This window comes from Flavobacterium aquidurense (assembly GCF_002217195.1).
In the GTDB taxonomy this organism is placed as follows: domain Bacteria; phylum Bacteroidota; class Bacteroidia; order Flavobacteriales; family Flavobacteriaceae; genus Flavobacterium; species Flavobacterium frigidimaris.
The window spans coordinates 1-45,628 of the sequence record NZ_MUGR01000038.1 but is presented as its reverse complement, the minus strand read 5'-3'; the positions used below and the strand labels follow the sequence as shown (position 1 = coordinate 45,628).

31 protein-coding genes are annotated in these 45,628 nt (G+C 35.3%); 18 read left to right on the top strand and 13 right to left on the bottom strand.

The features are described from left to right. The first annotated feature begins 155 nt into the window (after positions 1 to 155). The 4 genes from B0A67_RS19530 (at position 156) to B0A67_RS19515 (ending at position 3,841) form a co-directional block, all read left to right on the top strand. Positions 156 to 1,433: an MFS transporter gene (locus tag B0A67_RS19530; protein WP_072961604.1), complete on the top strand. Its 1,278-nt coding sequence runs from the start codon at positions 156 to 158 to the stop codon at positions 1,431 to 1,433. A gap of 98 nt (positions 1,434 to 1,531) precedes the next feature. Then, the gene (locus tag B0A67_RS19525) at positions 1,532 to 1,786 is read left to right on the top strand and encodes an autorepressor SdpR family transcription factor (protein ID WP_026984867.1); all 255 of its coding nucleotides are present in this window, start codon (positions 1,532 to 1,534) and stop codon (positions 1,784 to 1,786) included. A gap of 2 nt (positions 1,787 to 1,788) precedes the next feature. Then, complete coding sequence (locus B0A67_RS19520) at positions 1,789 to 2,451, top strand: SdpI family protein (RefSeq protein WP_072961601.1); 663 nt, start codon at positions 1,789 to 1,791, stop codon at positions 2,449 to 2,451. A gap of 25 nt (positions 2,452 to 2,476) precedes the next feature. Next, positions 2,477 to 3,841, top strand: coding sequence for an alpha/beta hydrolase family protein (locus tag B0A67_RS19515; protein ID WP_072961598.1), 1,365 nt, complete (start codon positions 2,477 to 2,479; stop codon positions 3,839 to 3,841). A gap of 54 nt (positions 3,842 to 3,895) precedes the next feature. Here the strand turns inward: B0A67_RS19515 and B0A67_RS19510 are convergent, their stop codons facing one another. Continuing rightward, positions 3,896 to 11,125 (bottom strand): Ig-like domain-containing protein, encoded by a 7,230-nt coding sequence (locus tag B0A67_RS19510; RefSeq protein ID WP_072961595.1) that lies wholly within the window; start codon positions 11,123 to 11,125, stop codon positions 3,896 to 3,898. Positions 11,126 to 11,248: 123 nt separating this feature from the next. On the opposite strand from B0A67_RS19510, the gene B0A67_RS19505 reads away from it, so the two are divergent. Next, positions 11,249 to 13,465, top strand: coding sequence for a B12-binding domain-containing radical SAM protein (locus B0A67_RS19505; RefSeq protein ID WP_072961591.1), 2,217 nt, complete (start codon positions 11,249 to 11,251; stop codon positions 13,463 to 13,465). Position 13,466: 1 nt separating this feature from the next. On the opposite strand, the gene B0A67_RS19500 is transcribed toward B0A67_RS19505, so the two are convergent. From B0A67_RS19500 to B0A67_RS19490, 3 genes are all read right to left on the bottom strand, one after another. After that, positions 13,467 to 14,231 carry an MBL fold metallo-hydrolase gene (locus tag B0A67_RS19500; RefSeq protein WP_072961587.1) on the bottom strand — a complete coding sequence of 255 codons (765 nt, stop codon included), beginning with the start codon at positions 14,229 to 14,231 and terminating at the stop codon, positions 13,467 to 13,469. A gap of 244 nt (positions 14,232 to 14,475) precedes the next feature. After that, positions 14,476 to 15,162 carry a response regulator transcription factor gene (locus B0A67_RS19495; RefSeq protein ID WP_072961583.1) on the bottom strand — a complete coding sequence of 229 codons (687 nt, stop codon included), beginning with the start codon at positions 15,160 to 15,162 and terminating at the stop codon, positions 14,476 to 14,478. After that, a complete protein-coding gene (locus tag B0A67_RS19490) occupies positions 15,159 to 16,421 on the bottom strand; it encodes a sensor histidine kinase (protein WP_072961580.1) in 1,263 nt (420 codons plus the stop codon). Before B0A67_RS19490 ends, B0A67_RS19495 begins: the two co-directional genes overlap by 4 nt. 161 nt (positions 16,422 to 16,582) lie before the next feature. Here B0A67_RS19490 and B0A67_RS19485 point away from each other — a divergent pair, with 161 nt between their 5' ends. Both B0A67_RS19485 and B0A67_RS19480 read left to right on the top strand, forming a co-directional pair. Next, a complete protein-coding gene (locus tag B0A67_RS19485) occupies positions 16,583 to 16,999 on the top strand; it encodes a DUF1573 domain-containing protein (RefSeq protein WP_072961576.1) in 417 nt (138 codons plus the stop codon). A gap of 189 nt (positions 17,000 to 17,188) precedes the next feature. Beyond that, positions 17,189 to 18,769, top strand: a complete 1,581-nt coding sequence (locus B0A67_RS19480; RefSeq protein WP_072961572.1) for a L,D-transpeptidase family protein — start codon at positions 17,189 to 17,191, stop codon at positions 18,767 to 18,769. A gap of 159 nt (positions 18,770 to 18,928) precedes the next feature. Here B0A67_RS19480 and B0A67_RS19475 read toward each other — a convergent pair whose 3' ends face one another. Next, complete coding sequence (locus B0A67_RS19475) at positions 18,929 to 19,435, bottom strand: C40 family peptidase (protein ID WP_072961567.1); 507 nt, start codon at positions 19,433 to 19,435, stop codon at positions 18,929 to 18,931. A 218-nt stretch (positions 19,436 to 19,653) separates the two neighbouring features. Here B0A67_RS19475 and B0A67_RS19470 point away from each other — a divergent pair, with 218 nt between their 5' ends. From B0A67_RS19470 to B0A67_RS19455, 4 genes are all read left to right on the top strand, one after another. Next, complete coding sequence (locus B0A67_RS19470) at positions 19,654 to 20,742, top strand: SGNH/GDSL hydrolase family protein (protein WP_072961563.1); 1,089 nt, start codon at positions 19,654 to 19,656, stop codon at positions 20,740 to 20,742. Then, positions 20,732 to 22,114 carry a sialate O-acetylesterase gene (locus tag B0A67_RS19465; protein ID WP_072961559.1) on the top strand — a complete coding sequence of 461 codons (1,383 nt, stop codon included), beginning with the start codon at positions 20,732 to 20,734 and terminating at the stop codon, positions 22,112 to 22,114. Before B0A67_RS19470 ends, B0A67_RS19465 begins: the two co-directional genes overlap by 11 nt. 239 nt (positions 22,115 to 22,353) lie before the next feature. Further along, positions 22,354 to 24,648 (top strand): beta-glucosidase BglX, encoded by a 2,295-nt coding sequence (bglX, locus tag B0A67_RS19460; protein WP_089069570.1) that lies wholly within the window; start codon positions 22,354 to 22,356, stop codon positions 24,646 to 24,648. A 460-nt stretch (positions 24,649 to 25,108) separates the two neighbouring features. Continuing rightward, on the top strand, positions 25,109 to 25,711 hold the full coding sequence (locus tag B0A67_RS19455; protein ID WP_072961552.1) for an HdeD family acid-resistance protein: 603 nt from the start codon (positions 25,109 to 25,111) through the stop codon (positions 25,709 to 25,711). 345 nt (positions 25,712 to 26,056) lie between these two features. On the opposite strand, the gene B0A67_RS25235 is transcribed toward B0A67_RS19455, so the two are convergent. Together B0A67_RS25235 and B0A67_RS19445 are read right to left on the bottom strand one after the other, a co-directional pair. Next, on the bottom strand, positions 26,057 to 26,239 hold the full coding sequence (locus B0A67_RS25235; RefSeq protein WP_242670992.1) for a DUF5615 family PIN-like protein: 183 nt from the start codon (positions 26,237 to 26,239) through the stop codon (positions 26,057 to 26,059). 151 nt (positions 26,240 to 26,390) lie between these two features. After that, positions 26,391 to 26,621 carry a DUF433 domain-containing protein gene (locus tag B0A67_RS19445; protein WP_072961549.1) on the bottom strand — a complete coding sequence of 77 codons (231 nt, stop codon included), beginning with the start codon at positions 26,619 to 26,621 and terminating at the stop codon, positions 26,391 to 26,393. Between the two features lie 101 nt (positions 26,622 to 26,722). On the opposite strand from B0A67_RS19445, the gene mgrA reads away from it, so the two are divergent. Next, the gene (gene mgrA / locus B0A67_RS19440; RefSeq protein WP_072961546.1) at positions 26,723 to 27,679 is read left to right on the top strand and encodes an L-glyceraldehyde 3-phosphate reductase; all 957 of its coding nucleotides are present in this window, start codon (positions 26,723 to 26,725) and stop codon (positions 27,677 to 27,679) included. Positions 27,680 to 27,755: 76 nt separating this feature from the next. Here the strand turns inward: mgrA and B0A67_RS19435 are convergent, their stop codons facing one another. From B0A67_RS19435 to B0A67_RS19410, 6 genes are all read right to left on the bottom strand, one after another. Beyond that, positions 27,756 to 29,039, bottom strand: coding sequence for a glycoside hydrolase 5 family protein (locus B0A67_RS19435; RefSeq protein WP_072961543.1), 1,284 nt, complete (start codon positions 29,037 to 29,039; stop codon positions 27,756 to 27,758). A 151-nt stretch (positions 29,040 to 29,190) separates the two neighbouring features. After that, the gene (locus tag B0A67_RS19430; RefSeq protein ID WP_072961539.1) at positions 29,191 to 30,426 is read right to left on the bottom strand and encodes a glycosyl hydrolase; all 1,236 of its coding nucleotides are present in this window, start codon (positions 30,424 to 30,426) and stop codon (positions 29,191 to 29,193) included. 6 nt (positions 30,427 to 30,432) lie between these two features. Beyond that, positions 30,433 to 31,623: an AGE family epimerase/isomerase gene (locus B0A67_RS19425; protein WP_072961536.1), complete on the bottom strand. Its 1,191-nt coding sequence runs from the start codon at positions 31,621 to 31,623 to the stop codon at positions 30,433 to 30,435. Positions 31,624 to 31,629: 6 nt separating this feature from the next. Then, positions 31,630 to 32,820 (bottom strand): glycoside hydrolase family 130 protein, encoded by a 1,191-nt coding sequence (locus B0A67_RS19420; protein ID WP_072961533.1) that lies wholly within the window; start codon positions 32,818 to 32,820, stop codon positions 31,630 to 31,632. A 26-nt stretch (positions 32,821 to 32,846) separates the two neighbouring features. Next, the gene (locus B0A67_RS19415) at positions 32,847 to 34,238 is read right to left on the bottom strand and encodes an MFS transporter (protein WP_072961530.1); all 1,392 of its coding nucleotides are present in this window, start codon (positions 34,236 to 34,238) and stop codon (positions 32,847 to 32,849) included. Between the two features lie 332 nt (positions 34,239 to 34,570). Next, positions 34,571 to 35,701, bottom strand: a complete 1,131-nt coding sequence (locus B0A67_RS19410) for a glycoside hydrolase family 26 protein (RefSeq protein ID WP_072961526.1) — start codon at positions 35,699 to 35,701, stop codon at positions 34,571 to 34,573. 305 nt (positions 35,702 to 36,006) lie between these two features. Between B0A67_RS19410 and B0A67_RS19405 the strand changes: the two genes are divergently transcribed. The 6 genes from B0A67_RS19405 (at position 36,007) to B0A67_RS19380 (ending at position 45,377) form a co-directional block, all read left to right on the top strand. Next, complete coding sequence (locus B0A67_RS19405) at positions 36,007 to 36,885, top strand: AraC family transcriptional regulator (protein WP_072961523.1); 879 nt, start codon at positions 36,007 to 36,009, stop codon at positions 36,883 to 36,885. 312 nt (positions 36,886 to 37,197) lie between these two features. Continuing rightward, complete coding sequence (locus B0A67_RS19400) at positions 37,198 to 40,389, top strand: SusC/RagA family TonB-linked outer membrane protein (protein ID WP_072961520.1); 3,192 nt, start codon at positions 37,198 to 37,200, stop codon at positions 40,387 to 40,389. A 13-nt stretch (positions 40,390 to 40,402) separates the two neighbouring features. Continuing rightward, positions 40,403 to 42,001: a RagB/SusD family nutrient uptake outer membrane protein gene (locus tag B0A67_RS19395; protein WP_072961517.1), complete on the top strand. Its 1,599-nt coding sequence runs from the start codon at positions 40,403 to 40,405 to the stop codon at positions 41,999 to 42,001. A 19-nt stretch (positions 42,002 to 42,020) separates the two neighbouring features. Further along, on the top strand, positions 42,021 to 43,061 hold the full coding sequence (locus B0A67_RS19390) for an IPT/TIG domain-containing protein (RefSeq protein ID WP_072961515.1): 1,041 nt from the start codon (positions 42,021 to 42,023) through the stop codon (positions 43,059 to 43,061). Positions 43,062 to 43,163: 102 nt separating this feature from the next. Then, complete coding sequence (locus tag B0A67_RS19385; RefSeq protein ID WP_072961512.1) at positions 43,164 to 44,399, top strand: glycoside hydrolase family 27 protein; 1,236 nt, start codon at positions 43,164 to 43,166, stop codon at positions 44,397 to 44,399. 9 nt (positions 44,400 to 44,408) lie between these two features. Next, the gene (locus B0A67_RS19380) at positions 44,409 to 45,377 is read left to right on the top strand and encodes a glycoside hydrolase family 5 protein (protein WP_072961508.1); all 969 of its coding nucleotides are present in this window, start codon (positions 44,409 to 44,411) and stop codon (positions 45,375 to 45,377) included. Positions 45,378 to 45,628 lie beyond the last annotated feature (251 nt).

The window sequence follows — 45,628 nt, the reverse complement described above, 5'->3', positions numbered from 1 at the left end:
AGGTTTTTAATGATGGGTTATTAGGAGTTTAAAATAAATTTAAAATTTGAAAAAGTTGTTAAAAATGCGTGATAATTTAAAAGTATTTGTTCTAAAGATGAATTATTGCTATCGAAATTCTATTTTTGCAGTTAAAAAAGATATATCTATTTTACATGGAAAATAACCCAAAAAAGAAGAACTCATTAAAACATGTTCTTTTTGGTTCCTTAATTGGAACTACAATTGAATTTTTTGATTTTTATATTTATGCCAATGCTGCGGTGTTGGTTTTCCCGCAATTATTTTTTCCTGATTCTAATCCCACTATGGCGACTCTGGAATCTTTAGCTACTTTTTCGATTGCTTTTTTATCACGTCCTTTAGGTTCTGCTTTTTTTGGACATTACGGAGATAAAATTGGGCGCAAATTTACTTTGGTTGCCGCTTTACTAACGATGGGTATTTCGACTGTTGCTATCGGGTTTTTACCAAGTTATGCAAGTATTGGTGTTGCAGCTCCGTTATTATTGATGTTATGCCGATTTGGACAAGGTGTAGGTTTAGGAGGTGAATGGGGAGGAGCTGTTTTATTGGCTATAGAAAATGCACCTCCAGATAAACGCGCCTGGTACGGAATGTTTCCGCAATTAGGAGCTCCAATAGGATTATTACTTTCAGGAGGAACTTTTTTGTTTTTGACTGACTCAATGAGTAATGAAGCTTTTATGGATTATGGATGGAGAATTCCGTTTATTGCCAGTTCACTTTTGGTAGTAGTAGGGTTTTACATTCGAACAAAAATTACTGAAACTCCCTCCTTCGAAAATTCTAAAAAAGAACAGGAAGAAGTTAAAGTTCCTTTTTTTACTCTTGTAAAATCATATAAAAATCAATTGATTTTTGGAACGTTTGCTGCTATTACGACTTTTTTGGTCTTTTATTTAATGACCGTTTTTACATTAAGTTGGGCGACTTCAGATTTAGGAATTGTTAAAAGAGACGGATTGTTGATACAGTTATTTTCGGTATTGTTTTTTGCTATTTTTATACCCGTTTCGGCTGTCGTTGCAGATAAAATTGGCCGACGCAAAATGCTTATTATAGCTACAGCAGCAATCGCGATTTTCGGGTTTTTCTTTTCTTACTTTTTAAGTTCCGGAAATATTATTCTGGTTACTACTTTTGCCTGTATCGGGATGGCTTTAATGGGATTTACTTATGGGCCCTTGGGGACTTTTTTATCAGAGTTGTTTCCAACGAATGTTCGTTATTCCGGTGCATCGCTGACTTTTAATATGGCAGGAATTCTGGGTGCTGCTTTTGCGCCTATGATCGCAATTTGGTTAGCTTCGACTTATAGCGTGAGTTATGTAGGTTTTTATTTAACCATTGCAGCATGTATTTCTTTATTTTCGTTTTTGGTGATTAGCAAAGAAGAACATAAGTTTTAAGATTATTTTTACAGATATATAAAGCAGCATTAAAAAAAAAGCTGCTTTTTTTTTGTCAATTAAAAAAGTATTTAGATATTTGTCTAAATATATAAATGATGAATGATATTTTTAAGGCATTAAATGATGCGACCCGAAGAGAAATTCTGGAACTTTTGAAGGAGAAGGATTTATCTGCCGGAGAAATTGCCGATGCTTTTAATATTTCAAAACCAAGTATTTCGCATCATTTGGATATTTTAAAACGTGCTGATTTAATTACTTCTGAAAAAAACGGACAATTCATCATTTACTCCATCAATACCACCATAATGGAAGATGTTTTGCAATGGATACTAACCTTTAAAAAATAAAAATGAATTTAGAACTGAAAAAAGAACTTCCAATACTTGGAATTGTTTTGACACCTTTTGTGTATTTAGCTATTATTTGGGACAGCCTTCCTCAGAGAGTTCCAATACATTGGAATTATAAAGGAGAAATTGATAATTGGGGCGACAAGTTTTCGCTTATTTTTATTTTATTTCTTTTGCCGGTTTTAATGTATGTTTTGATGACTTTTATTCCACATATAGATCCTAAAAAGAGAATTTCTTTAATGGGAGGAAAATTCTATCAGCTCAAGTTTTTTTTGGTACTATTCATGTCTTTAGTAGCATTATTAATTCTTTATACTACAAAAGAGCGATCTGTAAATAATCCTAATTTGGTTTTTGCATTGATAGGAGTGCTATTAATGATTTTGGGGAATTATTTTAAAGTAATTCAGCCTAATTATTTTATAGGAATACGTACACCATGGACATTGGAAAATAGTGAAGTTTGGAAAGCTACTCATGCATTTGCAGGTAAGATTTGGCTTATTGGAGGCTTTATTCTATTACTAGGAGGAATAGTTCTCAACAATGCATTTCGTAATGTATTTGTTTTTATCATTATAATTTTAGCATTAATTCCGATAGTTTATTCTTTCATAAAGTTCAAACAAATACAAAAAAGAGATCATCAATCAAAGTAGTTTAATTACATAATCAGTTAAAAAAATGACAAAAATAATACTTATTTTAATTGCAATTTTAGGATCTTTTATCATGAGGGGGCAAGAAATTTCAGGAAAATGGAATGGTGTTTTAAAAGTGCAGGGCACTCAATTAAGAGTATCATTTAATGTGAATAAAACAGAAAATGGTTATAATGCAACAATGGATAGTCCAGACCAGAAAGTGACTGGAGTTCCTTTAGAAAAAGCAACTTTTGAAAATTCAATTTTAAAATTAGAAATACCAAGTGCTCAAATTTCTTATGTTGGAACTTTAAATAAAGACAATATTATTGTAGGTACTTTTACTCAGGGCGGGCATTCTTTCGAGATGAATTTATCAAAAGAAGTGATTGAAAAACAAGTATATGCAAGACCACAAGAACCGCAAAAACCTTTTCCGTATTATACCGAGGAAGTAAAATTTGAAAATAAAACAGATCATGTAACTTTAGCAGGAACTTTATCTTTACCTAAAAAAGAGGGTAATTTTCCGGCTGTAATTTTAATTACCGGAAGCGGCAAACAAAATAGAGATGAAGAAATACTGAGACATAAACCATTTTTAGTTTTGTCTGATTATTTGACAAAAAAAGGAATAGCTGTATTACGTTTTGATGATCGTGGAGCAGGCGAATCTACTGGTGATTTTACAAAAGCAACAACGATTGATTTTGCAAGAGATGTTCAGGCTGGAGTTGATTATTTAAAAAGCAGAAAAGAGATCAATAAAAATAAAATTGGATTAATTGGTCATAGTGAAGGAGGAGTAATAGCTCCAATGATTGCAGGAAATTCAAAAGACATTGACTTTATTGTTTTATTAGCCGGGCCGGGGCTTCGTGGAGATAAATTGTTGTTACTACAAAAAGAAATACTTGAAAGACAATTTGGAGTTCCTGAAAATGACATTCAAAAAGGTCAGGAAATTTTTAAAGGCGCCTACGAAATTGTTTTGGCTTCTTCAGTAAATGATGAAAAGTTAAAAAACAATTTAAGTAGCTATGCTCAGTCAAAATTTGACGATAAAACTGCAAAATCATTTACAGAACAAATTACAAATGGCTGGTGGTACAATTTTTTAAGAATCGATCCGGCAGTAGCTTTAGCAAAAGTAAAATGCCCTGTTTTAGCTCTTAATGGCAGCAAAGATTTACAAGTTCCTGCAACTGTCAATTTAGAAGCGATTAAAAAAGCTTTGATCAAGGCAGGGAATAAAAATGTAACAATCAAAGAACTTCCTGATTTAAATCATTTGTTTCAGGAATGTAAAACAGGTTCTCCTACGGAATATGATACGATTGAGCAGACATTTTCTCCTATAGCTTTAGAAGGAATATCCAATTGGCTTTTAATACAAACAAAATAGGATGCATAAGTTCTAAATAAAAAAACCGCAAAATTTACTTTGCGGTTATTTTTTTTATCGTTTCAGACTGAAATGTCCTCTGTATTCTTTTCCGTTTAATCTTGTTGCAGTAAACCAGTAATCTGATGCAGGTTCCTGACTGCCCAGATAATTTCCATCCCACGGGATATTGGGAGTTATTTCTTTGATAAATTTTCCGTAACGATCAAATATTTTGATTCCTGTATTGGGTTTCAAATAAGCGAAATCTATTGTCCAGGTATCATTATAACCATCATTATTTGGTGTGAAGAATTTAGGGAAAGGTAATTCATCTACAAAATTGATACAATCTCCAACTGTTGCACCCAGTATACTTATGTCAACTGGAATTCTGTCACTTTCGCAATTGTTTATGGTTTGTGAGGCATAATAAGTGATTCCGTTTTCAAGAGCTGTTGCTTCAGACAATGTGGTATTTGAAGATGTACTTTGATACCATTTCATATTTTGCCCTGTAATGTTGATGCTTTTTATTGAAGCATTTTGTTGTACACAGAATGTTTGTGGTGAATCAGCAATTGGATTTTGGGTATCCTGAATTTTTACGGTAATGGCAAGTCTTTTGCTTTCGCAATTGTTTATTGTTTGCGTCGCGTAATAAATACCATTTTGTAATAAAGTAGTTTCTGGTAAAATGTTGCCATTTGTTGCGGCATCATACCATTTAATTGCCGTTCCGCTCAAAGCTATATTTTCTAAAATTGCAATTTCATCGATACAAAATTGTTGGTTACTGCTGCCTGTTGGTAAAGCTGTATCATGAACCCGAATTAAAAATGGAGTTCTGTCACTTTCGCATCCAATAGTTTGAGAAGCGTAATAGGTTTTACTATCTTCTAATAAGGTTGTGCTTGGTAAAGCCGCCGCCGCAAAATTGGTATCGTACCATTTTATGTTCTGTCCTGTTGTTTGAATATCATTTAGTGTTGCATTCTCGCTTTTACAAAATTCCTGATTTGCATTTCCTGTTGGAGCAGAAGGCGTATTTACCATTGAAACCATAACTCCAAATCTAGGGCCTTCACAATTATTAATTGTTTGCGAAGCATAATAGGTTTTTCCGTTAATTAGACTTGTTGTTTCTGATAATAAATTACCATTGGTTAATGCATCGTACCATTTAATTTGATCACCGGTAATTACAATATTTGCAACAGTTGCATTTTGTGCTGAACAAAAAATCTGGTTTGCATTTCCAGCTGGAGCAGCAGTACTTTGGATACTGACTGTAACAGCAATTCTTAAGCTTTCGCAGCCATTGATAGTTTGTGATGCATAATAAGTTGTGGTATTTTGTAGCGCGGTTGTATTGGCTAAAGGTGTTCCAACGGTTTGAGCGTCATACCATTTTATGCTTTGCCCTGTGATAATAATTGAATTTAGTGTCGCATTTTGTTGAATACAGAATGTTTGGGGGCTGGCTAAAGCAGGTTTTGGAGTAAAATTTGTAAAAGGATTGATCGTAACTGTGCTTGCATTTGAAATACAACCGTTATTATTTTTGACCTTAATAAAATAGGTTTTAGGGTCAAGATTTAATTTCATAGCAGTTGTCGTCCAGCTAACACCATTATCGAAACTATATTCTGGTGCAGTGTCAGTAATTGTAATAGTACCTTTAAGATTATTGCAATCCGGCTGGGAAATTGTAAATGCAGGATTGCTCGGATAATCCGTTGGAGCATTAATGGTTGCAGGTAATGCAGCAGACTCGCAGCCAATACTATTTTTAACACGAACCATATAGATTCCGGCTATTAAATTTCCTGAATCAGGATTGGATGAATAATTTTTACCATCGTCAAAACTATATTGGTCAGCTGTACTTGTAATTAAAATCGAGCCAAATGGATTGCTGCAAGTAATAGGCTGGGTAACATTTAATGTTGGAGTTGAAGGAGCATTTGGCGGTACATTGATGGTTGCTTTGTACGCAATAGATTGGCAGCCATTTGTGTATTTTATTCGGATAAAATAACTTCCGGGAGATAAATTGGCAGTGTTGCTGGTATCCCATGTAAGACCATCGTCAAAACTATATAGATTCGCAACCGTAGAAACCATAATGCTGCCTAAGGCAGAACTACAGCCCAGTGGGTTTGTGACTACTACTTGCGGTGCTTCAGGAATTACAGGTGCAGCTTGTATAGTGACCGGTGCAGCCAGAGAAATACAACCCGAATTATATTTAATCATCAAATTATAAGTTCCTGCAGAAAGATTAGATTTTGTATTGGATGGCCCAAACGTAATTCCGTTATCAAAACTATAAAAATCGGCAGCAGTATTAATTGAAATTGATCCTGTAAAATTGGCGCAATTGGGTTGAGTCGCTGTAAAGGAAGGAGCTGAAAGCGCTGATAATGGTGAAATCGTAACTGGAGCAGCATCTGAAACACAACCCGCTGCATTTTTAATTTTTATGAAATAGGTACCAGGCGAAAGATCTGTTTTTGTATTAGAAAAAACGTAGGTTAATCCGTTGTCAAAACTATAGGTTGCAGCATTTGTTGTAATGGTAATAGAGCCTTTTGATGAACTGCAATTTGGCTGAGCTGCAGTAAAATTTGGAGCTGCAATTGTAGTGCCAGAACTCAGGTTGACAACAGTTGTCGATGATTCGCAACTATATGAATTTGTTTTGATTTTAATAATATATGTACCAGCGCCTATATTTATTTTCGTTGGACTTGTAGTCCAACTGTTTCCATCATTAAAACTATAACTGATGGCTGATGTTGTTATGGTGATACTTCCGTCAGTGGCGCCGCAGGAAGAAGGTTGAACGATCTTTACAGCTGGTGCGGCAGGAATTGAGGGAGGAGTATTTATATAGGTATAACTGCTGTAAGAGATACAGCCCAGAGTGTTTTTTATTAATACATTGTATGAGCCTCCAGCTAAATTTTTCTTTACAGGATTTGTAGTCCAGGTTATTCCTCCATCAAAACTATATTGGTCTGCAGCAGAATTTATTATTATAGTTCCACTAGGAGTACTACATGTAGGTTGAATAGTACTGGTATTAGGTGAGGACAGGTAATATTTGTTTATGTAGACATATTGTGAATTTGATTTACAGTTCTTTGCATTTTTAATAAGGATATTATAAGACGAACTCGCAGGATTTAATAAAATTGGATTTGTAGTCCAGGTTATTCCTCCATCAAAACTATAACTGTCTGCAGGAGTAGTAACTGTTATGCTTCCTCCATTTCCGCAGCTGGGCTGTACAACTTTTATATTTGGATTTGGAAGAAAATAAGGATTGATTGATATTGACAAAGCATAAGATTTACAACCGGCTGCATTTTTTATCATAATGTTGTAATAACCAGAAGTAAGTCCTGAAAGAGCGGGATTAGTTGTCCAGGTATTGCCATTATCAAAGCTATACGAACTTGCAACTGTTGCAATAGTAATACTTCCGTTGATTCCACAGGTTGGTTGAATTAATGTAAAATCCGGATTAGGTAAATAATACTGTTGTAAGTTAGTATATGTATTGTAAGGGTTAGATGTGCACCCAGTAGCACTTTTTACTACTAAATAATAACTGTTCGGACTTAGATTAGTAAATACAGGATTAGTACTCCAGGTTTTACCTCCATCTATACTGTATTGTGCTTCAGTTGAAGTAAAAGTTATAATCCCACCAACTCCACAAGTAGGTTGTGTTGTTTTAAAAGTGGGAGCTGGGAGATAAAATTCTTGCAGAGATACCGGGTTTGAGTTAGAAACACAACCTTGAGCATTTTTGATCATTGGGTAATAATATGCTGCTGAAAGGTTTGAAAAAACTGGATTTGTCACCCAATTGGTACCGTCAATACTATAAAAGCTTGCAGTAGTATTAATTTTAATACTTCCCTTTGTTCCACATCCTGGCTGAGTGATGGTTAAATTGGGCTGTGCCAGCTTCGAAGTATCCATATAAATGGAAATGTAATTGGATGTACAATTATCTTTTTTTATCATTAAATAGTAAGATCCCTGGCCTAAATTATTAAAAACATTACTTGTACTCCAGGTTGTACCATAATCGATACTGTAATAATCTGCAGTAGTGTTGAATGTAATATTGCCAATATTTCCACAACTTGGATTGGTAACTGTGTAATCTGGATCTGGAAGCCTTGCGTTATTAATTGAAACACTTACAAAGTTAGAAACACATCCTAAATTGTTTTTTATTGCAATGTTGTAATATCCATAAGAATTAAGATTTGATAAAGAAGGAGAAGTTCCCCAAGTATAGCCTCCATCAAAACTATAGAAACTAGCAGCTGTATTTATTGTAATACTCCCCGAGGATGTACAAGTGGGCTGAACAACTGTATAATTGGGTATATCTATATTAGGATTATTTAAATAAACAGTATTTGGATAAGACATACAGCCAAGATTATTTTTGATAATTACGGTATAAATGCCAGGAGGTAATGATTTAGAATTGAGAGTTGTCCAAGTTGCACCATTGTCAAAACTATAAAAATCGGATAACGAGTTGACGGTGATTTTTCCGTTTACACCACAAGTTGGCTGTTCCTGGGTAATAATTGGCTGATTTAAGTAAGGCTGATTTAAAGAAACATAATTAGCTGAACTGATACATCCTGCACTGTTTTTTATTTTTATTTGATAGCGTCCGAAAGGTAAAATTTTAACATTATTACTAGTCCAAGTTGCTCCATTATCAAAACTATATAAATCTGCTGAAGTAGTAATAGTAATGCTGCCATCTGTTCCGCAAACAGGTTGTTCAGTTGTATATTGAGGGGAGAAATCTTTAAAATCATTTAAATAAGCATAGGTATAATAGGAAGTACAGCCTAAAGCATTTTTAATTCCTAAAGAATAACTTCCTGCGTTTAAATTGCTCATTTTGTTGTTTGTAACCCATGTGCTTCCTCCGTCAAAAGTGTAAAAATCTGAAAGAGTATTGATTGTAATGCTTCCTTTTACAGTACAAGCAGGTAATTCGATTGTATAAGTTGGAGTTTCCAGTGTATTACTACTAATGAGCACATTGTTTGCCGACGAAATACAACCTTGTAAATCTTTGGTACGAATTTTATAATTTGCAGGTAAAAGATTGTTAGCAATAGAATTATTTACCCAGGTTTTACCATCATCAAAGCTATAATATGTAGCTGGAGTTGTAATGGTAATACTGCCGGTATCTCCGCAAAATAAAGGATTGGTGTAACTGTAATTTGGATACAAAGTAGAAGCTGCTGTAATAGTTACACTTTGAGAATAAGAAGTACATCCATTTACGGTCTTTATTTTTACTAAATAGGTTCCGGGATATAAATTACTCTTTGTGTCGCTTGCACCCCAAGTGTAGCCATCATCAAAACTATATTGTGATGCCGGTGAAGTTACTTTTATTGTTCCCGTGGAGACAAAACAAGAAGGTTGCGTAATCTGCAATATAGGAGAAACGGCAGTTTGGCTTGGTTCGATAGTAACACTTGCATTGCTGGTACATCCAAAAGAATCTGTGACAGTAACAGAATAATCTCCTAACGAAGTTACCGTAATGCTTTGCGTAGTTTCTCCAGTATTCCATAAATACGAAGACCCTGGAGAAGCAGTTAATACAGTGCTTCCGGAGCAAACATTTAGAATACCTGTAATATTTGCAGTGGGATTTCTTACCTCTAAATTGGCAGAAATTATTTTGTAGCATGTTGCATCCCTGCTCACCCTGACAAAAACAGAAGCACTTGAACTTGGGTAACTTGTAAAATTGGTAATAGCATTCAAGTTGGATTCGGCCTCGTTATAATTTTTGAAATAACTAAAATTCAAACCCGCTGTAGAAGCAACCACTAAAGAATTTAATGTAGACAAATCAAAATTTTCACTCCCGTCACGGTTTGCATCACATTGAGATATTGTGGCGGTCGTTACATTAATGTTACAACTTGAAGAGCAATTCAAAAAAGAAATATCCCAGCCGGGATTTGCATCAGGATCTATGGCAGAATTAAATGTAGTTCCTGCGCAGGAAGTTCCGGAAATGTCATAATCTACTTGTACGCCTACATTATAATTAGCATTTGTAATATTTGGAAAATCACTGGTTTTTAATGTAAAACAAAATTTTTTATTTGTTGTGTCTAAGCTTGATGTAGTTGATGTACTATAAACTGAAACGTTACTGCTGTTGTAAACATTTAAAGTGATTTTTTTTACTGAGGCGGAAATTCCTCCAGAATTAGGAATCGTATAACTGCCGCAAACTGAAATCGGTAAAGTTGGACAAACTTTATACAAAGGATCTAGTTCTATAGAGCCTTGCAGATTTTCTGCAGAATGTAAAATACAAACATCATCAACATACATATACCCAAAATGCCCGCCCAATCCACATCTTGAAGCCATAAATTCAACGGTAAATTCTTCATTATTAGGAATTGATGAAATGTCCAATATTCCTGATTGCCAATTGCTGGTATATAAAGTAACAAAATCAGAAGACTGACTCGGAACCTTACTGAAAATACAATTTTTTTCATCTCCTACTAAACAAAATTCACTGACAACCGCCTTATTTTTATCTAAAATCCGTGCTTTTACAAAAGCTTGATTATCCGTATGACTATTGTCGTACACACTTTGTAATACCGCTTTGTAGTTGAATTTCAGATAATTTTCATTATTAGTTTTAAACCTTTTGCCCTGCACAATAGAACCATAAGTAGAGGAATTCTCATAATTGATTTTAAGAGCATATTGATCAAATGCTTTAATGTCTCCTATATACGGGTCAACCAAATTGGCAGAAACACCGGTTGCCATAATGTTCATATTATTAGGATCATAGCGATTGATGTAGGAATCGGCAGTATTGGTGATCGACCGGCATTGAGTTGGTCCGGGAGGATCACCTATTGTGCAAAGAAAATTCTTCAGGTAACTGCCTCCGTTTACAGTTTCATATTGCTCAAAACCTCCATTGGTGCACATTTCTACTCCTTGAAGAGTAGCGGCTGTTTTTGAAGTTAAATTTCCATCTTTTGAATTTAAAATTACTTTTTTTAAATTAAGCACTTCTGCCTTCATCTTTTCTTCCCTAATTTTCAAAAATTGTTTTTGTTGTTCCAAATTTTGAATGAGATGCCCATTTTTATCTTCTAATAAAAAATTATTGGACGAATTAGGATTAATTTCTTGCGCAAAAACACAAGTACATTTGATAAAAACAATAAATAAGAGTAAAATTTTCTTCATATACGATATTTAGCTGCGAAGCAAATGTAATTAAATATCTACAAAATAAAACTAAAATCACAAGTTGAATCTTTTCCTGAAAAGTCTCTAAATATCCTGTATTTTTGCAAAAAATAAATTCTTTTGAAAACGAAACTTTTTGTTGTTACCCCGCCTTTTACCCAACTGAATACTCCGTATCCGGCGACAGCGTATATAAAAGGATTTCTAAACACAAAAAAGATCGAATCGGTTCAGGCAGATTTGGGTATTGATGTGATTTTAGAATTGTTTTCGAAAAAAGGATTGATTGATTTGTTTGAAGTTTCAGGTTTCAGGTTTCAAGTTTCAGGTTCTGAAACATCTGATAACTCTAAACGTATTTTTGCTTTACAGGATGAATACATCAAAACTATTGATGCTGTAATTCAGTTTTTACAGGGGAAAAATCCAACATTGGCCTTGCAGATTTGTCAGGAAGATTTTCTGCCGGAAGCGTCTCGTTTTGCACAGTTAGAAGAATTGGATTGGGCATTTGGAACCATGGGAACTCAGGATAAAGCGAAACATTTGGCAACTTTGTATCTTGAAGATATCTCCGATTATATTGTTGAATGTGTCGATGAAAATTTTGGCTTTAGCCGATATGCTGAGCGTTTAGGCCGAAGCGCCAATTCATTTGATGAATTGTATGAGGCTTTACAGCAAGAACCCACTTATATAGATGCGATTTTAATTTCGATTTTAAAAGCGAAGATTGAAACGATTCAGCCTACATTTTTTCTGATTTCTGTTCCCTTTCCGGGGAATTTATACAGCGCTTTCAGATGTGCACAATGGATCAAGCAACATCATCCCGAAATCAAAATTTCGATGGGTGGCGGTTTTCCTAATACCGAATTACGTTCACTTTCAGATGCTCGTGTTTTCGAGTTTTTCGATTTTATCACTTTAGATGATGGAGAAGTTCCAATTGAAGAACTTGTTGAAAATTTGTCATCCCGAGCGGAGTCGAGGGACGAGAAGCGTTATAAAAGAACTTTTTTATTAGAAGACGGAAAAGTAGTGTACAAAAACAATTCTTTAAAACACGATTACAAACAGGCTTATGTAGGAACGCCTGATTATTCTGATTTGTCTTTGGATAAATACATTTCGGTAATCGAAATCGTGAATCCAATGCACAGAATGTGGAGCGACGGACGTTGGAATAAACTCACCATGGCGCACGGTTGCTATTGGGGAAAATGTACTTTTTGTGATATTTCGTTAGATTATATCAAAGTATACGAACCTGTTGCTGCCAATTTGTTGTGCGATCGAATGGAAGATATGATGCTGCAAACAGGGCAAAACGGATTCCATTTTGTCGATGAAGCAGCTCCTCCTGCTTTGATGCGTGCTTTGGCTTTAGAAATTTTACGCAGAAAATTAGCTGTTACGTGGTGGACAAATATTCGATTTGAGAAAAGTTTTTCTAAAGATTTGTGTTTGTTATTAAAAGCTTCCGGATGTATTGCTGTTTCCGGTGGTTTAGAAGTTGCTTCTGACCGATTATTAAAACTAATAGACAAAGGGGTAACGGTGGAACAAGTGGCAAAAGTGACGCGAAATTTTACCGAAGCCGGAATTATGGTTCATGCGTATTTGATGTATGGATATCCAACACAAACCATTCAGGAAACTGTTGACAGTCTCGAAATGGTACGCCAATTATTTGAAGCAGGAATTCTGCAATCCGGTTTTTGGCATCAGTTCGCCATGACAGCGCATAGTCCGGTTGGGCTGTATCCGGAGAAATTTGGCGTAACAAAAAAGACCGAAGCCATTGGAACTTTTGCTAACAACGATATTGATTATACAGATTCTACAGGAATCAATCATGATAAATTTAGTTTCGGATTAAAGAAATCGCTCTTTAATTTCATGCACGGAATCTGTTTTGATTATGAACTGCAAGATTGGTTTGATTTTAAAATTCCGAAAACAAAAATAGATCCTGATTTTATTTTTAATGCATTGGAAGAAGGAAATGATTTTAATACCAAACCAAATGCAAAAGTCGTTTGGTTAGGAGGAAAGCCTTTTGTTGAACATTTCACAAAATCTAAGAAAGGAAGATCCTGGGAAATCATGACTTTTACTTTTCATGATAAAAAAGAAAGTTTCAACCTTCAGACCAATAAGGAAGAAGGGGAATGGCTGGTAGAGATTTTAACCAAAATAACGATTTCAAATGCTAAGAATTATACTTTTCAGGAAGTAAAGGCCGACTTTGAAACCAATTTAGAGGACTTTGAATTATTTTGGTATTCAAAACCAATTAATACATTGCGTGAATTTGGATTACTGGTTTTATAAATCAATATTCCAAACTGGTTCCATCATTTGGAATGGCAACTTTATCTAAAAGATGATGTTCAGCAAGTGCTGATTTTAATTGGGCTCTCGTTGTTGGGCAATGATTTAAAGCTTCTAAATGATTGGCAAAAACTTTTCCGGGAGCCAGGGCGGCAAACTTCAAAATATCATTCATACGCATCAATAAAGGCTGACCAATATCTAATCGTGCCGTTCCGCAGGCAACTGTTGCAATGTCCGGTTTAAATTCGATTAAAACCTTTTGAACGTGTTCTGTGAAAATCGTATCAGAACTGATATAAATTGATTTTTGGTTGGGTAATTCAATATAAAAACCCATCACATTTCCCATCAGTTTTGCAATAAATCCGTAACCGTGAATGGCAGGAATTCCTGTGATTTTGCCCCCTAAAAATTCTTGTGGCTCCCAATAATTCAAACGTTGGGTAATAGTTAACCCTCTTTTTGTTAAAGCATTTTCATCTTTTGCGCTGCAAATGACAGGAATGCTTTTTCGTCTTAAAAAAATTTCTCCGGCTTTGTCAATATGATCAGGATGTAAATGGGTAATCAGGCAAATAGTTACTCTGCTTAAAATGTCCCTGCTATTTTTGGGTAAAGCAACAAGTGGATTTCTATGAGGTTTATAACGAAAAATTGTAAAAGGCGGAATCGTTTTTCTTTTTCCTAACATGGGATCCACCAATATAACATCGGTTTCCGTTTCGATAACTAAAGTGGCATTGCGTAAGTGATGTAATTTCATATCGAGAGAAATTTATATCTTAAAATTACGAAAGTTTTTAAAACTTATTTTACAGTTTTTTCCTTATTTTTAGCAGAATTGTTATTGTTTAATTTATGAATTTACAAGAAGGGTTTCATAACTATTTTATTTACATTATCACTAATAAAGCAAAGACTGTTTTTTATACTGGGGTTACTTTGATTGAGAGCTGTTATTAAAAAAGTATTTACCGTTTAGTTTTTCTTTCAAAAGACTTAAATTTCTAAACAATCGTAAACCTAAACCCAATTCCATGAAGGTTTTCTATAGAAATTCCTGTTTCGTTCATCAGAATTTTACGCAGACGTGAAATAAAAACGTCCAGGCTTCGTCCCATGAAATAATCATCAGTTCCCCAGAGTGAAGTTAAAATTTGTTCTCTTTTTAAAACCAGATTCTTATTGTCCAGAAATAATTTTAGTAAGTCGGCTTCGCGTTGCGTAAGGCTGATTTTTTCATTCTCATTAAAAAGAATAAAATTATTGGTGTCAAACTGGTACTTTCCAATTTCGTAAACCGATTTGTCTGCCGGAATATTTTTCTGGGAACGCTTCAGGAAAATTTCAATTTTCAAAAGCAATTCTTCAATACTAAAAGGCTTTACCAAATAATCATCGGCGCCCAATCGCAGTCCTTTAATACGATCTTCTTTTAACGTTTTAGCCGAAAGAAAAATAATCGGAATATCAGTATTCGTTTTTCTGATTTCAGTAGCCAGTTCAAAACCATCCATTTTGGGCATCATGATATCAAAAATACAAATGTCGAAAATTTCTTTTTTAAAGGTTTCCAGGCCCAGTTTTCCGTCGCAGCAATGCACCACCTCATAGTTGTTTTGTTCCAAATTGTCTTTGGTCAAAAAAGCTAATGTTTCATCGTCTTCGGTATAAAGTATTTTGAATTGTTTCATTTTTTATAAGGAATTGATAAAGTTATAGTCATACCGTTTGTTGAATTGTTTTCGGCTTTTATTTTCCAATTGTGCAGGTTACAAATCTCTTTTACATAATATAAGCCAAGTCCAAAGCCAGTTACTTCATTGCTTTTTTCGTTTTTGGCCCTATAGAACTTATCAAAGATAAAAGAAATATTTTTTGTCGAAATTCCAATCCCGTTATCAATAAAAGCTAATTTTAGACATGCACTTTCTATTGCAATTTTAATAGTAATTTCTGGTTTTTCGTTGCAGTATTTTACAGCATTGTCCAGTAAATTATACACTAAATTGGTGAAGTGAAAAACATCTGTTTCTATTTGATAATCATTCGAAAGTGTTTCGATTTTAATACTCGCCTCAGGGTATTTTAACTGAATATTTTCGATTGTTTCCTGAATAATCGGAACAATTGCAATCGTTTCTTTTTTTAATTCTAAAGGTGCAGAATCCGATCTGGCAATATTTAAAATTTTCTCAATATGATGGTTCAGTTTATGACTCTGATTGATAATAATATTGGTATACGTGTGCAGTTTTTTATCTTCTTTAATCGGATTTTGTTCACTTAAGTATTTTGATGCAATTAAAATAGAAGATAAAGGCGTTTTGAATTCATGGGTCATATTATTAATAAAATCCCGTTGCAGTTCAGAGTATTTTTTTTGCTGTAAAAGCGTAAAAATCGAATACACATAAATCAATAAAATAAGAATCAGGGCAATCGAAAGTACAAACCAAAATCGCATTGAACTGAATAAATACGAGGTTTCATTAGGAAAACGAATTGCAAAATAATACACCAGATTTTTGTGCTTCGGAAAATGCACGGATTGTTTTCCTTTCCCTTTTTGTGACAAAGAAATATAATTGCCATAAATCATTTCATCACTTTGGCAATTGTACATCGCATATTCAAAATCAGTCGTAATATTCATTTTTTTGAATTCCGTTTTCAGATAAAATTCTAAGATATCAGGTTCAAAATCATTGTCGATATTTACGATATAGTAATCGTTGGCAATTTTCTGCACCGGGTTTTGTGCCGGCAATTCATGATTGGTGCCTTTGTACAATTTTCGGGCAACTTCAAGTAAAGCAATATGGGTTTTCTGACTTAGTTTTTTTTGTTCTAAAGTAAAAGCCTCTTTAGTCCAAAGCAATTGCGCTACCAAAATGCTTATAATGGCGACAAGTCCCAGAAGGATAATACTATTGAGTTTGTTTATTTTCAAGAATGCAGTTTTTAGAATGTAATATTAATCAAATTTAGATTTAAAAACGCCGATTAACAAGTCATTAACAAAGATTTGAAATCGGTTAACAGCGATTCGGATTTGTCTGAATTACCTTTGTAAAACAAAATTAGAACTATAAACCATTAAATTATATAACTATGAAAATGATTAAAATTTCGATGTTAGCCTTAGCTTTAAGCTTAATGTCTTTTTCAGCAATTGCACCTATACAATCTATGACTTCTGAAGAAAAAATAGTTGAAGCTACAGCTTCTACAATTGTATGGAAAGCAGAAACTATCGATGTAGGTCAGATTCCTCAGGGAACACCAAAAGCGATTGTTTACGAATTTAAAAATACAGGAAAAACTGCGGTTGTTATTACAAACGTTCAGGGATCTTGTGGATGTACTGCAACAGATTATACAAAAGAGCCTATTTTACCTGGTAAATCAGCTAAAGTAACAGCAACGTATAATGCAGCAAACAAAGGTGGTTTTACAAAAACAGTTACTGTAACAACAAGTGCGGAGACTACTCCAAAAGTACTTACTCTAAAAGGGACAGTAATCTAAAAATAAAGGTTGGTTATAAAGCGAAAAACTCCAGTTAAGTCATGTTTCCTGGAGTTTTTTTTGTGCCTTATATTTAAGGAAACGAGAGAGCAGGCTGGATTATTTTTCGGTTTTGCAAAGCCATTATTAATTTTTGTATAAATACTTTGTTTTCACTAAAACTTTTCTATTTTTATTAAAAAAAATATTATGAAAATTTTGTATCCGCTTATTGCTGCTGTGCTTCTTTTTTCTGTGATTTCCTGTAATAAGAAGGCAGATAAGAAAGAAGAACAATCAAAAAAGACTTCAGAGAAAGTGGTACCTGAGCTTAAAATTTCAATTGACAGTACCGGTATTGCTGCTTTTTACCAAACCTATCCGAAACTGGTTAAATTTCAGGATCAGGTTCTGGCTTTGTATAAAAAAAACAATTCAACCCAATTATGGCTGGATAATAAAGGCATAGTCGAGTTTGCCAATACATTATTTAATAAATACAAAGGATTGGATCAGGAAGGTCTGAAAGCTAATTTCCCTTACAACGATAAGATCAGTTCTGTTTTTGAACATACTACTGAAAACAAATTGTCACAAGCTGATACCGATTTGATGATTACGAATTTATATTTTTACTATGTTCAGAAATTATCCGGTGTAGACGAAAAAACGACCAAATCATTAGAATGGCTTTTACCTCGTAAAAAAGTCAATTATCAGGTGTTTTCAGATTCGATTTATAAAAAATCGACTATTAGTGATGATAAAAAGAGCAAAATGTTCAGTCAATATTATAAGCTTCGTGACGCCCTTCATCAATATCGAGAGATTGAGAAAAAAGGAGGTTGGAAAACTATCGAAACAGCAGAAGATTTTAAAAGTCTTAAACTTGGAGATTCTGTTGCAGCAATTGGGCAAATCAGAGAAAGGCTTTATATAACGGGTGAACTTAAAGAAAATAGCAAAAGCAATATTTGTGACTCGACATTGATAAAAGCAATCAGAAGCTATGAATTGCATCACGGTTTAACACCAAAAAATATTATTTTACCGGAACATATTGCTGAATTGAATATTCCTGTTTCGGATAGAATTAAGACAATTATTGCCAACATGGAGCGTTGCAGATGGATTGATCCTGAACTCGAAAAAGGTAAAGAATACATCGAAGTTAATATTCCGGAGTTTAGATTGTATTTGATCCGCAATCATGAGATTGTGTTTGTATCTCCGGTTGTGGTGGGAAGAGCCATGACCAAAACCGTAGTTTTTAGCGGAATGATGAACAATATTGTTTTTAGCCCGTATTGGAATGTGCCTCCAAGCATCATAAAAAGTGAAATAAAACCCGGAATGGCGAAAAACAAGAATTATTTAGCTCAGAAAAATCTGGAATGGAACAATGGAGCAGTTCGTCAGTTACCCGGAAAAAATAACTCGCTTGGTCTGGTGAAGTTTTTATTTCCAAATTCAAATAATATCTATTTACATGACACGCCGGCAAAAAGTTTGTTCGAAAGAGAAAACAGGGCTTTCAGCCACGGTTGCGTTCGTGTAGGCAAACCAAGAGAATTAGCCATCGAACTTTTAAAACAAGATCCAAGCATGACTCCGGAAAGAATTGATAAATTGATGCATGCCGGAAAAGAAAGCTGGTACACGCTAAAAAAGAAAATACCTGTTTATATTGGATATTTCACAGCTTGGGTAGACAGAGATGGAAATCTGAATTTTTACAAAGACGTTTACAAAAGAGATGAAAGTTTGATAAAACTGTTAACGGAAGAATAGAAAAAGTTTGCTAATAACTACAGTTGTTTTCACGCAGATTAAAGCAGATTTAATTGGATTATTTGGAAGTTATACAATAAATCAATTAAATCTGCTAAAATCTTTTTAAATCTGCGTGAAAAAAATGATAATTCATTGTAATTCGCGGCGAAAAAACTTTTATTTCAATACATCAACGCATTTATAAAAGCGTTTGCTATAATGTTCAGAATCTAAATCACTAATCGTTACACTGCCGGCTTTTCCCGAAGAGGCGTGAATAAATTTTGAGTGCATGCCATTGGCCTCGCAGATAATTCCGACATGTCCCACAATAGTTTTGTTCCTGTAGCCGTAAAAAACTAAAACATCGCCAACCTTAAAATCTTCGGCTTTTTTTGCCGTTCCCAGGTTTTTATAACCACTTGAACTTCTCGGTACAGTAACGTCAAAATGCTGAAAAATGTAATTGACAAAACCTGAACAGTCAAAACCTTTTTTTGGGTTGTTTCCTGCGTATAAATAAGGAGTTCCTAAATATTGTTTAGAATAAGAAATGATAGAATCACGATCTATGGTAGTTTGTATCTTTTCGATTGGAGCATTAATAGATTTGTATTCTTTTTTTAAAGTAAAAGAAGAACATAAAATAATGCTTGCAAATGCTATATAAAGGGTTGATTTCATTTATGAGAATTAATTGTAGATTTCATTTATAAAAATAGGCGGTAGCTTTTGAATATCAAAGTTATGTTATGCAAAACACGTATGGATGGGTAATAAGAACGTAAGATACGTCTTTTTATTTTGGTGTTTTTTTATTACTTTTTGATGTTTTAGTATCTTTCCCACTACTTTATTTCAGATATATTTGTGAATCGTATTTATATTTTAACAAATAAATTATGTTTCTCAAAAAAATAACGTTTTTAATTTCTTTTTTGCTGATTTCAATTGTTTCGACTGCACAAACAAATACTTTTCTATATGAAGGCAGAGTTGAGAAACTTTCGGATAATAAGATTGTTTTAATCGGAACGGCTTCTTCTGTGGCTTTTAATTTTACAGGAAATGAATGTTCGATTTCATTGCAAAGTGTTGATTCCTGGGAACATCATAATTATGTTTCTTTGGTTTTAGACGGGAAATATATAGGGAAGTTAAAAATTGAAAAAGGTGCAGTACAATCTTTTCCAATAAAAATTACTTCAAATAAAAAGGTTCATACTCTGGAGGTTTATAAAACTACAGAAGCACACAGCGGTGGAATTTTATTTGCAGGAACAACTGCAAAACTGACTTCGATTAATGCCAAAAAGAAAAAGAAAATTGAATTTATTGGAGATTCTATTACCTGTGGCGCAGCAAGCGATCCGTCAGATGTTCCTTGTGATAAAGGAGAATATTTTGATCACCATAATGGATATTATGCCTACGGACCAGTACTTTCGAGAACAATTGGCGTTGATTATCTGATGAGTTCGGTTTCCGGAATCGGAATGTATCGCAACTGGAACGACGAGAATAAAGACGAAGCAATTATGCCGGATGTATATGAGAATTTATATTTAACGAAAGACAATTCTAAACCTAAATATGATTTTGCTTTTCAGCCTGATATTATCAGCATTGCATTAGGAACCAATGATTTTTCCGGCGGAGATGGCAAAAAAGAACGTTTGCTTTTTAATGCGGACAAGTATGTTTCGAATTACATCAGCTTTATCAAAATGTTGTACAAACACAATCCAAATGCGCAAATTGTCATTACCAATAGTCCGATGATTAATGGAAAAAATGCGATTGTTTTTGAAGAGTGCCTGAATCAAGTAAAAGCGGCTTTTGCAACTGATAAAACCCATAAGCCGATTGTTATTTTCAAATTTAAACCTATGACGCCAAAAGGCTGTTCAGGGCATCCTGATGTGTCTGATCATAAAGTTTTGGCCAATGAATATGGTCCGTTTTTAAAAAAGTTGCTAAATGAAAAATAATATATTTAAGTTTGCTTTCTTTCTGTTGATTTCCAGTACTATGATGGCAAACGTTACACTACCGAATATTTTTGGTGATAATATGGTTTTACAGCGCAATGCTGAAGTGAAAATTTGGGGCTGGGCAAATCCTAAAGAAGAAATCAGATTGGTTTCGGGCTGGAACAATCAGGAATATAAAGTGGTAGCGAATAATCAGGCACAATGGGAACTGCATATCAAAACGCCTCAAGCCGGCGGACCTTATACCATTTCTCTAAAAGGATATAACGAAGTTGTATTGAAGAACATTCTGATTGGCGAAGTCTGGCTTTGTTCCGGACAATCGAACATGGAAATGTCGGTAAGCTGGGGGATTGACAATGGCGAAGAAGAAATGAAAATGGCCACAAATCCGAATATTCGTTTTTTTACGGTTCCAAAATTAACTGCTACATCACCTCAAAATAATCTGTTGGGAAACTGGGTCGAATCGACTCCGGAAACCATGAAAAACTTCAGCGCAATTGGTTACTTTTTTGCCAAACGCCTGCAAGAAGATCTAAAAGATATTCCTATTGGATTGATTTCTTCGAACTGGGGCGGAACGCCTGCTGAAATCTGGATGCCGGAAGAAGTAGTTCAGAACGATCCTGTGTTACTTGAAAATGCCAAAAAACTAAACGAACAAGAATACGGTCCGCGCCAGCCCGGGCGTGCTTATAATGCGATGATTTATCCTTTTACAGGTTTTAAAATTGCCGGAACGCTCTGGTATCAGGGCGAATCGAATGTGGGATCATTGGTTTATGATAAAACCTTATCTGCTTTGATTACGTCATGGAGAAAAGCGTGGCAAGATGAATTTCCGTTTTACTTCGTTCAGATTGCACCTTATAAAACGGGCAGTAACAATTTCTCAAATGTTACGGTTAGAAATTCACAAAGAAAAATCCTGAAAGAAGTTCCAAAAACCGGAATGGTGGTAACAAGTGATATTTCAGACACGATTGATATTCATCCTAAGAATAAAAAAGATGTTGGGATTCGTTTGGCAAATTTGACTCTTGCCGATGTGTACAAAATGAATAATACTATAGTAAACGGACCACTTTTTAAAGATTTTAAAGTCGAAAAAAACAAAGCCATTATTTCTTTTGATTATGCCGACGGTTTGTATTTTAAAAACAAAACATCAAATCAATTTGAATTGGCTGGAGCCGATGGAATATTCTATTCTGCAGAAGCCTCGATAAAAAATAATCAGGTGATATTGGTGAGTAAAAAAGTTTCAGATCCTGCAAAAGTGAGATTTGCCTGGGGAAATACGATACAATCAGATTTGTTTAATAAAGCGAATTTGCCTGCTTCTTGTTTTACGGAAGAATTTTAGATTTTAGATTTTTGCCCACGGATTTTACGGATTAAACAGATTGACGCTGGTTTTTTTATCTCATTTTATGTCAGACTGAGCGAAGTCGAAGTCCCGCAAAGTAAATCGCCAAAGTGAATTAATAAATAATATTTTGAATATTACAATCTCGCAAAGACGCAAAGTCGCAAAGCTTTAAAAACATTGATAGTAAAGAATAAACTTTGTGTCCTAGTGCCTTCGTGGCAATCCTAAAACCAATGAAAAATAAAATAATAACTATCGGGGTTTTTGCCCTGTTTACTGTTGGAAATATGAATGCACAAAAAAAGCCCTATCTGGATAAAAATAAAACCATTGAGCAACGTATCGATTTGCTTTTGCCGTTGATGACTTTAGAAGAAAAAGTGGGGCAAATGAACCAATACAACGGATTTTGGGATGTAACGGGACCGGCTCCTAAAGGCGGAACTGCTGAACTAAAATACGAACATCTGCGAAAAGGATGGGTAGGCTCGATGCTTACGGTTCGTGGTGTAAAGGAAGTGCGTGCGGTGCAGAAAATTGCGGTGGAAGAAACCCGATTGGGAATTCCATTGATTATTGGTTTTGATGTCATTCACGGGTATAAAACCTTGAGTCCGATTCCGCTGGCAGAAGCGGCAAGTTGGGATCTGGAGGCCATTAAGAAATCGGCGGCGATTGCGGCAGATGAGGCTTCGGCATCCGGAATCAACTGGACTTTTGGTCCAAATGTCGATGTCGCAAATGATGCGCGCTGGGGACGTGTGATGGAAGGCGCGGGAGAAGATCCATATTTGGGAAGTAAAATTGCGATTGCCAGAGTGCACGGTTTTCAGGGAGAAACCATAGCTGATTTAGCGAAAGTAAATACGATTGCAGCTTGCGCGAAACATTTTGCGGCTTATGGATATGTAGAAGCTGGTTTGGAATATAATATTGTAGACATCAGTAATTCTAAATTATACAATTCTGTTTTGCCTCCTTTTAAGGCAACTGTCGATGCCGGAGTGCGTACGTTTATGAATTCATTTAATACTTTGAACGGCGTTCCTGCGACTGGGAGTGTTTTCCTGCAAAGGGATATCCTGAAAGGAAAATGGAAGTTTGATGGTTTTGTGATTTCAGATTATGCTTCGATTCGCGAAATGATTGCGCACGGTTATGCAAAAGACGAAGCTGATGCAACTGCAAAAGCCGTAATTGCGGGTTCTGATATGGACATGGAATCGTATTTGTATGTGGCAAAACTCGTTGGTTTAGTGAAAGAAGGAAAAGTAAAAGAAGCGCTGGTTGATGATGCCGTTCGCCGAATCTTGCGCGTGAAGTTTGAATTGGGATTGTTTGATGATCCGTACAAATATTGCGACGAAAAAAGGGAGAAAGCGGTTATTGGCAGTAAAGCGAATAATGACGGTGTGCTGGATATGGCAAAAAAGTCTATTGTTTTGTTGAAAAATGAAAAGAATTTGCTTCCACTAAAGAAATCAGGACAAAAAATTGCTTTGATCGGTGCTTTGGCAAATGATAAAAACAGCCCTCTGGGAAGTTGGAGAATAGCATCTGATAATAATACAGCGGTTTCGGTTTTAGAAGGAATGCAGCAATACAAAGACAATCAGCTGACATTTGAAAAAGGTGCCGATCTGACGGTTGGGAAAATATCATTTTTAGATGAGGTTGTTTTTAATACCACTGATAAAAGCGGATTTGAAGCTGCAAAAACAGCCGCGAAAAATGCAGATGTCGTTGTGATGGTTTTAGGAGAGCACGGTTTTCAGAGCGGGGAAGGGCGTAGTAGAACAGATCTTAATTTACCTGGATTACAACAAGAATTGTTAGAAGAAATTTATAAAGTGAATCCAAATATTGTTCTGGTTTTAAATAACGGCCGTCCATTAAGTATTCCGTGGGCTGCAGAACATGTTCCGGCAATTGTTGAAGCCTGGCATCTGGGAACTCAAACCGGAAATGCTGTGGCGCAGGTTTTGTATGGCGATTACAATCCAAGTGGGAAATTGCCAATGTCTTTCCCTAGAAATGTAGGTCAGGTTCCGATTTATTATAACAAATACAGTACAGGAAGACCAATAGATAGTGATAAAAACGTTTTTTGGTCTCATTATACAGATGTGGAGAAAACGCCTCAGTTTCCGTTTGGTTTTGGTTTGAGTTATACAAAGTTTGATTATAAAAACCTGAAAATTAATAAACCTGCTTTTGCAAAAGGAGAAAATGTTCAAGTAAGTGTTGAAGTTGTCAACTCAGGAAATTACGACGGAAAAGAAGTGGTGCAATTGTACATTCACGATGAATATGCAAGTGTTATTCGACCAATAAAAGAACTAAAAGGTTTTGAATTGATAACTTTGAAAAAAGGGGAAACCAAAACAATAAGTTTTACTTTGACAGATAAGGAACTTGGCTTTTATGATAATGAAGGGAACTATCTGATAGAACCGGGAACTTTTAAAATTATGGTGGGAGGAAGTTCTGATGCTGGTTTGAATGCTGGTTTTGAAATAAAAGAATAAAGTGTTGCCACAAAGGCTCGAGGGCACAAAGTTTTTTAATCTCGAGTAATCCTGATAGGAAAGTTTTTTCGCCACGAATTCACGAATTTTTAAACAATTTTTTCGTGAATTCGTGGCGATTTCTATTTTTGCACAACCCCTAGCTTCAGTTGGGGAATAATATTGTAATAGAAAAGGGCTTTATCCGAACTATTTAAGTTTGGCTAAAGCCTTTTCCTCTTTGTTTATATTTACCTATGAATAAAGCCGGGCCATATTGCATCTTAAAATTTTAAAAGCTAACATTTAGCCAATTATAAGATGTTTTTTTGTAAGTTAATGTTTATGAATATTGTTTTAATCGTTATCTTTGGGATAACTTCGAATAAAACGGAGTTCTTTATCGATTTTTTTTGGAAGAAGTTATTTTTAAAGGTAAGCTGAAAACTTTATAGAGTAGGCATGATTTTAAAACATTTTTATGGAAAATTCTTTATTTAAAAAAGTGAAAATAGCAATTGATTATTGGTACATTCCATTATTAGTAGGGATACTTTTTGTTGGAATCGGAGTCTGGTCTTTTATAACGCCTTTGGCTGCTTATGTAACACTGGCCTTTTTGTTTAGTGTTTCGTTTCTCGCTACCGGAATTTTTGATATTATTTTTGCGCTTTCGAACAGAAAAAAAATAGACAATTGGGGATGGACATTAGCCTCAGGAATTATAGGCCTGATTGTGGGGATATTATTGATTTCAAATCCGTTAATCTCTATTGCATTACTTCCTTTATACGTGGGTTTTGTTATTTTATTCCGCTCTGTTATGGCTATTGTTATCGCTTTTAATTTAAAGAGTTATTCCGTTCCGGATTGGAAAAACCTTTTGTTTTTAGGAATACTTGGAACAATTTTTTCATTGATCTTATTATGGAATCCACTTTTTGCCGGCCTTTCATTAGTGTACTGGACTGCTTTTGCTTTTATAGCACTGGGTATTTTCTATATTTATCTTTCTTTCAAATTAAAAAAGATACACGATATCCCTGAAAAAATTGATGAACTAAAAGAAAAGATTCATTTGTAGAGAATACTTTTTTGGTTATCGTAATAAAAGATAAATTTAATCATATACATTTCACAAAATCCCGATAGCTTTAAGGAATTAAGACACAAATTTTGATTTCAGATGAACATTGAATAGCGTCCAACTTTAGCTGGGGGAGAAAATAAATCACATCAATAGGGCTTAGCCAAAACTGTTATATAGTTTGGCGAAGCCCTATTCTATTTAAATCTAAGTTTTCCTGGTTGAAGCTAGCGGCTATTCAATAAAACGTTGTGTCTTTGCACGACTAGAAAAAACATATTATTTATAGTTTTAGAGAAACCACACAGAATAAAAAAGATCAATTGTGTAACAATGAAATGATCAGTAAATTTCTAAAATCATTAGTTCATCTTTTACTATAAATGATTCAATAGTCTCTTTTTTTGAAATAAGAATCTCAGCAATTTCTTTCGTATTTTTATTGAAAGTTTTTAAAATTATTACTTTTGGAGGAGCTCCTTTTAAAAGTAATAATTTTTCAAAGTCATCATCATGAGTAAGTATGGTGAAGTTATTTTGTTTTGCAAATTGCCAGATTTCAATGTCTTTAGCCGGTTGATTTATCTTATATCTTTTGTATGTAAAGAATCTGAAAAATTATCTCCCACAACTTTAATTAATCTCCATGAAATATTTGCATCAAAAAGTAATTTCATTATGCTGCAATTATTTTTGTAATATTTTCTCTATTTGCTGCAAAAGCTAAAGCGGCAGGAATATGTTCTCTTTTCAATTCAGGAAAATCTTCTATAATTTCATCGAAAGACATACCGGCAGCAAGCCATGAAAGAATATCTGAAATACAAATTCGGGTTCCGGTAATAACAGGTTTCCCAAATCGGATGTCAGGATTTATCGAAATTAAATTGTGCCAATTATTTTCCATAATTTTATTATTTACACAAATTTAATGCAAATTTACTTTTAAAGTTATAAGGTTTGTTTTTACCTTTAAAAACTATAAACTTCCAACTTTAAACTAGAACAATGAAATATAACAGATGTGGAAAAAGCGGGTTATTACTACCTGAAATCTCTTTAGGGTTATGGCACAATTTCGGATCGGTAGATAACTTTGAAAATGCTGAAAGTATTGCTGTAGAGGCTTTTGATAAAGGAATTACCCATTTTGATTTGGCGAATAACTACGGACCTGTACCGGGTTCTGCTGAAACTAATTTTGGTAAAATTTTATGGCATAATTTTCAGGGAAATCTACGCGATGAAATCATCATTTCGACTAAAGCAGGTTACACGATGTGGGACGGACCTTATGGGGATTGGGGGTCGAGAAAATATTTATTATCGAGTTTAGACCAGAGTCTGAAAAGAATGAAAGTAGATTATGTAGATATTTTTTATTCGCATCGCCCTGATCCCGAAACGCCAATTGAGGAAACCATGATGGCACTTGATTATGCAGTACGATCCGGAAAAGCGTTGTATGTTGGAATCAGTAACTATTCAGCAGAACAAACCCGTGTTGCGGTTGATGTATTGAAACAATTGGGAACGCCGTGTTTGATTCATCAGGCTAAATATTCGATGCTGGAGCGTTGGGTAGAAAACGGTTTATTAGATGTTCTGGAAGAAAAAGGGGTAGGATGTATTGCCTTTTCGCCTTTGGCACAAGGACTTTTGACGGATAAATACCTAAACGGAATTCCGGAAAACTCAAGAGCACATAACCCAAACGGACATTTAAAAGAAAATGAGGTGACTCAGGAACGCATTCAGAAATTAGTTCAGCTCAATGAAATTGCCCAAAACCGTAATCAGTCTTTAGCTCAAATGGCTTTGGCGTGGCTGCAAAAAGACAAGCGAATTACATCGGTTTTAATTGGTGCCAGTTCTGTACGACAGCTAAATAATAATATCGAATGCCTGCAAAATCTGGAATTTTCTTCAGACGAATTGAACGCAATCGAGAAAATATTATCCTGATTTTTACTCTGTATATTTAAACCCGACAGGTTCAAAAACCTGTCGGGTTTGAAATACACATGTTTATTATTTTAAATTATTTCAACTGTAAATTGTACTTTTTCACAATATCCAAAGTCGATTTATCCGAAGAGAATACAGAATTTAATCCTTGTGGTTCCTGCGGAGGATCAGTTGTTAACGGATCTCCCGGATTCCATTTTCCGTCTTTGGTAATTGCTTTTCCTTCACCGCCAAATCCCCAGAAATTAGCGCCTTGCAACGGGCCATTATTTTTAACGCTTTCAGCGACTCTGCTAAAAATATAATTGTAAAAAATATCTCTGTTTGCAACAGAAGATCCTGCGGCCAGATTTTCGTTTTCTCTTGGCAAACCAAATTCTTCAATAATAATGGGGCGCTTTAGATTATTGGCAACCTTAATATGATTGTCAATATAGTTGCCGGCATTTTCCAGTGTTGTTGGCAAAGTTGCGGCTGCATTATCAGCTTTAAACCAGTTCCAGTTCTTCGGCCAGATGTGCATGGTGAGATAATCGATATTTGGGTTTTGGTGTGTTCGTTCAAAAATTTCCATGCTGTCATTCGAGCTGTTTTTTCCTTCAGAACCGGTAGAAACCAAATGATTTTTATCTAAACTGTCAATCAAATTCACAATATTGTTTAACCAGGATGTAAATTTAGCTTCATTTTCAGGCGTAAAAGTTCGCGGTTCATTCCCCACTTGCCAGGACATGATCGTATTATCTTCGGTATATTTCTTTTTAGAATATGGGTTCGTTCTTCCCATAATAAATTTCACATGGTTTTCTAAACCCTTCATACACGGCTCACAACTATGAAACTGTTCCGTATACGACATAAATTGCGGCCAGGTATTGGGCGCGATATTCGGAACCGGAATAGCACCTTTTCCATTCCACTCCAGATATTGCGACATTCCGCCCGACCATTCCCAGTTGTTGGTCAGGTACAAAACAGCATACATTTTGCGTTTGCCCATTTCGTTGATCAAAAAGTCCAGTCCGTCAAGCAAATCTTCATCGTATTTTCCCTGTTCGTATTGCAATGCCGTACGAACGGTAAAATCGTATTTTCCGCCATCTGCACCAACGAGAATTCGTAGGTTATCAATCCCATTTTTCTGCATCAGATCGAGTTCGCGAAGCAATCTTTTTCTGTCGCCCACTTTTTTCGAAGCCAGTAAACTTCCGTACCAATAATTCGTGCCAATAAAAGCGTACGGTTTATCGCCTTTATAAAATTGCGTTCCCTTGACCGTAATTCTTTCCTGTGACTGACAAGCCATAGTAGAGCACATTAAAGCTAGTCCAAGGGTTTTAATAAATCTGTTTTTCATTATTTATTTTTTTAGGAGCTGGTTCCTGCTATCCGTTTCAATCTTTATTTTTTTAAAGAAAAAAAATAAAGGATTTCCACTTCTATCAGGGCTAGGCAATCCGTTATTTTAGACGTTTTTTTGTTTCAACCTGAAACTTGAAACAAAAAAATCATTTCGGTAATTCATACATCTTAGGCAAAGAATTCACTAATGCCGATTTTGTTTTAGAACTAAAATTTTTAAAGTCACTTGCATTCGAAACAGTCCCATTTGGCACGAAATAAGCATCTTTGTTGTTGTTCCAAAACATCACATAACTCACCTCAATAGTATTTGCTGTTAAAGCGCTATATAAATAAGTCGAAAACCAATCTGTTATTGGTGTTTTTGTGCTTGTAACCTGATAACCGGTTTCGGTCAGTGCAGCGATTTTTACTTTGGTTATAGCGAGATCGGCAATTATTTTTAATTTAGAATTGGCTTTAGCAGCCCCGGTTTGACCCTGATTGTCAAAATCCCCGTAATTATCCATTCCTAAAATATCAACATATTGATCACCGGGATATCGGCTCAAATAATTGGTTTCTGTAGTATAGGTGTTGTCAGGCGAAAAAGCATATAAAATGTTATGAACGCCTTTGGTATTTTTTAGATAATCAACCGTAAACTGATAAGCTGTTTTATAGTCATCAGGAGTACAAAAATTAGCGCCCCACCAAAACCAGCTTCCGTCAAATTCATGAAAAGGCCTGAATATTATCGGAATCAGTTCTCCATTTGCTCCTTTTAAATTCAGAACCACACTGGCGATTTTATCTAATTTTTTCTTGTACCATTCGTGATAGGTTCCGCCAGGCAAAATACTTTTAAAAGCGGTTGCCTTCTGTTCAGCAGTCATATCCGCCGCATAAAAAGAATCTTCTTTATTAGGCTCTCTCAAATGCCAGCAAAAAGTGTTGATGATTCCTTTCGCGTAAGCGGCTTTTGCAGCATTTATAATTTTTTTTTCTTCTTGATAAAACCAATTATCTGCCTGATTGTTATTGTTTTTATCTGTAATAAACATAAAGTCAGATCCTAAAATTGCAGGATCATAACCCGTGTTTTTTTTGATATCAGAGTCACCGCCATTATCCTGATAAAAACTATTAAAAGCATCTTGCTGACCAATGGCGACTTTAGTTTTGGCCAGTTTTTTTAAATTATAAAATAAAGCTGCGGTTTCTTTGGTAGCATTGGCATCGGCCATGTAAGAGGTCACGTTTTGCGTAGTCAACGGATCTGTTGGGACTATAACAGGCGGCTCAACGATAATTTCAGGATCTGATTCGTTGTTTGAAGAACAACTTGAAATGGCCAAAATCGATAAGCTTAAAAATGCTATTTTGAGAAACGTAGTTTTCATTTTGGTTTATGTTTTAATTCGGTTAATCAATTCTAAACAGGCGCGGCTATTGTGGTAAGGACATTTCCAGAAACCGGCCTTGTCTTTTTCGATCAGGGAATAGTCGCGATTAATTCCCCAAAACCATTCACCGTTTTGTTTGTCCAGAATGTGTTTTTTTATGAACTTCCAGTTTTTATAAACGATGTCTAAATAGCTTTTATCACCCGTTAATTGGTAGGTATTATAAAAACCAATTAAAGCCTCGGCCTGAACCCACCAATGTTTTTCGGCCACTAGCTCATTCTTTTTAGTATCAAATTCGTACCATAAACCACCATCAGTATCTAATCCTTCTTTGGTAACTTCGGCCATTTGAATAGCATATTGGGCATAATTTTCAATTAAGGTTTGATTTTCTGAAATTTCAGCACATTGCAATAAAAGCCATGCCGCTTCGATATCATGACCGTAAGAGATAACATCTGGTTTTTCGATCCAGTTTTCATCAAAAAATAAGCGTAAATGTCCTGTTTGTGTATTGATGAAATATTTTTCGATTGTTTCTAATAATTCAGTAATATCGTTCTGCAGTTTTTTGTCCTTCCAGACTTTGAGCAGATTTGCATATGCTTCAAGGATATGCAAATGCGTGTTCATCGTTTTCTTTTCGTTGGCATCTTTATCACTCAGGCGCAAATCATCAATAGGCTGCCAATCTCGTGTAAAAGCTTCAAAATAGCCTTTGTTTATAGGATCGTAACTGTGTTCCTGAATTTTTAGATAAAGATTTATGGCTATTTCTAAAGCTTTTTCATCTTTAGCAATAGCATAATATTCAGATAATCCGTAGATCGCAAAAGCTAAAGCATAAATCTGATTTTTGGTGTCTTTTGGAGTTTTATCAGCATTGATGCTCCAAAATAAACCTCCAAATTCAGCGTCATAAAAATGATCTGCAAGAAACTCAAAAGCACGTTGGGCAATTTTTCTGTGACTTTCTTTTTTTGTGACTTTATAACTTGATGAAAAAGTCCATAAAATTCTCGCATTCAAAACAGCGCCTTTTTCCGCATTGGCGATAATATGATCGTTACAATCAATCTGTCCAATAAAACCGCCATTTTCGTTGTCTAAAGTATGTTTTGACCAATATTTTAAAATAGAATCAAGTTCCGCTGATAGTTCCGTTTTAAGTTGCTTTAGTTGTATTGACACGGTAAATTAAATTGTATTGTTTTTTTCGATTTGACTGATGATTGTTTTTACGGAACCTGCAGAAATAAAAGTATCTGCGGGCGCATTTGTAACATAGTCCACCAGTTTTGCCACAGATGAAACCGCAACATGCATTCTGGTGTCAGAGGACGCATAGTATACATAAACAGTTCCGTCAGTATCTTCAATCCATCCGTTAGAGAATAAAACATTCGATACATCACCAACTCTTTCAATTCCTTCAGGCCCCATAAAATGCCCGGCAGGAACATGTGTTACTTTGGTAATATCTTTCAAATCGGTCATGAACATATAAAGCGTGTAACGCAATCCTGCAGCGGTATTGCGAACTCCGTGTGCGAGATGCAGCCAGCCTTTTTCAGTTTTAATAGGAGCAGGGCCAAGACCATTCTTCAATTCGTAAATCGTGTGATATTGTTTTCCAAAAATGATTTTCTCCTCTTTTACAACCGGATTGGTCATATCGTCAACATATCCCAGACCAATTCCGCCACCTGCTCCAACATCGATAAAACCATCTTGCGGACGTGTGTATAAGGCATATTTTCCGTCTACAAATTCGGGATGCAAAACCACATTGCGCTGTTGCCCCGTGTTCGAGATTAAATCAGGCAATCTTTCCCAGTTTACCAAATCTTTCGAACGTACAATTCCGGCATTGGCTACAGCTGAACTGGTATCGCCTTTTGGAGCTTTAGGATCTTTTCTTTCGGTACAGAAAATACCGTAAACCCATCCGTCTTCATGATTAACCAAGCGCATATCGTAGACATTGGTATCCGGTTCTTCGGTTTGTGGGATCACGCATGGTTTTTCCCAAAACTTAAAATTATCGACTCCGTTTGGACTTTCGGCTATAGCGAAAAAAGATTTTCTGTCGATTCCTTCTACACGAACAGCAAGCAGATATTTTCCGTTCCATTTCATGGCGCCGGCATTAAAAGCAGCATTCATGCCGATTCTTTCCTGCAAAAACGGATTCGTTTTTTCGTTGAGGTCAAAACGCCAGTTCAATGGTACATGAGCTGCTGTAACAACCGGGTTTTTATAGCGTTCGTATATACCGTTTCCAGCATTGTCCTGTGGAGCATTCTTTTGCTCGATCAGTATTTTATGTTCGTTTTCTAGTGCTACTTTTCTATCCTGAAATGTAGTTGAAGAGGCTATTGCTGTCATATAAATAGATTTCTGTATCTGTTTTTTTAATTTTTATGGTCTCGTTTTTCGTTTAAATCTTGTTCTATTATCTGAAGTTTTTCTTCGGATAATGGATAGAATGCTATAAAAGCAACTGATATTATTGCTGCAATGGCAGGAAGAATACTAAGCATCAATTGTATTCCGTTTTGTGCCGTGGCAGTTTGCTCTACATTGGCCTGAAAACCATAATAGCCTAAAAGCCATCCCGCTCCGGCGCCGCCAATAGTCCATCCGAATTTTTGTGACATTGAGGATGCGGAGAAAACCAATCCTGTCGCTCTGCGGCCTTGTTTCCATTCTGAATAATCAGCACTATCTGCATACATAGACCAGATTAGCGGGAAGATGCAGCCGGCACAAATACTGATTAAAAGCTGAAAACTCATGATTAGAAAAACATCTTCTTTCCCAAAGCAGTAGAAAACTAAACTTAGCATTGCAGCCAATGACATGGCACCAAAAAAGGTTTTCTTTTTGCCTATTTTATTGGCAATTGGCGTTGCTATAATTACTCCGATGATATTTGCAGCTTGTCCTAAAACCAAATAAATAGAAGTGGGTGTCATGTGAAAATCAGTTCCGAAAAGTGAAAAATCAAAGTTTACGCTGCTGCTGACATAGTATTTAAAATAATAAACGGCGGCACCATCACGGATAGAGTTGAATACCAAAGCACCAATTCCAGCTCCCAGTAAAATCCACCACGGTTTATTTTTTAGTAAATCTTTCAGATCTTCTTTCAGATTGTTTTGTTCGTCTGAAATTGGTTTTACCCTTTCTTTCGTGAAGAAAAAACAAGCCCAGAAAAAAACAGTTGTAATGATTCCGAAAACAGCAATTGTTGCCAGCCAGCCCGTTTTAGAATTTAAGTTTCCACCAAAGTAGTTTACTAAAGGTTCTATTAACCAAAGTGCCAGAAGACTTCCTCCAAAGGCAAAAACCATTCTGTAAGACGATAAAGTATTTCTTTCTTTACGGTCAGATGACATTACGCCCAACAGTGATGCATACGGCACATTAATTAAAGAATAAATCATCATCATGGCAGAATACGTTACGTAAGCGTAAATTATTTTTCCTTTTTCGTCAAAATCAGGAGTATAAAAAGTCAATACGCCAATCATGGCAAAAGGCACGGCAACCCATAATAAATAAGGCCTGAATTTTCCCCATTTGCTTTTTGTCCGGTCAGCTATAATTCCAACAATCGGATCAAAGCAGGAATCCCAGATTCTGGTAATCAAAAACATGGTTCCTACTACGGCAGGTGCCAATCCGAAAACGTCGGTGTAGAAAAAGAGAAGGTACATGCTGAAAATTTTCCAGAACATCGATGATGCGGCATCACCAAGACCGTAACCTATTTTTTCTTTTAAACTAATTTTGTCGTGCATCAGGCTTTTTTTAAAGGTTGTAATTAGATTTGGTTAATTATTTTAATTTTCTATTTGTTAGTTTTTTTGACGCGGATAAAACGGATTTACTTCGTAAAAACGCGGATAAAAACAAATTTTATTTTGAATGCGATATTTAAACACATAAAAACATAGATTTCTTGAACTTAAAAAAGACGTTTCACTTATTTAAGTAAACATAGTGAGCTATGTGAAAGAAATATATTTCTTTTTGTATTCTTTTTTAGACTTAAAGATCTATGTTTCTATGTGTTGGTTTTTTTTGCACACAGATTTAAGCAGATTTTTAATTTTTAATTCTCAATTTTAATTCATTTTTTATTGATGTCTTTTTCGAATAAGGTTTTATCAAGCTTATAATATTCAATAAAATCTTTCTCGCTTATCTGACCGGAATAGGGCGCATAATAATGCATTTTTTGTTCTTTTTCCTGCCAGCCGTGATTTCGCCATAATAAAACATAGGAAATTTTATAGTCGCCAATAGCTCTTGATAAAGTTCCTGTCCACCATTTTGGATCCGGAATGGCTTCATAACCTGCTTCGGCTATCGCAATTAATTTATGCTGTTTTATACCAATTTCATTTATAATTTTAAGTTGACTTTGAACTTCTTCTATGAATTTTTCCCCTTGTTTGTCATCGTTATTCTGATAAGCGTCAAAACTTAAAATATCAGCATAATGATCGCCGGGATAATTGGTTAGGAAATCTTGTTCAGAGCTGAAACTGCTTGTGTTGTAAATATAAATTAAATTATGGACACCTTTTTTCTGCAAATAGTCAAAAGTAAATTTCCATAAAGATTTAAATTCTTCAGGCGTACAATTTCCTTTTCCCCACCAAAACCAGCCACCGGTGAGTTCGTGATAAGGTCTAAAAAGAATGGGAATGTTTTTTCCTTTTTTATCTTTAAGCGAAAGAAAAAAATGAGTAGCTTTGTCTAACCAAGTTGTAAATTTTTGATGATTTTCTCCGCCGGGTAAAACTGTTTTTAGAGAGTTTGGCGTATTGTCCCAGGCATTTTTTCCCGTTGCAGGATTATCAAAATGCCAGCTTATTGTTGAGATTCCGCCTCTTGCATTTGCTTCTTTAATGTATTGTTTCATTTTCTCAAAAGGAACACCATCAATATTATTCACATCATCTTTTTCCAGACCGGCAATGTCCCAGCCGTAAACTGCAGGATAGTCGCCAACGACTTCTTTGATATCGCTGCGGCCATCTTCGTATTTCCACTTTACACCGTAAGCAAGATCATCCTGATGTCCGAACATGTACCCTTTTTGAGTCAATTGATGCAGTTTATGGTATAAAGCGATGGTTTCAGGTGTAGCTTTTTTATCTGAAAGTGACAAATTAGTATTAGTTATAATGGGGTTTGCAGAACAGGAAGTTCCTATAAATACGACTGTTATTAGTGTTATTATGTGTTTTTTCATTATGAATGTACTTGTTGTTCAGTGCAATGACTTTAAATTTATAAATGGTAATAGTACTCAAAAAAGGTTCAAATTTGTCATCGAAAATTCAGTGTTGTTTTTGTGCTAAAACTATCAAAACTATAAAAAGTTATTACATTAAAAATGATTAATGTTTATTATTAATAGTCTTTTTATAAAATTGATAATTTTATTTTTCAAAGATAATCGGATGTTTCTCGTGTAATTAATATTATTTTATCAATTATATATCATATTATTGCAAAGAAAAAGAACAATCTACTTCTTAAAAATAGTTTATAAAGATGGGCAGTACTAAAAATTTTTATAGAGAAATCGCTCCGCTGTCTGCTGGCGATAGCTTTTTGGTTTTCGACAGAGTAAAGGATAGTTTTGATTTTCCGGTGCATTATCATCCGGAATTTGAGATCAATTTTATATTAAACGGGAAAGGAGTAAAGCGGGTTGTTGGGGATAATATAGAAGAAATTGACAGTGTCGAATTGGTTTTGATTGGGCCTAATTTATACCACGGCTGGGAACTGAATAAATGCACCAGCAAAAAAATACACGAAATAACCATTCAGTTTCATAACGATTTATTTCATGAATCTTTTCTTGCCAGGCGAATTATGAATCCGATTCGGGATATGTTCAATCGTTCGATTCACGGTATTTTATTTTCGAAAAAAGTAGCCGAAGAATTGACTCCAAGATTAGTAAGGCTTTCTAAACTAGATGGTATGGACTATTTTCTGGAGATTACTTCGCTATTGTATGATTTGGCCAATTCCAGAAATCAGCGTTTGCTTTCTACTTATACAGTAGATTATGATACGTTTGATGATTATGATAAAATGAAATTGGTTTACGAATATGTGCAGAAACATTTTGCAGAGAAGATCACTTTAGAAGATGTTGCCGGTGTTGCCAGCATGTCTATAATTTCATTCAATCGCTTTATTAAAAAACGTACCGGGAAAACTTTTGTCAATTATATAAATGATATCCGAATTGGCTATGCCGCTCGTTGGCTTGTAGAAAAAGATATGAGTGTTTCTGAGGTTGCTTTTAAATCCGGATTTAATAATATAGCGAACTTCAACCGTAGTTTTAAAGCAATTAAAAACTGTACGCCAAGCCAGTATAGAGAAGATTTTTCTGGATTAAAGCGTATTTTATAGTGATACTTTTTTTGCACAAACAAATATTATTTTTAACGAAATCGTTTGCTTTTTGGCTGATTCGTTAATTTTTATTTATTGTCTACGGTGTTTTAAGGGGTTTGAATTGTGAATAATGTAATTTTTTATCGCTTTTATTTTAGAATATGTTTTTTTAAAAGGATATAGTAAAAATATTATCATTAAATGATATAATACTATTGATTTAATGTTTTGTTGTGTTATAGATTTGTTAAATAATTTAAGAAATAAAATAGTAGCTATTTGTAACTTGAATTAGGATAACAAATTTAAACTAACCAAACATTTATTATGAAAAGACTAATGACTAACTTCATTCATTGGAACGTTAACCACAGAGCGGTTCCTTTGATTTTATTTTTGTTACTGACGAGTAATTTTATTACGGCTCAGGTAAAAGTAACAGGAACGGTATCTGATAATAAGGGAATGACCATTCCGGGAGCCAATATTGCGATTGTTGGATCTAAAACGACAACTTCTACTGATTTTGATGGTAAATATACTATTGATGTTCCTGCAAATGGAACATTGCTGGTTTCGTTTATTGGATTTGATTCTCAGAAGATAGCCGTAGGAGGAAGAACAAAAATTAATATTTCTCTGGTATCAAGTTCTGAAGATTTGAGAGAAGTTGTTGTAATTGGTTACGGAACTCAGAAAAAGAAAGACGTAAATGGTGCAATATCTTCGGTAAAAGCAAAGGATTTAGAGAATATAAAACAAGTTTCTATAGATCAGATGCTTCAGGGTAAGGCCGCTGGGGTTTCTGTAACAAACAATTCAGGGCAGCCGGGAGGTGCAGCTTCGGTGAGGATTAGGGGAACTACTTCTATTACAGGAACAAACGAGCCTTTGTATGTTATTGATGGTGTGCCAATATCCGGAGATGCTACAGGAAAATCGACAAGCGGGCAGACTTTGGCGGGTAAAGACGGGTTTTCTTCTTCAGGAGGAAGCGGGAACACAGCTATGAGTCCGTTGTCGATGATCAATCCAAGTGACATTGAATCGATGGATATTTTGAAAGACGCTTCCGCAACTGCTATTTACGGTTCAAGAGGAGCAAACGGGGTTATCATCATTACAACTAAATCCGGTAGAAAAGGGGGCGGAAGAGTTTCTTATGAGAACTATACTTCTATTAGTTCTGTTACCAATAAACTGGATGTTTTGAATTTGTCTCAATATGCAACACTCAAAACAGATTTGGCTAAATTATGGGGATTTCAGACACGTCAGGAATTTTCACATCCTGAATTATTAGGTGCTGGTACCAACTGGCAGGATGAAGTTTACAGAACTGCGGTTTCTCAAAGTCACCAATTATCTTTTTCCGGTGCTAAGGACGGAACCAGTTACTATTTATCAGGAAGTTATTTAGACAATCAGGGAACGATTATCAATTCAGGACTAAAAAGATATACGGTACGTTTGAATTTAGATTCAAAAATTAAACCATGGTTGAGAGTTGGTGGAAATCTTACCGGAGGTATTACGAATGAAAAAATTACGGTAAACCAAAGTTATTCAGGATTGATTTCGAATACTTTACTGCAATCTCCTGATATTCCTGTTAGAAATGTTGACGGTTCATTTGCAGGACCTCCTTCATCTGAACAAAGTGTGACCTATTATAACCCGGTTGCGGAAGCTTTGACTAGAGAAAACAAATTAGTCAGAAAAAATTTCCTGGGAAATATTTATGCGGAAGCAGATCTTTTTAAAGGATTAAAATACCGTATCGAAATTGCTGCAAATACTGAGTTTTCAGAAAATGATGATTTCAGACCGTCTTATGCATGGGGAAGTCAGGTAAATTTATTGGCTGATCTTGATGTGAGAAGACAAAACTGGTATTCTACAAATATCAAAAATTTACTGACTTACGATAGAACTTTTGGTAAGCATAAAATTACCCTTTTGGCAGGTCAGGAAGCAAATGATTCCCATTGGGAAGGATTAGTAGCATCAGCACAAGGTTTTAAAACAAACACTATTCATACGATTAATCTGGCTGATGTTGATAATAATACCATTACACAGTACAAAGGCAGCGCTTCACTGGCTTCTCTTTTTGCCCGTATTATTTATGATTTCAACGATAAGTACAGTCTTACGGCTTCTATCAGACAAGACGTTTCGTCTAAATTTGATCCTACAACCAAGAATCAAAAAGGAGTTTTTAATGCGATATCAGGTTCCTGGAAATTGTCAAACGAGTCTTTTATGGAAGGAACCCGTAAATATGTTGACAATATTAAATTCAGGGCAGGTTATGGTGAAACAGGAAACCAGCAAATCCCTAACAACAGTTATTCTGCCATGTTGGGAGCTCAGAATTCTGGTTTAGGAAGCGGGTTTTTACCCTCAAATTATCCTAATCCTGATTTAGTTTGGGAGTCATTAAATCAAACCAATTTTGGTATCGATTTTACCATGCTGAACAATAAGCTTTCTGCGAGCTTTGATGTGTATGACAAAAAATCTAAAGGATTTTTGTTTCAGGTGCCATTGCCGCTTTATTTAACAGGAGGCGGAGGACAATATGGAGGAATTTCGGCTCCATATTCTAATTTAGGTACAATGAGTAACAAAGGATTTGATCTGACTCTGGGTTATGACATGAGATCAACAGGAAACTTTAATTGGGATACTTCATTGGTGATATCACAATACAAAAATAATCTGGACGAAATTGCTAACGGAATTGTCTTGACTCAGGAAGTAAATACAAACGGATATCAGCCGGTTGTGGTTACTAATACTACAGTTGGAAATCCTATTGGTTTGTTCTACGGATATAAAACAGACGGATTGTTTAAAGATCAGGCAACGCTGAATAGTGCCCCAATTCAGTTTGGTCAGACGGTAGGAACTGGTGCGGGTCAAACCGCTTTGGGAGACGTAAAATATGTTGATGTCAATAAAGATGGTAAAATAGATGCAAGTGATAAAACTTTTATCGGGAATCCGCATCCAAAATTCACTTTTGGTTTTACTAATAACTTTAAGTACAAAAATATAGACTGCTCTGTATTCTTGCAGGGATCATACGGAAATGATGTAATGAACTTAACAAGAAGGGGAGGGACAACAAATGCCTCTTTATACGATAATCAATTAGTGCAGGCTATGGATTATTATTCGCCAACCAATACGGGAAGTAATAACCCAAGACCAATTGCAGATTCTGCCAATAATAATTTGCTTATTTCAGATCGTTACGTAGAGGATGGGTCTTATTTAAGAATTCAGAATATTACTATCGGGTATTCATTGCCGCAGGATATTATTTCAAAATATAAAATATCAAGATTAAGATTGTACGGAACGGCGCAAAACTTATACACGTTTACAAATTATTCCGGTTATGATCCTGAGATAGGTTCATTTAATCAAAATGTGCTTTTATCAGGAATTGACAACGGAAGATATCCGGTAGCGAGAACATTTTTATTTGGACTTAACGTAGAATTTTAAAAATTAAAACAAAATGAAAAAGAGATCTTTTTTAAATAGATATAGTGTGCTACTTGTAGCAGCAGCATTTTTGACTTTTGGATCATGTCAGGATGATTTTACTGACAGGCCTTCTGAGGACGGAATTAGTTTAGATTCGTATTACAGTACAAATGATCAGGTGGCATCTGCTACAAATGGTATGTATAGCAGAACCTGGTTTCAGATGTATAATAAATTTTGGTGGGCACTCGAAGTAGGTTCCGGAAATATGTATTCAGGATCTGGTGATGTAAGCGGATTGAGAACTTTCTCTATAAATGGTAGTGATCCTGAATTGGTAAACGGCTGGTCTTCGTTATGGGCAAATGTACAGCAGTCTAATATGATTATTAATTTCCTGACATCCAGAGTAGGTCCGGATGTTTCGAAAAATGTTTTGGATAACACAATTGGAGAGGCTTATTTTTTAAGGGCTACTTCATACTTTGATTTAGTGAGACTTTGGGGGCCGGTGCCAATTATCGAAAACCCGCTGGATTATACAAGTAATCCTTATATCAATACCAATACTGTTGCTGACGTTTATAAATTAATTGTCATGGATTATCTGAAAGCGATTGACTTGTTAGTGGATAAAAACAGAGGGTCTAATTATGCCAATAACGGACATGTATCTAAAGGTTCAGCAAGAGCAATGCTGGCAAAAGTTTATTTGTATCAAAAGGATTATGTAAATGCCAGAGCAATGGCCGAAAATGTGATCAATAGTGGTGAATTTAAATTATTAGGTGGAGACCAGTTACCTGGAAAAAGCTTTGCTGATTTGTTTACGTATCCAAACAATAATAACGAAGAATCTATTTTTGCGCTTCAATGGAAAACAGATGGTAATTACGGGTCCGGAAACAATTGCAATACGCAGTTTGGTTTTCAGGACGGAACATTATCAACTTCAAATGCAGCTTATGCGGGAGTTTTTGGTCCGAGTCAGGATGTACTTCTTTCTTTGTATGAGGACGGAGATCTAAGAAAACATGAAACGGTGATGGTTCCCGGAGCTACATATCCAAATATGAAAACAACACAAGGAATTGGTTTTACTGTTCCTACAGGTAAAGATCTTGCTCAGGCATCCGGAGGAGCGATTAAAAAATATTGTATTGGAGTTGTTAATGGAAATGCTACCGGTCAGATTGATGGTTGGTCAATGATGGACAATAATTCTTATGTAATGCGTTATGCCGAATTATTATTAATTCACGCCGAAGCTGTTTTGGCGGGAGGAACAAGTACTTCTGATGCAGCTGCTTTAAATTCGATAAATGCAGTTAGAAAAAGAGCTGGTTTGGTTGGTTTGACCACAGTAACTTTTGACGAGATCTTTTTAGAAAGAAGAAAAGAATTGTGTTTTGAGGGAGATTACTGGTTCGATTTAGGGCGTATCGATAAAACAAAAGCGATTGCGATTATGTCTGCGCAAAATAGAGGAGACAGATATGCTGAACTTCATTTTACGCCTAGATATAGTGAAGATCATGCGGCAAATGATTTCTATATGGATTATCCGGATAATGAGGTGGCAAAAAATCCGAAGCTATTACAGCCGCCAGTTCCTTATACTTTTAAATAATTATTAAATTTTGACTATTATGAAAAATATAAAAATACAATACCTGCTCTCTTTTTTTGCAATGGCATTTGTACTGTTGGGGGGAATTTCTTCCTGTAACAACGACGACTCGGCTAATGGCGGATCCGGCAATCCTTCAATCACCAGTGTAGCCTTATCTGAAGAAGGAGATTTGGTTCCCGTTACAGTTGGTGATCCTAAAAATTATTATATTATTAGAGGTACGGGACTTGCAACGGTTTCAAAAATTTATTTTAATGATTTTGATACCTATTTCAATCCTGTATTAGTTACTGATACTGCAATTTTTGTTTTAATCGACGAAAAAACACCTTATGCAAATTCAAGTAATAAGTTAAAAGTGGTGACCAAATTCGGAACAATACTCTATGATTTTGAAATTGCGCCGCCAACACCAAAATTTGGAAGTTATAATCCGATTAATGCAGCGGAAGGGGATATAGTGACAGTTTATGGAGATTATTTTTTAAAGCCTGTTGTAAAAGTAGGAACTGTAGATGTACCTGTAATTTCTTCAAGTTTGACAGAATTGACGTTTAAGATGCCGGCTAATGCTGCAAATAAATATGTTACAGTGACCAATATTTCCGGATCTGCTACTTCAAAAGAAGCAGTTGGTACGGCGTTATTTGATGATGTTTGGTACAATGACTGGTTTTATGACGGCGGTGATGACAAAGTTTCGTTAGAAAGTTCCGGTGCTGTGCAAGGAAAAGTAATGGTGAAATCGATAAATGACGGATGGGGTGGTAACCGATTTAGAAATAAAGATTGGGGAACTTTGGATATGGCGAATTATAGCGGAATAAGATTGTCTATTAAAGGTGAAAAAGCGGGCAAAGTAGCTATTATCCTTAACGGACACTGGACTGATCCCGATGCTAAAGTGATTGATGTAACGACAGAATGGAAAGAATACAATTTACCATGGAGTTCCTGGCCTTTTGCCGTGTCAAGTTTACAGGATATCGTTTTAAAAGATTTTACAGGTAATAAATCAACTTATTACTTAGACAATATTGGTTTCATTCTAAAGTAGGCCTAAAAGTAATCTCTTTGGTTTGAGTTTTGTTTGAAGCGTTCCCTAATCTACTCAATTAGGGAATGCTTTTTTTAATTTAATTAATTTGAATTTTTAATAATGAAAAAAATCATTTTAGTATTCGCTTTGAGCGTATCAAGTTTAGTATTTAGTCAGGGAAATACACATACCCAGTTAGCAGGAAAATTCGAAGGTCTGGCAATGACGCCTCCAATGGGCTGGAATTCCTGGAATACTTTTGGAACAAGTATCGATGAAAAACTAGTAAAAGAAACCGCAGATATTATGGTTTCATCCGGAATGGCCGCAGCAGGTTATAATTATATAGTACTCGATGACGGCTGGATGACAAGAGAACGTGATGCAAACGGGGATCTGATTCCTGATCCTGTAAAATTTCCCGGCGGAATGAAAGCTGTAATTGATTATGTCCATAGCAAAGGTTTAAAATTTGGACTGTACAATTGTGCCGGAACCCAAACTTGTGCCGGTTATCCCGGAACCCGTGGTTACGAATACCAGGATGCCCGTTTTTATGCAAAACTGGGCATAGACTTTCTAAAATATGACTGGTGTAATACACAGGGGATTACTGCTAAAGAAGCCTATACAACAATGAGCAACGCACTTAAAACCGCCGGAAGACCTATTGTTTTTAGTCTGTGCGAATGGGGTGATAATCAGCCTTGGGAATGGGGAAAACCGGTTGGGAATTTGTGGAGAATTTCAGGAGATATTTACCCTTGTTTTGATTGTGAATTCAAACACGAAGAAGGAAATTGGTCGTCCTGGGGATTCATGAAAATTGTAGAAATGAGAAAAGACATTCGTAAATATTCAGGACCCGATCATTGGAATGATTTTGATATGATGGAAGTAGGGAATGAAATGAATGATACAGAGGATAAATCTCATTTTGCAATGTGGTGCATGATGGCATCGCCGCTTGTTGCCGGAAATGATTTCAGAAAAATGTCTAAAGAAACACTGGCAATTTTAACCAATAAAGAATTAATCGCTGTTGATCAGGATAAATTAGGGATTCAGGGTTTTAAATATTCTGCCGAAGATGGTCTGGAAGTCTGGGTCAAGCCTTTATCAGACGGAAATTGGGCTGTTACTTTTTTGAATAGAAGTGAAGTAGCTAAAAAAGTCAATTTCGATTGGAAAAAACAGACCATCAAAGATGTTGATTTTGGTTATGAAGCTAATTTTAGTAAAACAGTTTATAAATTAAAAGATCTTTGGAAAAATAAAGAAATCGGAACTACAAAAAAGAATTTTACTGCGGATATTGCTCCTCATGATGTAATTACATTACGATTAATTCCTTAATTCTAATAGATGATGAAAACGAAAACTAATTTTTTTGTGCTTTCCTTATTATTAGTCTTTTCAATATCGAATGCACAATTTGTCAAAAATCACGGTCAGCTCAGTGTTCTCGGGACCCAATTGGTCGATAAAAATAATAATCCAATTGTTTTGCGCGGTATGAGTTTTGGCTGGCATAGTATGTGGCCCAGATTTTATAACGAAAAAGCAGTAAGTTGGTTAAAAACTGATTTTAATTGCAATGTTGTTCGTGCCGCAATGGGAATCGAACTTGGAGAATGGTCGTATATAAAGAATCCTGGATTTTCTAAACAAAAAATAGAAGCAGTTGTCAACGGGGCTATAAAATCTGATATCTATGTAATTATTGATTGGCACAGCCATAATATTAATCTAAAAGAAGCTAAAGAGTTTTTTGCTGAGGTTTCTAAAAAGTATGCTAAATACCCCAACATTATCTATGAGATCTTCAATGAGCCAGATTATGAAACGTGGTCCGAGGTAAAAGCGTACTCCGAAGAAGTAATTAAGGTAATCCGCGAAAATGATCCGGACAATATTATTTTGGTGGGTTCTCCACATTGGGATCAGGATGTCGATCTTCCGGCTGCGGATCCTATAAAAGGATTTGATAATATTATGTATACCATGCATTTTTATGCAGCGACACATGGCAAAGAATTAAGAGACAGAACAGATGAGGCTATAAAAAGCGGTTTGCCCATTTTTGTTTCGGAATCTGCCGGAATGGAAGCTTCCGGTGATGGGCCTTTAGATATAAAAGCCTGGCAGGAATATATCGATTGGATGGAAGCTCGAAAATTGAGCTGGATTACCTGGTCTGTTTCTGATAAAGACGAAACTTGCTCTATTCTAAAAAAGTCGGCTACATCAGAAGGAAAATGGAAAGAAGAAGATTTAAAAGAATCTGGAATTAAAGTCCGTGAGTTTTTAAGAAAGTACAATACGCAGGACTAGCGTCAATAATTTGTTTTTTAGGGAAAGCCTGTTCAGTTTTGAGCAGGCTTTTTTATGTTTTCAGCTATGAAATAACATTGAGGATTTACTGTTCTTTTTGTTTTTAAAGTTATTTATTTTTGTAAGAATTTAGACGGATTACTTTTTTGCTTTTTTGATTTTGGTTATAATGCCTGATTTTGTTTTTGTTTTTTAAATATTAATAGTTACCCCTATTTTTTTATGGGGTGTTTTTTGTTTTTTATTTTTTT

Coding starts and splice junctions, on each gene's coding strand:
- B0A67_RS19495 (WP_072961583.1), bottom strand. CDS start 15,162: ATGAAACAATTCAAAATACTTTATACCGAAGACGATGAAACATTAGCT.
- B0A67_RS19445 (WP_072961549.1), bottom strand. CDS start 26,621: ATGGAAAATAATTGGCACAATTTAATTTCGATAAATCCTGACATCCGA.
- B0A67_RS19455 (WP_072961552.1), top strand. CDS start 25,109: ATGGAAAATTCTTTATTTAAAAAAGTGAAAATAGCAATTGATTATTGG.
- B0A67_RS19480 (WP_072961572.1), top strand. CDS start 17,189: ATGAAAATTTTGTATCCGCTTATTGCTGCTGTGCTTCTTTTTTCTGTG.
- B0A67_RS19385 (WP_072961512.1), top strand. CDS start 43,164: ATGAAAAAAATCATTTTAGTATTCGCTTTGAGCGTATCAAGTTTAGTA.
- B0A67_RS19415 (WP_072961530.1), bottom strand. CDS start 34,238: ATGCACGACAAAATTAGTTTAAAAGAAAAAATAGGTTACGGTCTTGGT.
- B0A67_RS19475 (WP_072961567.1), bottom strand. CDS start 19,435: ATGAAATCAACCCTTTATATAGCATTTGCAAGCATTATTTTATGTTCT.
- B0A67_RS19510 (WP_072961595.1), bottom strand. CDS start 11,125: ATGAAGAAAATTTTACTCTTATTTATTGTTTTTATCAAATGTACTTGT.
- B0A67_RS19380 (WP_072961508.1), top strand. CDS start 44,409: ATGATGAAAACGAAAACTAATTTTTTTGTGCTTTCCTTATTATTAGTC.
- B0A67_RS19485 (WP_072961576.1), top strand. CDS start 16,583: ATGAAAATGATTAAAATTTCGATGTTAGCCTTAGCTTTAAGCTTAATG.
- B0A67_RS19500 (WP_072961587.1), bottom strand. CDS start 14,231: ATGAAATTACATCACTTACGCAATGCCACTTTAGTTATCGAAACGGAA.
- bglX (WP_089069570.1), top strand. CDS start 22,354: ATGAAAAATAAAATAATAACTATCGGGGTTTTTGCCCTGTTTACTGTT.
- mgrA (WP_072961546.1), top strand. CDS start 26,723: ATGAAATATAACAGATGTGGAAAAAGCGGGTTATTACTACCTGAAATC.
- B0A67_RS19530 (WP_072961604.1), top strand. CDS start 156: ATGGAAAATAACCCAAAAAAGAAGAACTCATTAAAACATGTTCTTTTT.
- B0A67_RS19430 (WP_072961539.1), bottom strand. CDS start 30,426: ATGAAAACTACGTTTCTCAAAATAGCATTTTTAAGCTTATCGATTTTG.
- B0A67_RS19470 (WP_072961563.1), top strand. CDS start 19,654: ATGTTTCTCAAAAAAATAACGTTTTTAATTTCTTTTTTGCTGATTTCA.
- B0A67_RS19520 (WP_072961601.1), top strand. CDS start 1,789: ATGAATTTAGAACTGAAAAAAGAACTTCCAATACTTGGAATTGTTTTG.
- B0A67_RS19525 (WP_026984867.1), top strand. CDS start 1,532: ATGAATGATATTTTTAAGGCATTAAATGATGCGACCCGAAGAGAAATT.
- B0A67_RS19420 (WP_072961533.1), bottom strand. CDS start 32,820: ATGACAGCAATAGCCTCTTCAACTACATTTCAGGATAGAAAAGTAGCA.
- B0A67_RS19395 (WP_072961517.1), top strand. CDS start 40,403: ATGAAAAAGAGATCTTTTTTAAATAGATATAGTGTGCTACTTGTAGCA.
- B0A67_RS19410 (WP_072961526.1), bottom strand. CDS start 35,701: ATGAAAAAACACATAATAACACTAATAACAGTCGTATTTATAGGAACT.
- B0A67_RS19390 (WP_072961515.1), top strand. CDS start 42,021: ATGAAAAATATAAAAATACAATACCTGCTCTCTTTTTTTGCAATGGCA.
- B0A67_RS19465 (WP_072961559.1), top strand. CDS start 20,732: ATGAAAAATAATATATTTAAGTTTGCTTTCTTTCTGTTGATTTCCAGT.
- B0A67_RS19515 (WP_072961598.1), top strand. CDS start 2,477: ATGACAAAAATAATACTTATTTTAATTGCAATTTTAGGATCTTTTATC.
- B0A67_RS19405 (WP_072961523.1), top strand. CDS start 36,007: ATGGGCAGTACTAAAAATTTTTATAGAGAAATCGCTCCGCTGTCTGCT.
- B0A67_RS19435 (WP_072961543.1), bottom strand. CDS start 29,039: ATGAAAAACAGATTTATTAAAACCCTTGGACTAGCTTTAATGTGCTCT.
- B0A67_RS19400 (WP_072961520.1), top strand. CDS start 37,198: ATGAAAAGACTAATGACTAACTTCATTCATTGGAACGTTAACCACAGA.